Here is a 55938-nt window from a genome sequence, read left to right as displayed (position 1 = left end):
GCCGAGCTCTATCACCAGATTCTCGAAATGGGTGAGGCGATGGATTTCCCCATCGAAGGCCTGCACACCGAAACCGGCCCGGGTGTGCTCGAGGCAGCCATTGCCTACGACCATGCCGAAGCCGCAGCGGACAAGGGCGCGCTGTTCAAGACCTTCATGAAGGTACTGGCCCAGCGCAACGGGCTGATGGCCACCTTCATGGCCAAGTGGTCGGGCAAGTACCCAGGGCAGAGCGGCCATATCCATGTGTCGTTGCGTGACCGCAAGACGGACAAGTCGGCGTTCTACGACCCCAGCCAGGCGCACAACATGAGCAAGCTGCAGCGGCATTTTCTCGCCGGGCAGCAGCGTCTGATGCCGGAATTCCTGTGCATGGTGGCGCCGACCCTGAACAGCTATCGCCGCCTTATTCCCGGTTTCTGGGCGCCCACCGACGCCACCTGGGGTGTGGAGAACCGCACCGCAGCGCTGCGGGTAATTCCCGGTAGCGACAAGTCGCAGCGCCAGGAGTATCGCCTTGGCGCTGCCGACGGTAATCCGTTCCTGGCGTTGTCGGTGGCCATCGGCTCGGGCCTTTACGGCGTCATGCAGGAGTGGGAACCAACCGATCCTGTCAGCGGCAATGCCTATGCGGTCAAGCACCCCGAGGAGCTGGCGCTGCCGCGCACCCTGTGGGACGCCGCGCAACGGCTGAAGGGATCGCAGGCCGCCCGAGAGATGTTCGGCGATGCCTTCGTCGAGCATTTCGCCGCCAGCCGTGAATGGGAAGAGCGCGAGTACCGTCGCCATGTCAGCGATTGGGAGCTGGATCGCTACTTCGAAATCATCTGATTCCACCGTCCGTAGCCCGGATGCAATCCGGGGCGGTTTCTTCGAGTGTCCTGGATTACATCCGGGCTACGCGGGCAAGATTTCTGGAGCACCTTATGAGCAAGCTGCAATGTATTTCCCCCATCGACGGCTCGGTCTACGTCGAGCGTCATCTGGCGTCCAATCCTGAGGTATTGGTGGCGTTGGCCAAGGCTGAGCTGGCGCAGCAAACCTGGAAACAGACGCCACTGCGCGAACGTATCGCCATCGGCCGGCGTGCCATCGAAGCCTTCGCTGCCCGTGAGGCGCAACTGGCCGAAGAGCTGTGCTGGATGATGGGCCGGCCAATCCGTTACGCCGCTGGCGAGATACGTGGCTTCGTCGAGCGTGCCAGCCATATGGCGGATATCGCCGAGGGCTCGCTGGCCGACATCCGCCTGCCGGAAAAGGCCGGCTTCACCCGTTTCATTCGCCGTGAGCCATTGGGCCTCGCGTTGATCATCGCGCCCTGGAACTACCCCTATCTGACCGCCGTCAACGCGGTGATGCCGGCGCTGTTAGCAGGCAATGTGGTGTTGCTCAAGCACTCGGCGCAGACGCCGCTGTGCGCCGAACGCATGGTCGAAGCCTTCGCCGAAGCTGGCCTGCCCGAAGGCGTGTTTCAATATCTGCACCTGAGCCACGGCGAGACCGAAGCGCTGATTCGCTCACCCAGTATCGACCACGTTGCCTTCACCGGTTCGGTGCCCGGCGGAGCCATGGTCGAGCGTGCTGCTGCCGGGCGCTTCATCAGTGTTGGGCTCGAATTGGGTGGCAAGGACCCGGCCTACGTCCGCGCCGACGCCGATCTGCAGCACGCGGTGGAAACTGCCATCGACGGCGCCTTTTTCAACTCCGGGCAGTCGTGCTGCGGCATCGAGCGCATCTACGTGCACGCGTCATTGTTCGATGAGTTCGTCGAGCGCGCGGTGGCGCTGGTGCGCCAGTACAAGTTGGGGCGTTCGGATGATCCGGAGACCACCCTGGGGCCGCTGGTGCGCAGCGACGCCGCCGACTTCGTCCGCGCCCAGATCGCCGAGGCAGTCGAGCAGGGTGCCAGGGCACATATCGACCCAGCCGAATTTCCCCTGGATGCGCCGGGCACGCCCTACCTGGCGCCGCAGGTGCTGACCAACGTCAATCATGAAATGCGCGTGATGACCGAGGAATCCTTCGGCCCTGTGGTGGGCATTCAGAAGGTCGCCAGCGACGAGGAAGCGCTGGCGCTGATGAACGACAGCGAGTTCGGCCTGACCGCAGCCATCTTCAGTCGCGACGTCGACGCCGCCATGGCTTTGGCTGATCGGGTCGAGGCCGGCACGGTGTTTCTCAACCGCTGCGACTACCTCGACCCCGGCCTGGCCTGGACCGGGGTGAAGCACTCCGGGCGCGGCTGCACCCTCTCAAGGGTCGGCTACGAACAACTGACCCGGCCAAAATCCTTCCACTTCAAGACTCAGCTGTGAGGCGCGCGCCATGGACCTGAATCAGTACCGCATGAACTGGAACTACCCGACCTCGATGCGCGTGGGCGTTGGCCGCATTGCCGAGCTGGCCGAGGCCTGCCACTTGCTCGGCATGCGCGCGCCGCTGCTATGCACCGACCCAGGCTTGGCGGCGTTGCCGATGATCGACGCGGCACTACGCCAATGTCGTGATGCCGGGCTGAAGGCCGGGCTGTTCTCGGCGATCAAGGGCAACCCAACCGGCAGCAACGTGATGGACGGTGTCGCCGCATTCAAGGCCGGCGGACACGACGGCGTGATCGCCTTCGGCGGCGGCTCGGCGTTGGATGCCGGCAAGGCAATCGCCTTGATGGTCGGTCAGGATCGGCCGCTGTGGGATTTCGAGGACGTCGGCGACAACGCCAGCCGGGTCAAGGTATCCGGCATGGCGCCGGTGGTGGCGGTGCCGACCACTGCCGGCACCGGCTCGGAAGTCGGCCGCGCGTCGGTGATCACCGATGACGACGCGCATATCAAACGCATCATCTTCCACGCGCGGATGCTGCCGGCACTGGTGATTCTCGACCCCGAGCTGACCGTCGGCCTGCCGGCGAAAATCACCGCCGCTACTGGTATGGATGCGCTGTCGCACAGCCTGGAGGCGTTCTGCTCGCCACTGTTCCACCCCATGGCCGAGGGCATCGCCCTGGAGGGCATGCGTCTGGTGCAGCAGTATCTGCCGCGTGCAGTGGCGCAGGGTGGTGATGTCGAGGCGCGGCTGCAGATGCTGGTGGCCTCGAGCATGGGCGCCACCGCCTTCCAGCGCGGTCTTGGCGCGATGCATGCGCTGGCGCATCCGCTGGGTGCGCTGTACGACGCCCACCATGGCCTGCTCAATGCGGTGTTGATGCCTTATGTGCTGGTTGCCAACCGCGCGGTGATCGAGCCGCAGATGGAGAAAATGGCGCGCTACCTGGCGCTGCCGGGCGGCGGTTTCGATGCGGTGCTGGAGTGGGTGCTGACGCTGCGCAGTGAAGTGGGCATCGCCCACAGCCTGAGCGATATCGGCATCGACGATGCGCGTATCGAGCAGGTCGGGCGCATGGCCGAGGTGGACCCTTCGGCAGGCACCAATCCCATCGCCTACACGGCTGCGCAATACAGCGCATTGTTCGAGAAAGCGTTGCGCGGGACTTTGTAGCCCGGCCATCTCCCCCCAGCCCCTCTCCCGCAAACGGGAGAGGGGAGCAGTGCAGCAAGCGTCTGATACTTGCGGCGGATGGCTCCCTCTCCCATGTATGGGAGAGGGCTGGGGAGAGGGGAGAATCTGTGTTTTATTCCCCAGCCTGCTCCGCCTGCAAGGCTTCCAGCGCTGGCGCGGCATAGATGCCGACTTCCACCGCCAGCTCCATCACTCGCGGCAAATCGCTGGCGTACACCAGCACGGCCTGCAGTTCGTCATCCAAGGGCTCGCTGAAATCTACCAGCACGTAGCCGCCGGTTTCCGGCGACAGCGCTGAGAGCTGCACCTGGATACGGTTGAGTGCTTTCAGTGGCTCGGTCTTGGCCAACTGCTTGGCCTTGAGCACGAATTGCACCTGCGGGCCGAAGGATTCGGTGATGCGCTGGAACAGCTCCTCGTAGCTGTCGGCCTGGAACAGCACCGTTTCCGGCAGGCTGCCGACCACTACCCATTCGCCCAGGGGGATGGGGAATTCGTCGTCGTAGTTGACGTCCGGGTTGGCAGCGAGAAAGGCCGCCGGATCGGCATAGGCCTGCGTGGCCTCGTCAGCGATACGGGCGATCTCGTCCTCGGGCAGGCAGCCGGAGCTTATCTTGGCGATCAGTTCTTCCAGCTGGGCTTTCATTGGGCATGTCCTCGGGGATCAAAGGTTGGCAAGAATATCATCAGGTGCATGCGGAGCGTTCCGGGTAGGGTGCGCCGTGCGCACGGCGCACCCTACGTTCTTTTGCCGAGAGTTCTTCAGCCGGATTGGTCTGTGCGAGAGGCCAGAATCGCGGCTAAAGCCCTTCCCACAAAACTTAGCCGTAGCGTTTCTTGGCTTCGATGGCCAGGCCGCTGCCAATGCTGCCGAAGGTGTTACCTTCCACGCTGCGCGCATTGGGCAGCATCGCCGCCACGCTCTGGCGCAGCGCCGGCACGCCGCTGGAACCGCCGGTGAAGAACAGTGTGTCGACCTGATCGGCCGTGATGCCGGCATCGTCGAGCAACTGTGTGAGGCTGGCACGAATGCGTTCAAGCAGCGGCTCGATGGCGTTCTCGAACAAGGGCCGGGTCAGCTCGGCGACCAGGCCTGGTTCGACGCGTGACAGGTCGATGGGGCGTGCGTCCTGTTCGCTCAGGGCGATCTTGCTCTCTTCCACCTGCATCGCCAGCCAGTGCCCGGCACGTTGTTCGATCAAGCCGAACAGGCGGTCGATGCCGGTGGCGTCGACGATGTCGTAGCGCATGTTCTGCAGGGCGAGCTGGGTCTTCTGCGCATACAGCGCGTTGATGGTGTGCCAGGTGGCCAGGTTGAGGTGGTAGCTGGTGGGCATGAAGGCGTCGCTCTTCATCCGGCTGCCATAGCCGAACAGCGGCATCACCCCGGCCAGGGACAACTGCTTGTCGAAGTCGGTACCGCCGATGTGCACGCCGCCAGTGGCGAGGATGTCGCCCTGGCGCTCGGCCAGGTGATGACGCTCCGGCGCCAGGCGCACCAGAGAGAAGTCCGAGGTACCACCGCCGATGTCGACGATCAGCACCAGTTCCTCGCGATCCAGGTTCGACTCGTAGTCGAAGGCCGCGGCGATGGGCTCGTACTGGAACGACACGTCCTTGAAACCGAGCTTGTGCGCCACGGCCACCAGGGTGTTCTGCGCTTCCTGGTCGGCGGCTGAGTCGTCATCGACGAAGAACACCGGGCGGCCCAGTACCACTTCTTCGAAAGGCCGCTCGGCTTGGGCTTCGGCGCGTTTTTTCAGCTCACCGATGAAGAACCCGAGTAGGTCCTTGAAGGGCAGGGCGCTGCCCAGCACGGTGGTTTCGCTCTTCAGCAGCTTGGAGCCCAGCAGGCTCTTGAGCGAGCGCATCAGGCGGCCTTCGTAGCCTTCCAGGTATTCGTGCAGGGCCAGGCGACCGTAGACCGGGCGACGTTCCTCGGTGTTGAAGAAGATCACCGAGGGCAGGGTGATCTTGCCATCTTCCAGGGGCAGCAGGCTGTCCTGGCCGGGGCGCAGCCAGCCGACGGTGGAGTTGGATGTGCCGAAGTCGATGCCGCAGGCGCGGGCGGGCGTAGAGAAGGACATGGAAACGCAGGGCCACAAAAAATGGCCGCGTATTCTATGTCAGCGTCGCGCTGACGGCGAGTCGTCAGGACGGCAGGTTGCTGCCACGCTGCCTTTCCTTCCACTGGCTCCATTCGAAGCCCAGCACCACCAGCAGCGATAAGGCAAAGGGCAGCAGCAGGTAGAACACGCGGAACACGATCAGCGCGGCCAGTACGTCGGCGGCAGGAATCTCCGGCAGTGCGGCGAGGAAGGTCACTTCCAGCACGCCCAGGCCGCCAGGTGCATGGGACAGCAGCGCCAGGGAGAAGGAGGCGAGGAACACGCCGAGCACCACCAGATAGCCGGGATGATTGTCGGCCGGCAGGGCGAAATAGATGATCGCCGCGGCGCAGAGCAGTTCCAGTGGCCCGGCCAGCAACTGGCGGCTGACGATGGGCAGGCGTGGATATTCCACATGCAGCTTGCCCAGCGTCCAGGGTTTGAACTGGCGCCAGGAACCCAGCACGTAGAGACCGACCAGGCACAGCAGGACGCTGCCGATGACTACCGAGACCAGAGGCGTGACATTGGCGACGCGGTGGATCAGGTCGGGCTGAGCGATCAGCACGCAGCCGCTGGCGAGCAGGGTGCCGAGGGCGAAGGTAAAGGAGCAGAAAACGATAAGGATGCCGATTTCCTGAGGCGTCAGGCCCTTGCTGCGGTAGGCCCGGTAGCGCACCACTGCGCCTGAGAACACCGAGGCGCCGATATTGTGGGCCAGGGCATAGGTGGTGAAGGAGCACAGGGTGATGAAGCGCCAGGGAATCTTCTTGCCAAGGTGAGCGACAGCGATGCGGTCGTACCAGGCCAGTGCCCAGTACGCGCCGAGTGTGGCCGCTGCGGCAAGCAGCCAGTTCATGTGGGAGATCGCTTCGATGCTGCCCTTGATCTCATCGAGGGAGATATTGCGCAACTCGCGATACAGCAGAAAGCCAGACAGCACCACGGCACTGAGTCCGATCAGCGTCCAGATCAGGTCGCTGCGCTTCAGTTTTGGTTTGGCTTCTACGACAGACACCGCAATTCCTCGCTCGCTAGGCCCCGAGGTGGTGGGGCCGCATGCCTCTGTGAGAGGCAGCTGTTCATCGGCCATCCGGCCATTGTGCAAAGGCCGGTGGCGGATCGTGCCCGCGCGGCGCGCTGCGCAGTATCAGGGAGGCGCAGCCTGTACTCAACTGGCAAGCACATTCGCACCCTCTTGTAGTTGTGTCAGCGGTTGTCCTGATACGTTCATATCCATGCCAGCGTCAGCGCCGCCAGCACGGCGTAGCGGCTCGCTTTGGCCAGGGTGACGATGGCCAGAAACACCCACAGGCGCTCGCGCATTACGCCGGCAACCAGCGTCAGTGGGTCGCCAATCACCGGCATCCAGCTCAGCAGCAGCGACCAGCGCCCATAGCGCGCGTACCAGTCCTGTGCCTGCTGTAACCGAGCAGGGCTGACCGGGAACCAGCGGCGCTCGCGATAGTGTTCGATGGAGCGGCCCAGCAGCCAGTTGACCCAGGAGCCCAGCACATTGCCCAGAGTGGCCACCAGCAACAGGGTCCAGAGCGGATGTTGGCCGGCCAGCAGCAAGGCGACCAGCACCGCTTCGGACTGCAGCGGCAACAGCGTCGCCGCGCCGAAGGCGGAGAGAAACAGAGCCGGATAGGCGGAAAGCCCAAGCATGTTAAGCGCGGCCGACCCGAAGGTCGGCACTGATCAGGGCTGCGATCCCTGGCCGGTGTTGGCCATGATCTCTTCCAGGCTCAGGCCGGTCAGGCCGTGAATGGTCTTCCACAGGTAGTAGAAGATGGCCATCAGCATGATCATCGAGGGAATGGCGATCATCGGGTAGCTGAGCAGGGTCATGCGTCCCAGCTCGTCGTTGAACGCCTCGGTACCGGCCGGGCTGACCACAATCCACTTGGCCAGCACGTAGTTCATGAATGAGGAGAAGAAGAAGGTGCCGCTGAGCCAGTAGGTGGCGCGCATCAGGCGCGTCTCGAAGTGCTCGACATGGCCGCCTTGCTCCAGGCGGTCGTGGATCTTGTCGATATTGAGCACGGTCTTGTTGAACAGCAGGGTGCGGATCAGTGGGTAGCGGGTGCGGGTCGACACCAGCACGGCGATGCCGATCAGGCCGGGGATCAGCGCTTCCTTGACTGCCAGCCACTGGGTGTCGAGCTTGAGCAGGCCAATGCCGCCGGTCAACGCGACGCTGATCAGGCCGAGCAGGGCGATGAAGTTGAATTTGCGATATTTGATCAGCTCGAACGCGCCCCAGGCCAGCGGGAACGCCAGGGCCAGGATCAACGCGCCATCGGCGCCGAGACGGTGCTCGCCACTTAGCTTCATCAGGATGAACGAGGGAATCAGGATGCTGATGGCCAGATCGATCAGCGGGCGGGGCTTGTGCGTCGGGGTGCGGCTGTCAGTAGTGGCGGTCATGGTAGCTGGAGTCTGCGTAGGAAGCCCGATGATCGCCTGCCCGGCGCGTCAGGGCTAGCCCGACCGTCGGTTTTGAATGTGAAAAAGTATGAGTCGACAGCTTGCCGACAGGCGTCGCAGTGCCGCATGGCGATGCTAAAGTGATGGCAGGGTCCGGGAGTTGAACATGCCAAGAATAATCCCTTCCATTTGCCTGTTGCTGACGGCTCTTTCCCTGACGTCGGCGCCTGCCTGGGCGCGTGACTGCATCGGTATGGTGCCGGCCGGCACGTCGGCGTTCTGGAGCGAACTGGAGGCCGGCGCGAGACGCACCGCTGATGAGCTGCAATTGGAGCTCTATACACGCGCCCCGGCCCGGGAGGGCAGCGTCGAGGTGCAGTTGCAATTGATAGATCGCGTACTGGCACAGGGTTGCAAAGCGCTGATCATCGCTCCGGCTGGCGACGTTATCGATATTCGGATCACGGCCTTGCGCGCCGAGGGCATCCCCACTGTCTATGTCGACCGCGACATTGCGGGGGACGGCGCTTATGCGTTGGTGGCGACTGACAACTTCCTCGCCGGTCAGTTGGCCGGGCAACAAATGGCCGAGCGTCTCGGGCGGGGTGGCAGAGTTGGGATGTTGCGTTTGCGGCCAGGGCTGCAATCGACCGAGGAGCGTGAGCGCGGCTTTCTGCTGGCGGCGCAGGCGACTGGTTTGCAGGTGGTGTTCGATACCTACCTGGGGGATGACCGCCAGCGCATCGCCGAGGCCCTGAGCCAGCAGTTACCCAAGCTCGACGGCCTGTTCAGTCCCAATGGCACCAGCAGTCGGGCAACCCTCGCGGCGCTGCGCCAACTGGGCAAGGCCGGTACGTTGGACTTCGTCGGTTTCGACGGTGGCGACCTGCTGTTCGATGCCGTGCGCGAGGGAGAGATTCATGCGCTGTTGCTCCAGCAGCCACAGGCCATGGGGGATCATGCGGTGCGCCTAGTGCACCGGGCCCTGAGTGGCGAACGCGCCATTTCGCGCCTGCAACTGCTACTTGAACCGCGTGTAGTGACCGCCAGGGATTTGGCTGAAATGACAGCCCCGCAATAGCCTTGGTGATGGGCCAGGTGCGGGTTTATGATCCTTGTTCTGGCCGTCCTGAATTCGCTGTAGGGCGCGCTCTAGACGGTGGCGTGTGATGAATCTGAAGTGCCCGGTAGCCGTTCTGTTGTTGTTGTTGTTGTTTTGTGGCCTCTGCGCCCATGTGGCGGTTGCCGATTTGCGGCTGTATACCGAAGACTATCGACCCTTCAGCTATCTCGAGAATGGCAAGCCGAGTGGCATGGCTGTGGCCGTGGTCGAGGAGCTGATCCGCCGCACTGGCGAGACGGCGAATATCGAACTGGTGCCCTGGACACGCGGCTATCACCAGGCTCGCCATCAGGCCGACACGGCATTGTTCTCCACCGTACGTACGGCGCAGCGCGAAGCCGAGTTTCAGTGGGTCGGACCGATCGCGCGCGGCTATACGCGTTTCTACACGCACAAGGATGCTGGGCTTCGAGTCGCCAGCCTCGAAGACGTCCGGCGCCTCGGCACCCTGGCGATTCCCAAACAGTGGTACAGCTACGAACTGTTGCGCGAACAGAACCTGGATAACCTGTATGGCGTGTCGACGCCTCAGGACATGCTGCGCATGTTTCGCCATGGTCGGGTCAAGCTGCTGCTGGCCAACAACCTGACCCTCGACGGCATGCTCGCCGAGCAGGGCATGAATGCCGGGCAGCTGCAGGAGCAGTTCGACCTGATGCCCAACGACTCCTATATCGCCTTTTCCCTGAAGACGGATCCGGCGCTGGTCGCACGTTGGCAACAGGCGCTGCAGCAGATGCGCCACGACGGCAGCCTGGAGCGGATCTACCGCCACTGGTTCCCCGCGGCCGATGAGCGCACCTTGGTCGACTTGCTGCGCAGCGAGTGAAGCGGCTGCACGGTGCGCCCCGGCTTGCTAGGGTTTGTACGAAAAGTCGTCGAGCGAAGGTCAGGCGAGGCAAAAACGGGTGAGGAAGCGGAGTTTACGAGCTGTAAATGAGCATTCCGAACCCGTTTTTAACGAAGCATCACCGAGCGCAGGCACTTTTCGTACAGAGCCTAGGCTGCAAGCGAGAGGGGCGATGATGGCCAAGTGTATTGATCGATGGCTATGTGTTCTGCTGCTGGCGCTGTGCGCTCCGGTACAGGCACAGCTGCGTCTGCTCACCGAGGATGCGCCGCCGATGAGCTTCATGCGCGAGGGCGAACCGAGCGGTCTTGCTGTCGAGGTGGTCAGAGCATTGCTGGCGCGTACCGGCGACACTGGACAGATCGAGCTGATGCCTTGGACGCGAGCGCTGTACCTGGCTCAGCAACAGGAAGATATCGCGCTGTTCTCCACTGTGCGTACAGCCGAGCGTGAGGACCGGTTCCAGTGGGTCGGCCCCATTGTGGTCGGCACTACCAGTTTCTACTCGCTCAAGTCCCGCAACCTCGTCATCGACACGTTGGAGCAAGCCGCTGCCAGCGGACCTCTGGCACTGCCCAAGCAGTGGTACACCTTCGAAACCCTCAGCGCGAAGGGCTTCACCAACCTCTATGGCGTACCCAGTTCGAAGCAGATGATGACCATGCTCAAGCATGGCCGGGTCAATCTGATCGCCACTGAGGATTTGACCCTGGCTGGCGAGTTGGCCGCTGTCGATCTCAAACCACAGGACGTTACCGCGCACGTGCCGTTCATGCGCTCGGCCTACTACATTGCCTTTTCCCCGCAGACCTCGGTGGTGCGCGTGGTGCGCTGGCAGCGTGCATTAGCGCAGATGCATGAGGACGGCAGCCTGGAGGCGATCCTGAAACGCTGGTTGCCGCATGCGCCGATGCCGCCCATCGCTCCGTAGCGCCTCGCGCGGCGACTGGTTAACCTGAGCGCGGCAATCCACCGAGTCCGATCATGTCGCGTCGTCATCTCACTCTCGATCTCCGCAGTCGCGCCGGCTTGTTCGCTCACCTTGGTGCGATGGAGCGGGCGGGCGTGCCTATCGATCGAGCGCTGGTCAGTCTGGATCTCGGTGCGCGCCACGAGGCCGCCGTCAAGCGCCTGCGGCAGATGGTCGGCGGCGGACGCGACCTGGCGACTTCCGGCCAGTTGAGTGGCGTGTTCACGCCATTGGAAAGTGGCCTGGTCCGAGCCGCGCAGGAGGCCGGGGCATTGGCGCATATCTACGAGCAATTGGCGCAGCGCTACGACGAACAGGCGCGTTATGCCGCAGAGTTGAAGTCACGTCTGCTGTTGCCGGCCGGGGTTTTGCTGCTGGCGCTGGCGGTCAAACCCTTGCCTGCTTTAGTTGGGGGAAGTCTGAGTGGCGCGGGCTACCTGGCGGCTGTGCTGATGCCGATCTTGTGGTTGTCGGCATTGCTGTTCGGCGTACGGGCGTTGTGGCGGCGCTGGCAACAGCGGCGAACCGATCAACCGGGCCCGTTGGACGATCTGCTGCTGGCTCTGCCGGTGTTGGGCAGCCTGCAGCGCCGGGCGGATGTCCGTAATTTCTGCGACAGCCTTGGGCTGCTGCTGGAGGCCGGGATGCCCGTTCTCGACGCCCTGCCGCGCGCCTGCAGTGCAGTGAGCGGCGCGCGGCTGCGGCGGGATTTCGCCAACCTGGCACCACGGGTCGCGGCTGGTCAGTCGTTGGTGCGCGCTTTCGATGGGCTGAGCTTTCACGGCAAAGCCATGCTGATCGGCGTGCTCAATACCGGTGAAGCCACCGGTCGGCCCGGTGAGGCGCTGCTACGTTTCGCCCGCCTGCAGGCGCAACAGCTGGCTGCGAGCCAGCAGATGCTGGCGAGCTGGGCGCCACGCCTGTTCTATTTGGTGGTCGCCATGTGGATGGCATACGGCCTGCTGACCGGTGGTGGTTTCTTCCCGGCGCTGCCGGCGGAGCTGACTGGCCGATAATTTGCTGGTTATCGACCACGGCGCTTCGTTTGAAAGCTGGCAGCAAGTGCCTTGCGCTAGCATTCGTCACGTCTACGCCATTACTAAAAAGAGAAAAAAGCGATTCAACCGACTTTGGAATACGCCCCATGCCCATCCTGCAACGTGCATCCCACCATGAGCTACGCAGCGCTTTTCGTGCCCTGCTGGCTTCCGACCGCTGCTATCACACGGCTTCGGTCTTCGATCCCATGTCCGCCCGCATCGCCGCTGATCTCGACTTCGAGGTCGGTATCCTTGGCGGCTCCGTCGCCTCCCTGCAGGTACTCGGTGCGCCGGACTTCGCCCTGATCACTTTGAGCGAGTTCGTCGAGCAGGCGGCGCGTATCGGCCGCGTCTCGCGCTTGCCGGTAATCGCCGATGCCGACCACGGCTACGGCAACGCGCTCAACGTGATGCGTACCGTGGTCGAGCTGGAACGCGCTGGTGTTGCCGCGCTGACCATCGAAGATACCCTTCTGCCGGCCCAGTTCGGCCGCAAGTCCACTGATCTGATTTCCATCGAGGAGGGCGTCGGCAAGATCCTCGCCGCGCTGGAAGCCCGCGTCGATCCGGATCTGGCGATCATCGCCCGTACCCATGCCGGCGTGCTGGAGGTGGACGAAGTGATCCGCCGCACACGCGCCTACGAGGCCGCCGGTGCCGACGGCATCTGCCTGGTCGGGATCAAGGATTTCGCCCACCTGGAGCATATCGCCGCAGGCCTGAAGGTGCCGCTGATGCTGGTCACCTACGGTAACCCTGAACTGCGCGACAACCAGCGCCTGGCGCGCCTTGGCGTGCGCATCGTGGTCAACGGCCACGCTGCCTACTTCGCCGCGATCAAGGCCACCTACGACTGCCTGCGCGAACAGCGCGGTGCGCAGCCGTGCGACCTCAATGCCACCGAGCTGACCCACAAGTACACCATGCCCGAGGACTACATCCTTTGGGCCAAGGAGTTCATGGAAGTCCGCGAGTAGCCTGTGGCGACCGGCTGCACTTGCACTTCGCATTCTCCGGGCGCATATCTGTTCGGAGAGTGCGAGGAGGTCGAACATGGCAGGTGGTTGGGCAAGCGACGACGCAGTGCAGGAACAGATCGACAGCAGCATCGAGGACGCCATTGCGCGTGCCCGTAGCCAACTGCCGAAAGGCGAGAGCCTGCGTCACTGCGAAGAGTGCGATGCCGTCATTCCCGAGGCGCGTCGCCAGGCCATTCCCGGCGTGCGCCTGTGCGTCAACTGCCAGGCTGAGCTCGACCGGGAAAGCGCGGCGTTCAGCGCCTATAACCGTCGTGGCAGCAAGGACAGTCAGCTGCGCTGAGCAAGCGGTACGGCACCTATTCGCTTCCTGCTGGTCTAGTGCTACTACGACCGTGACTCAGGAAGAGGTGCTTGCATGACGATTTTCGAAGCCTTACGCATCAGCCACGACATCCAGCGCGAACTGGCGCAGAAACTGATCGCTACCCAAGGCGACAGCGCCGAGCGCCACGCCTTGTTCTCTCAGCTCAAGCAGGAACTGGCTGTGCATTCGGTGGCCGAAGAACGCCATTTCTACATTCCCCTGATGCAGCAGGACGCAGGCGTCGACCTGTCGCGCCACGCGATTGCCGAGCATCACCAGATGGACGAAATGATCGAGGACCTGGAAGAGACCGACCCCAGCAGCCCCAGCTGGCTGGCGCAAGCCAAGGCGCTGGCGGAAAAGGTCGAACATCACCTCAAGGAAGAAGAGCACACCTTCTTCCAGATGGCCGGCAAGCTGCTTCGCGACAAGGAGAAGCAGCAACTGGCTGGTGATTACCTGAACGCCTACGACGAGATGAAGCAGGCGTCCTGAATGGGCTAGCCTCAATGGCAACGGCGGGTTTCACCCGCCCTACACATGACCGTAGGGCGGGTGAAACCCGCCACCTATCACATCTGCAACAAGGACGTTGCCATGCCCGACTACCGTCGCGCCGCCATTGCTGGTGGCATCTATTTCTTCACCTTGGTCAGCGAGCGGCGCCAGCCAATCCTCACCCATCCCGATATTCGCCAGGCTTTGCGCGAGGCGATCCAGGTGGTACGCCTGACCCAGCCCTTCGTCATCGACGCCTGGGTATTGTTGCCGGATCACCTGCATGCCATTTGGCGTTTACCGCCCGATGACATGGATTTCTCCAATCGCTGGCGACTGATCAAGCGGCATGTCACCCATGCGTGCGGCAAGACTTACCTACGTGCCGATCTGCTGAGCGAGCGTCGTCAGGCAAAGGGGCAGGGCACGCTTTGGCAGCAACGCTTCTGGGAACACCTGATCCGCGATGAGTGCGACTACGCCCGGCATTTTGATTACCTGCATGGCAACCCGCTCAAGCATGGGTTGGTGACGCGTGTGCAGGATTGGCCCTGGTCGTCGTTTCATCGTTGGGTGAGGGCGGGCGTTTACCCCGTTGATTGGGGCGGGGATGCGAGCCTTGATGAGCTGGGTGTAGGGGAATGAGCCGGAGAATGAGTTGGCGGGTTGCACCCGCCCTACAGGTTTGCGCAGGCGGGGCAATCACCGCTCCCGTAGGGCGGGTGAAACCCGCCAGGCAACTCAGAACAGGAAATAACGTTGCGCCATCGGCAGCACTTCGGCCGGCTCGCACCAGAGCAACTGGCCATCAGCCTTGACCTGATAGTTCTGCGGATCGACCTCGATGTTCGGCAGGTAGCCGTTGTGGATCAGGTCGGTCTTCTGCACCTCGCGGCAGCCTTTGACCACGCCGATTTTCTTCTGCAGGCCGAGCTGTTCGGGCACGCCCGCTTCGAACGCCGCCTGGCTGATGAAGGTGATACTGGTGGCATGGCGGCTGCCGCCGTAGCTGGCGAACATCGGTCGGTAGTGCACCGGTTGCGGCGTCGGGATCGAGGCGTTGGCGTCGCCCATCAGGCTGGCGGCAATCGCGCCACCCTTGAGGATCAGCGTCGGCTTGACGCCGAAGAAGGCCGGGCGCCATAGCACCAGGTCTGCCCACTTGCCCACTTCGATCGAGCCCACTTCATGGCTGATGCCGTGGGTGATCGCCGGGTTGATGGTGTACTTGGCGATGTAGCGTTTGGCGCGGAAGTTGTCGTTACCCGGCACATCCTCGGGCAGCGGGCCGCGCTGCTGTTTCATCTTGTCGGCGGTCTGCCAGGTACGGGTGATCACCTCGCCGACGCGGCCCATGGCCTGGCTGTCGGAGCTGATCATGGAGAACGCGCCGAGGTCATGCAGGATGTCCTCGGCGGCGATGGTCTCGCGGCGGATACGCGATTCTGCGAAGGCCACGTCCTCGGCGATGCTTGGGTCGAGGTGGTGGCAGACCATGAGCATGTCCAGATGCTCGTCGATGGTGTTGCGGGTGAACGGGCGCGTCGGGTTGGTCGAGGACGGCAGCACGTTGGGGAAGCCGCAGGCCTTGATGATGTCCGGCGCGTGGCCACCGCCGGCGCCTTCGGTGTGATAGGTGTGGATGGTGCGGCCCTTGAACGCGCCGAGGGTGGTCTCGACGAAGCCGGACTCGTTCAGCGTGTCTGTGTGGATCGCCACCTGCACGTCGTAATGGTCGGCCACGGAGAGGCAGTTGTCGATGGCGGCCGGGGTGGTGCCCCAGTCCTCGTGCAGCTTTAGACCGATGGCGCCGGCCTTGACCTGCTCGATCAAGGGCTCTGGCAGCGAGGCATTGCCCTTGCCGGTAAAGCCCAGGTTCATCGGGAAGGCATCGGCGGCCTGGAGCATGCGCGCCATGTGCCACGGCCCGGAGGTGCAGGTGGTGGCGTTGGTGCCGGTGGCCGGCCCGGTGCCGCCACCGATCATGGTGGTGACGCCGCTCATCAGCGCCTCTTCGATCTGCTGCGGGCAAATGAAATGGATGTGGGTGTCGATACCGCCGGCGGTGAGGATCATGCCTTCACCGGCGATCACCTCGGTGCCGGCGCCGATGGCGATGGTGACGTCCGGCTGGATATCCGGGTTGCCGGCCTTGCCGATGGCAGCGATGCGGCCGTCCTTGAGGCCGACGTCAGCTTTGACGATGCCCCAATGGTCGATGATCAGCGCGTTGGTGATCAGGGTGTCGACTACATCGGCCGCGCACAGCTGGCCCTGGCCCATGCCGTCGCGGATCACCTTGCCGCCGCCGAATTTCACTTCTTCACCGTAGGTGGTGAAGTCCTTCTCGACTTCGATCCACAGGTCGGTGTCGGCCAGGCGCACCTTGTCGCCGACGGTGGGGCCGAACATGTCGGCGTAGGCTTGGCGGGAAATCTTCATTGGAAGTCCTCGTAGGGTGCGCTGTGCGCACCGTTGCTATCTGTGTCGTTGCTGGTGCGCACGGCGCATCCTACGGGCTATAGATCGCCCATGACCCGGCCGGCGAAGCCGAACACCCGTCGGGCGCCGGCCAGATCGACCAGCTCCACGTCACGGCTCTGCCCCGGCTCGAAACGTACGGCAGTGCCGGCCGGGATATTCAGGCGCATACCGCGAGTGCTGGCACGGTCGAACAGCAGGGCGTCGTTGGTCTCGAAGAAGTGGTAGTGCGAACCGACCTGGATAGGCCGGTCGCCGCTGTTGGCTACGGACAGGGTCAGGGTGCGGCGACCGGCGTTGAGCACGATCTCGCCGTCGTCAATCTTGTATTCGCCGGGAATCATCAGTTGGGCCTCGCAAGCGTCTTGTAGTAGATGGCATTGGCCCGGTAGGTACCGTCCGGGCCGCAGGCGTAGTCGGGTAGGCCACCAATGCACTGGTAACCAAGGTGGCGATAGAGCTGTTCCGCATCGCTGCCGGCCTCGGTGTCGAGGTACAGCAGGCCACGTTTGCGGGCTGCCGCTTCCTGCTCGACGGCTTGCATCAGCAGGCGAGCGATGCCTCTGCGACGCGCCGTGCCCAGTACCAGCAGCTTTTGAATCTCTGCGCGGTTCAGGCCATTGGGCTTCTGGCACAGGCTCAGTTGCACGCTGCCCAGTACGCGGCCCTGTTCATGGGCGACCCAGAGCAGCAACGAGCCGTCGGCAATGCCCGCCTGTACCTGAGTGAAATACTCGGCGGCGCCTCGCTCGTCGAGATCGGCGAGAAAGCCCAGCGATGCGCCATCGTTGACCGCATCGAGCAGCAGGACGATCAAGCCTTCGCGGTAGTTGGCGAGGCTGGCGCTGTCGATTCGCTGTAGCGTCACGCTCACTGGGTCACTCCTTGGCGCCGAGGATCAGTTGCATAAAGGTCAGATCCAGCCAGCGGCCGAACTTGCGGCCTACCTGGGGCATCTGTCCGGTGGTGACGAAGCCGAGGCGCTGGTGCAGGCGGATCGAGGCGGCGTTCTCCGACTCGATGGCGGCGACCATGACATGCAGGTTGGCGGTGCGAGCGCGTTCGATCAGCGCCTGCATCAGCGCTGGGCCCAGGCCTTGGCCGCGTTGGTCGGCACGTACGTATACCGAGTGCTCGACGGTCTGACGAAAACCTTCGATGGTGCGCCAGGTGCCGTAGCTGGCGTAGCCGACTACCTCGCCGGCGCCGTCATGGGCGACCAGTACGGGAAAACCCGCTGCAGTGCGCTCCGCCAGCCAGGCGCGGCGGTTGGCGAGATCCACCAGGGTCTCGTTCCAGATCGCCGTGGTGTGCTGCACCGCGTCGTTGTAGATGGCCAGGATGCCGGGCAGGTCGGCTTCGCCAGCGTCGACTATGGAATTACTCATGAGTTACGCAATCGGCTGGTGCACGGTCACCAGCTTGGTGCCGTCAGGGAAGGTGGCTTCGATCTGGATCTCCGGGATCATCTCCGGTACGCCTTCCATCACCTGATCGCGGCTCAGCAGGGTGGTGCCGAAGTGCATCAATTCGGCGACCGTTTGGCCGTCGCGTGCGCCTTCGAGCAGGGCAGCAGAGATATAGGCCATGGCTTCCGGGTAATTCAGCTTTACTCCGCGCGCCAGGCGGCGCTCGGCCACCAGGCCGGCGGTGAAGATCAGCAGCTTGTCTTTCTCGCGTGGACTCAGATCCATCGTGTTACTCCATTGGGGCGTATGCCTGGCATCGCCGGAATGCATCGTGGGGTAGGGCGGATGTCGCTTTTTACATCCGCCGTCATGTGCTCCAGATACGGGGTGGGCGTGCTTCACGCCCCAGCAACGCCGGGCGCAGCAGGCGCCAGAGTTCGATCAGCCAGGCGCGCGCCTTGAGCGCTTCACTGGCCAGGCAGCGCGCGACCAGCAGGCCCGACAGTTGGCTGAGATCACCACGCACGCCTTCAATCTTCAACTCGCGGCAGCGCTCCAGTAGATCGACATCCAGCTCGCCGCTGACCAGCAGGGTGGCTAATACCGGTTGGCCGTCGAGGCCTATGGGCGAGTCGAGCAGGCCGTCGCCGCCGCTTACGCGCTGGCGTTCGTGCCATAGCATTTTGCCGTCGCGGCGGATGTCCAGCGCGGCCTGGAAGTGGCCGCTGGTAAAGCGCTCGTCGGCAGCGGGACGGCCGAGGGCGACGATGTCCCAGTAGAACAGACGAGCATCGCCGTGCAGGTCGATCTGCGTGTGCAGTTCGGCCTGGGCGCCAGCGTAGATGATGGTTTCCTGCGGCAGCCATTCCAGGGTGGCGCCAGCGTCGACGCGCAGGCGCAGATCCTGCCGAGCGACCCCGGCCGCGCGATACCACTTGGCCGCGCCTGGGCTGGTGAGCTGCACCCAGGTGTTTTCGCCAGCGTGGGCCGAGATATCCAGAACGTCACCACCGGCAATGCCGCCGGGCGGGTGAACGATGATGTGCTGGCAGACTTCCGGGCCTTCGGCGTACAGGTGCTTCTGCACTCTTAGTGGGCCCAGGTGACGCCTATGCACTGGAGTGGTGCGTTCGCCGTGGCGTGCGTAGGCCAGCTCCAGCTCGGCAGGCCAGCTTGGCGTGAACAGGGCGGCAGGCAGATTCATGTCGAGGCAGCGGTTCCGCAGGATAGTTGACCGAGTGGGCAAGCAAGAGGCGTGCCCTGAACCAATTCGGTGCGCATTTACGCTATCTGCGGCGGTGGCCAGTCGCACTGCTGTATCTGGCTCTGCCTTCTCGCGGCTGGCCGGCTCTAGAGTGGGGTGTCGATTCGTGCGGAGTGCTCATGTTCACTTTTATCGCCTTCGCCGCCGGCCTGGTGCGCGGCTACAGTGGCTTCGGTTTCGCCATGCTGATGGCACTCGGGCTGATGCTGCGGCTGCCGCCTGCGGAAGCGGTGCCAGTAGCGCTGATTCTCGATGTGGCCTGCAGCGTGACACTGTGGTCGGCGGCGCTGCGTGCCGTGCATGGACGCGTGCTGAGGCGTCTGTTGGTCGGCATGCTGCTGGCGGTGCCGCTGGGTGCCTGGCTGCTGCTGTGGCTGCCGGCCCGCATCATGGCGCCGCTGGTGGCGGTGCTTTGTTTGTGCGGGGGCATGCTGGTGTTATGGCGGCCGTCCGTTGCCACACCGGTGAGCCAGGGCATGGCCTGGTTGGCGGGGCTGGCATCCGGCCTGGCGACTACCGTGGCTTCGGCCGGCGGCCCGCCCTTGATGATCTACCTGCTGCGCAGCGGCCTCGACGCGCGCCAGTTGCGCGGCACGGCGGTGCTGTTCTTTCTGGCCAGCAGTTGCGCGGCGCTGATCGGGTTAGGTGTCGCGGGTCTGCTTAGCGGCGCGCAGTGGCGGCTGGCGTTGGAGCTGGCACTGCCGGCATTGGCCGGCAACCTACTCGGACAGTGGCTGCATCCGCGCTGGCAGCCGTTGTCGTTGCGGGTGCTGGTAGGTGGGCTGCTGGTGCTGTTGTCGCTGGGCAGCCTGCTGAAGGCGATCTGGTAGGGCGCACTGCGCGCACCGAGAAGTATCCGTTGCTGCGGGATCACGGCGGTGCGCATGGCGCACCCTACGGGCTGCATCCTCGCTGGCAGCCTGGTCGGAGGGTTGCTGGTGCTGTTGTCGCTGGGCAGCCTGCTGAAGGCGATCCTGTAGGGTGCGCTGCGCGCACCGAGAAGAACCGTAGTTGCGGGATCGCAGCGGTGCGCACGGCGCACCCTACGGGCGGGTTCGGCGTCGATCCCGCTCTGCGAGGCGCTTCCTTCAATCGCGGTCGATGGCGAAGGGCGACCAGGCCTGGCGGCTCGGCATGATTTCCAGGCGGTTGATGTTGATGTGGTCGGGCAGGGTGGCGACGTAGAAGATCTGCTCGGCGATATCTTCGGCGGTCAGCGGCGTGGTGCTGCCATACAGCGCGTCGGAGGCAGCCTGGTTGCCCTTGGTGCGTACCAGGGTGAACTCGGTTTCGGCCATGCCGGGGGCGATGTCGGTGACGCGCACGCCGGTGGACACCAGGTCGCAACGCAGGTTGAAACTGAACTGTTTGACGAAGGCCTTGGTGGCGCCATAAACGTGGCCGCCCGGGTAGGGCCATTCGCCGGCCACCGAACCGATGTTGATGATGCTGGTGCCCTTGCCGATTTCCAGCAGCTTCGGCAGCACGGCGTGGGTGACGTTGACCAGGCCGGTGACGTTGGTGTCGATCATGGTGTGCCAGTCTTGCAGGGCAACCTTCTGCGCGGCCTCCGGGGCCAGCGCCAGACCGGCATTATTGACCAGCACGTCGATACGGTCGAAGGGGGCTTGCAGGCTGTCGACCAGCGCCTTCACTGCTGCAGCATCGCGCACGTCGAGTGCAGCGATGTGCACCGGCACCTTGTCCTGCAGTTCGGCCTTCAGTTCTTCCAGGCGCTCCAGGCGTCGGCCGCTGAGCACCAGGGCCCAGCCGGCCTCGGCGAAACGTCGTGCCGTGGCGCGGCCGAAACCGGATGTCGCGCCTGTGATGAATGCCACCTTGCTCATGGATAACCTCGTTTTGCTATCAGGGTTCATGGCCTGCTCCTGTACCCTCTATCGGGCGCAGCTCGAGCAGTCCTTTTGGTGCGGTGCGCCAGTGTAAAACCTTGGCCTAAAGGCCGTGCTCCACAGCTGGCCGCGGATTCATGCGGACAGTTCGAGAAACTTGCGCACGCGTTCGGTTTCCGGGTTGGTGAAGAACTTCTCCGGGGCGGATTTCTCGATCAGCAGGCCCTTTTCCAGGAACACCACCTGATCGGACACCGCGCGGGCGAATTCCATTTCGTGGGTGACCACGATCATGGTGTAGCCCTCGCTGGAGAGATTCTTCATCACCGTCAGCACTTCACCGACCCGCTCCGGGTCGAGTGCCGAGGTCGGCTCGTCGAACAGAATCACCTCCGGGCTCATGGCCAGGGCGCGGGCAATCGCCACGCGCTGCTTCTGCCCACCGGAAAGGGTGTAGGGAAAGGCCTCGGCCTTCTGTTCCATGCCGACCTTTTCCAGCAGCGTCTGGGCGATGGCGCGGGCCTCGTCCTTGCGCATCTTCTTCACCTGCATCGGTGCTTCCATGACGTTCTGCAGCACGTTCAGGTGCGGCCACAGGTTGAAGCTCTGGAACACCATGCCGGTTCTGGCGCGAATCGCCGCCAGGTCGCGGTTGTTCATGCGCTTGCCCTGGGCGTCGACGCCGATGCGCTGGCCGGCGATATGAATGCTGCCGCGGTCCGGCTCCTCGAGCCAGTTGATGCAGCGCAGCAGGGTGGATTTGCCCGAGCCGGACGAGCCCAGCACGCTGACCACCTCGCCCTTGTTCACGGTCAGCGAGATGTCGCGTAGTACCTCGACGCCGTCGAAGCTCTTGGAAAGATTGTCGATCTGTACCGCAGGTACGTCAGGCATGTTCAAAACCTCGTTTGGCGCCGAACCGGCTGGCCCACTTGAGCGCCAGTTCCAGGCAGATGCTGATGACCCAGTACAGGGCGATGACCACCACGAACGCCTCGGTGGGGATGAAGTAGGTGGCCTGTACCGAGTTGGCCGCGGCGGTCAGTTCCTGCACGGTGATGATGGTGAGAAAGGCGGTGTCCTTCAGTGCGTAGATCAGCTGATTGCCGAGCAGCGGACGGGTACGGATCACCAACTGCGGCAGGATGATTCGCCAGTACAGGCGAGCGGGGCGAAAGCCATGGGCCTTGGCCGCCTCGACCTGGCCAAGCGGCAGCACCAGGCGCGCACCGCGTAGGATCTCGGCGAAGTAGGCCGCGTGATAGATGGCCAGCGCGACAAGGCCGGCACCCCAGGCACTGGGCTTGATGCCAAGCGCCGGCAGCCCGTAGTAGAGCAGGTAGGCCAGCACCAGGAAGGGCAGCATGCGCATCAGGTTGATCGCCCCGCGCAGCAGCGTCGACAGCCAGGTGCGGCCCTCCAGCAGGTAGACGCTGAAGCAGCCGATGACGAAGGCTGCCAGCACCGACAGGACGAACAGGATCAGCGTGTTGAGTGCGCCGTTGAGGAAGGCGTCGCGCGCCTCCCAGATGATGCTCCATTCGGTCATGGTCGCGTCCTCACATGGCCAGTCGGTTGGCGTTCTTCTCGGCGATGGCCTGCACCTTGAGCAGCACGCCGATGATCAGCATGTACAGCAGGGCAGCGGCGAGAATCGGTGGCAGCGGCTCGTAGGTCACGGCGCTGATGCGGTTGGTCACCCGGGTCAGATCGACGATGCCGATCACCGCGATGGCCGGGCTGCTCTTGATCAGGAAGGACATCTCGTTGACCAGGCCGGGCAGGCTGCTGGTGATCATCTGCGGCAGCATGATGCGGCGAAAGAACACGCCATTGGTCATGCCGCAGGCCAGCGCCGCTTCCTTCTGCTCGCGGGAGAAACTGATGAACGCCGTGCGCCAGACCTCGGCGTTGAAGGCCGCGGTGTTCAGGGTGAGGGCGAGAATCGCTGCCGTGTTGCGATCCATGGCCAGGCCGAAAGTCGGCGCCGAGAGAAAGATGAACAGCACCAAGGTGACCAGTGGCGTGGCGCGAGCCAGGCTCACGTAGAGCACCAGCGCCTGCTCCAGGAAGGGAATGCGCGCCATGCGCAGCAGGGCGATGCCCAGGCCGATGACGACGCCCAGGGCAATGGCGATCGAGGAGATCCACAGAGTCGTCCAGGCGCCTTCGAGCAGCAATAACCAGGCTTGTCCGTTCATGTCGGGCTCCAGGGAAAGGGATGGGATGTTGCAAGCAAGGTCAGGGCCAGAGCTGGCCCTGATAGACGGCAGTGCGTTGGCGATGAGCATGCAGGGTGCGCCGTGCGTACTGAGGCGCTGGCAGCATTGACGCTGGTGCGCGGCGCACCCTACGCGGCCATTTCAGAGACCTGACCGCAGCCCGCTGTCACATGCCGGCCAGTTCGTGGAACTGCTCGACCTTGGTGATCGGCTCCTTGGGCATGGCCGGGAAGGCTTCGCCGAACCACTTGGTCTGCAGCTCGGCCAGGCGGCCGCTGTCGCGAACTTCGGTCATGAAGCCGGTGAGGAACTCCAGCAGCTCGGGGCTGTTCTTCGGTACCGGCCAGGCGGCGAAACCATCACCGGACACGGCAATGCCCTTGGCGAAGGTGTCGCCACGGGTCTTGACCAGGTCGTTGACCGAAATCAGCGCGTTGATCACGTAGTCCAGGCGACCGTTGGCCAGGTCGGCGTAGGCCTCCGGGTAGGACGGGTATTCGGTGACCTTGCCGATCTTGCAACCTGCGGCCTCCATCATCTTCTTCAGCTCCGGCAGGCGCGCGAGCAGGGCGCTGCCGGCCTGCAGGCCGACGGTCTTGCCGCACAGGCTGGCGATATCGCTGAGGCTGTCATCGCCTGCGCGCTTGACGTAGAAGTGCTGCGCCGAGGCGAAGGGCGGGGCGAAGTTGAACACGCGCAGGCGGTCGTCGGTGACCAGGGCGCCGGTGAAGGCCATGTCGTACTGGCCGGACGAAACCGAGGCGAGCAGGCCGGTCCAGGGCAGGATTTCCTGCTTCACATCGAAGCCCTGCGCCTTGGCGTAGGCCTTGAGGTCTTCGAGCAGCTCCTTGTGGAACCCTTCCGGTTTGCCGTCGACGATGAAGTTGAACGGCGCGTAGTCATCCTCGGTGGCAACAGTCATCACGCCCTTGGACTTGATGTCGTCGAGGTCGGCGTGGGCGCTCAGCGAGGCGCCGACCAGGCAACTGGCCAGGGCCAGCTTGCGCAGCAGGCCGAAGGGTTTGGAATCGGTTTTCGATGGCTTCATGGGCGTGCTCCAGAGGTGTCGACAAGGGTTGTCCAGGCCGCTCGGCGGCGGTTTCGTTTTCACCTTAGAGACGCCTGACGAGCCGGCGATAGGGGCAGTTCCGGCCTTTGTTCTGGCCAGCGACAGTGGCGCGCTACTTGCTACGTCACAGGGTTGTTTGGCTGTTGGAGGGCGCCATGATCGATCACTTTTACCACCTTGATTTCGACCGTCAGCGCGGCCTTCAGGAGCAGCTTCGCGAGTCGCTGGTATCGGCCATTCTTGGCGGCGGTTTCCCGGCCGACGAGCCGCTGCCGTCGTGCCGCAAGCTGTCCCAGCAGTTGTCGGTCTCGCGCAATACCGTGGCGCTGGTGTACGAGAGCCTGCTCGACAACGGCTACCTGGTCAGCCGCCCGCGCAGTGGCTATTACCTGCACCCCGATTACTGCGGGCAGACCGATGCCGTACTGCGCATGACGCCGCTGCGAAAACCGGAACCGTCGGATGACAGCAGCGCCGCCACTGCCCCGGATTGGGCCGCGCGCTTTCGCATGCAGCCCAGTTTGAAGCACGGCGTATTGCGCCCGAGCAACTGGAGCCGTTTCACCTACCCCTTCATTTACGGTCAGCCGATCAGCGAACTGTTCCCACTGGAGCGCTGGCGCGAGGTGTCGCGCAAGAACCTCAGCGGTGAGCGCGACCAGCTGTGGCTGGGCGACCGTTTCGACCGTGACGATGAGCAACTGATCGAGCAGCTGCGCACCCGCGTGCTGCCCAAGCGCGGTATCTGGGCGCGTGCCGACGAAATTCTGGTGACCCTCGGTTCGCAGAACGCGCTCTATCTGCTGGCCAGCCTGCTGATGGCGCGCGGTGTGCGCGTTGGCGTGGAGAGCCCTGGCTTTCGCGATGCGGCGAGCATCTTCGACATTCACGGCGCCAAGGTGCACCTGCAGGATGTCGACGATCAGGGCCTGGTGGTGGACCGGCGTCTGGATGACTGCCAGTACCTCTACGTGACGCCGGGGCACCAGGTGCCCACCGGCGTGGCGATGAGCGCGGCACGGCGCGAGCAACTGCTACGGCAGATTCGCGAGCACGACCAGGTGCTGATCGAGGACGACTACGACGCCGAATTCAATCTCGACAACCACCCGCTGCCGGCGCTGAAGGCCAGCGACAGCAGCGGCCGGGTGATCTATCTGAGCAGCCTGTCCAAGGCCTTTTCGCCGGGGCTGAGGATCGGCTACATGGTGGCCGACGCCGAACTGATTGATGAGCTCCGCGCCCTGCGCCGGCTGATGTACCGCCATCCGCCGCTGAACAACCAGCGCATGCTCGCCGACTTCCTCGCCCAGGGGCATTACGATGCGCACCTGCGGCGCTTTCGCGAGGAACATTGCCGCCGCCGCGAGCTGCTCTACCAGGCGCTGCGCAGCGACCTGAGCGACTGCCAGCCGATGGGCAGCCCTGGTGCCAGCGCCTGCTGGCTGGCCGCGCCACGTGGTGTCGATACCCAACGACTGGCCTGGGCGGCGGCGCAGCAGAGCGTGTTGATCGAGTCGGGCGCGCAGTTTTTCCTGGGCGAGGGCGCCGCACCGACCAACTTCATGCGCCTGGGCTTCCACGCCATCGATGCCGAACGCATTCGGCCGGGCGTGCAGAAGCTGGGTGAGGTGCTGGCGGGGTTGTGAAAGATGTTCTCGCGGCTAAAGCCCCTCCCACAAATGTTCCGTGACGCTGTGGGAGGGGCTTCAGCCGCGATGGTTATCAAGCAAAGCGCGGCGCGAACAGGGCGAATACCTCGTCGAAGATCGCCAGCGCCTCGTTTACCTGGGCGGCGCTGACGATGCACGGTGGCACCACATGGATGCGGTTCTCCACCACGAAGCTGAGCAGCCCGCGCGCGGTCAGCGCCGCCTTCACTTCCTGCATCACTGGCGCCGGCATCGGCGTTTTCTTCTGTACGTCGCTGACGAATTCCAGCGCCCAGAACAGGCCGACACCACGCGCTTCACCGATCATCGGGTAGCGCTCGGCCAGTTTCTTCAGGCCTGGGCCGAGCACCTGGGCACCAATATCACGGGCATTCTCCACCATGCCTTCCTCGCTCATCGCATCCAGCGTGGCGACGATGGCGGCCATGGCCAGCGGGTGCCCGGAGTAGGTCAGGCCCCCGGGGAAGAAGTGGTTGTCGAAGTGCTCGCAGATCGGCTGGGAGATCATCACTCCACCGGCCGGCACATAGCCGGAGTTGACGCCCTTGGCGAAGACGATCAGGTCTGGCACCACGCCGAAGTGTTCCAGTGCCAGCCAGGCGCCGGTGCGGCCGAAGCCGGCCATCACTTCGTCGCAGATCAATAGGATGCCGAACTCGTCGGCCAGTTTGCGCACGCCCTGCATATAGCCTTTCGGCGGTACCAGAATGCCGGCGGTGCCGGGAATGCTCTCCAGCAGGATGGCGGCGATGGCGCCCGGCCCCTCGCACTCGATGACCCGGCGCAGGTGCTGCAGGGCACGCGCGCATTCTTCTTCTTCGTTCGCCGCATTGAACTCGGTACGGTACAGGTAGGGGTTAAAGAAGTGCACATGGCCACGGGCGTATTCGTTGGGCACACGGCGCGGGTCACCGGTGGCGACGATGGCCGCGCCAGTGCTGCCATGGTAGGAGCGGTAGGCGGAGAGGATCTTGTCGCGACCGGTGTACAGGCGCGCCATGCGCATGGCGTTCTCGTTGGCATCGGCCCCGGCGTTGGTGAAGAACACCTTGGAGAAACCGGCCGGCGCGCGGGCGAGGATGCGCTTGGCCGCTTCGCCACGCATCAGGTTGGCGGTGGCCGGGGCGATGGTCACCAGGCTGCCGGCCTGTTCCTGGATGGCGGCGATCACCTTTGGATGCTGGTGGCCGATGTTGGTGTTGACCAGCTGGCTGCTGAAGTCGAGGTAGCGTTTGCCGTCGTAGTCCCACAGCGTGCAGCCCTCGCCGCCGGCGATCACCAGCGGGTTGAGGGCGCCCTGGGTCGACCAGGAGTGGAAGACGTGCTGGCGATCCAGATCGTGGACGTACTGGTTGCTGATCGGTGTGCTCATGATGACCTCGGGCTGGCCGTTGCGGATGGCTGCACCATAGGAACAAAGCGGCCGTGTGCCGTAGGGCCAGATGCCGGAAATGGCCGGGTCAGCGCGTCTGGCTCAATGAGTCCGGGCAACTGTCCCTAGGCGCTTGGTGTGCACAGGCTAGGCTGGAGGCATCCGTTTTCAGGAGTGAAACCATGGCCCACGCATTTGAAATCAACACCGCTCCGCTGGTGTCCACTGAGGGCCTGAACAGCCCCGAGATCGCCCAGGCGCGTATCGACCTGGCCGCCTGCTTTCGCATGGCGGCACGCCTCGGTATGGGTGAAGGCATCTGCAATCACTTTTCCGTGGTGGTGCCGGGGCGTGGTGACCTGTTTCTGGTCAATCCCTATGGCCTGGCCTTTGCCGAGGTCACGGCCTCGTCGCTGCTGATCTGCGATTTCGATGGGCGCGTGGTGTTGGGCGAGGGCCGCCCGGAGGCGACGGCGTTTTTTATCCATGCCCAGTTGCACCGCCTCAACCCACGCGCTACGGCAGCCTTTCACACCCATATGCCCAACGCCACGGCGCTGTGCATGCTGGAGGGTGAGCCCTTCGTCTGGGCCGGGCAGACCGCGTTGAAGTTCTACGAGCGCCTGGCAGTGGATGAGGACTACCGGGGGCTTGCGCTGAACTATGCCGAAGGCGAGCGCATCGCCCGGGCAGCAGGTGATGCCGATGTGGTGATGCTGAAGAACCACGGCCCGCTGGTGCTGGGGCCGAGCATTGCCGAGGCCTGGGATGACCTCTACTACCTGGAGCGCGCCGCCGAGGTGCAGCTCAAGGCCATGGCCAGCGGTCGGCCGCTGAAGGCCGTGGCACCGGCGATTGCCAGTGCCGCCTGCCGGCAGATGCAGCAGGGCAACGCCGAAAGCGCTCACCTGCATCTTGAGAGCGTGAAACGCCAGTTGTTGCGCGAGGGATCTGATTTCGCTGAGTAGGACGGCGACGTCCTATGGGAGGCGCTTTAGCGGTGACTGAGGCGGTTACCGAATCGCGGCTAAAGCCCCTAACACAGGGCGGATCAGGACGTAGGGTGGATGACGTTTTTCATCCACCATTGCATCGCAGAGTGGTGGACGGATGAAGCATCGTCCACCCTGCGAGGCTGGTCAGATCGCCACCAACCCGCGCACGCCTTCGGTTTCCATGTTCTCGCCACGGCCTTGCTGGACGATCTCGCCACGGCTCATCACCAGGTACTGGTCGGCCAGCTCTGCAGCGAAGTCGTAGAACTGCTCCACCAGCAGGATGGCCATGTCGCCGCGAGCGGCGAGCTTCTTGATCACCACGCCGATCTCCTTGATCACCGAGGGTTGGATACCTTCGGTGGGTTCGTCGAGTATCAGCAGGCGCGGCTGGCTGGCCAGGGCGCGACCGATGGCCAGCTGTTGCTGCTGGCCACCGGACAGATCGCCGCCACGGCGATGCTTCATCTCGCGCAGCACCGGGAACAGCTCGTAGATGAATTCCGGCACGGCCTTGGCCTGGCTGCCGGGAAAACGTGACAGGCCCATCAGCAGGTTCTCTTCCACGGTCAGGCGGCCGAAGATTTCGCGTCCCTGTGGCACGTAGGCGATGCCGGCGTGCACGCGCTGGTGCGGTTTGAAGGCGGTGATGGCCTTACCTTCCCATTGCACGTTGCCGTCCTTGGCCGGAATCAGGCCCATCAGGCATTTGAGCAGGGTGGTCTTGCCCACACCGTTGCGGCCGAGCAGGCAGGTGACTTCGCCGACCTTCACGTCGAACGACAGGCCACGGAGGATGTGGCTGCCGCCGTAGTACTGGTGGAGTTGTTGGACTTGCAGCATATCGATGTCCTTTATTCGTTTTGTGGGAGGGGCCGGGCGGCGAACCGATTAGCCGCGATGCTTTTGATCTTTAAGCGCTCGCGGCTAAAGCCCCTCCCACAGGTATGCGTTAGCGACCCAGATAAACCTCGATCACCCGCTCGTCGTTCTGTACCTGCTCCAGCGAGCCTTCGGCCAGCACGCTGCCCTGGTGCAGCACGGTGACGTGGTCAGCGATAGAGCCAACGAAGCCCATGTCGTGCTCGACCACCATCAGCGAGTGCTTGCGCGCCAGCGACTTGAACAGCTCGGCGGTGAACTCGGTCTCGGCGTCGGTCATGCCTGCCACTGGCTCGTCGAGCAGCAGCAGATGCGGCTCCTGCATCAGCAGCATGCCGATCTCCAGGAACTGCTTTTGGCCATGGGAGAGCAGGCCAGCCGGGCGGTTGCGCGAGGCTTCCAGGCGAATGGTGGTCAGCACTTCCTCGATGCGATCCTTCTGCTCGCCGCTGAGTCTGGCGCGCAGGCTGGCCCATACCGACTTGTTGGTCTTCTGTGCCAGCTCCAGGTTTTCGAACACCGTCAGCGCTTCGAACACCGTCGGCTTCTGGAACTTGCGGCCGATGCCGGCCTGGGCGATCTGTACTTCGCTCATGGCGGTCAGGTCGTACTGCTCGCCGAAGTAGGCCACGCCGTTGTCCGGGCGGGTCTTGCCGGTGATCACGTCCATCATGGTGGTCTTGCCGGCGCCGTTGGGGCCGATGATGCAGCGCAGTTCACCGACGCCGATGTACAGCGTCAGGTTGGTCAGCGCCTTGAAGCCGTCGAAGCTGACGTTGATATCTTCCAGCGTGAGGATGGTGCCATGGCGGACGTTGACGCCTTTGCCGACGTTCTTGCCGGTGTCCAACGCCAGGCCGGTGGGGTCGAAAGCGGCTTCGAGCATGGTTTCAGGTACCGGAGTGGCTTTCATTGATCCTTCTCCTTGCGCAGCAGGCCAACCACGCCGCGTGGCAGGAACAGGGTGACGACGATGAACAGCGCGCCCAGGGCGAACAGCCAGTATTCCGGGAAGGCCACGGTGAACCAGCTCTTCATGCCATTGACCAGCCCGGCACCAAGCAGCGGGCCGATCAGCGTGCCGCGACCGCCCAGGGCGACCCACACGGCGGCTTCGATGGACTGGGTCGGCGCCATTTCGCTGGGGTTGATGATGCCCACCTGCGGCACGTACAGCGCGCCGGCCAGGCCGCACAGCACAGCACTCAATACCCAGATGAACAGCTTGTAGCCGCGTGGGTCGTAGCCGCAGAACATCAGGCGGTTTTCGGCATCACGCAGGGCCGTGAGCACCCTGCCAAACTTGCTGCGTGCCAGGCGAAAGCCCAGGTACAGGCTGCCCACCAGCAACACCACGGTGGCGAAGAACAGCGCCGCGCGAGTGCTCTGCGCGGTGATGTCGAAGCCGAGGATGCGGGTGAAGCCGGTAAAGCCGTTGTTGCCGCCGAAGCCGGTTTCGTTGCGGAAGAACAGGAGCATGCCGGCGAAGGTCAGCGCCTGAGTCATGATCGAGAAGTACACGCCCTTGATCCGCGAGCGGAAGGCGAAGAAGCCGAACACCAGGGCCAGCAGGCCGGGCGCCAGCACCACCAGGCACATGGCCCAGAGGAAGCTGGAGGTGCCGTACCAGTACCAGGGCAATTCGCTCCAGGCCAGAAAACTCATGAAGGCTGGGAGGCCGTCACCGGCGCTCTGGCGCATCAGGTACATGCCCATGGCGTAGCCGCCGAGGGCGAAGAACAGGCCGTGGCCCAGCGACAGCATGCCGGCATAGCCCCAGACCAGATCCAGCGCCAGGGCGACGATGGCGTAGCAGAGGATCTTGCCCACCAGGGTCAGCGAATAGGCCGAGACGTGCAGAGCGTGGTCGGCCGGCAACAGGTGCAGCAGCGGCATGGCCAGCAGCACGGCCAGCACCAGCAGGCCGATGGCCAGCGAAACCTGAGGGCCGAGCTTGGCGCTGGCGCGGGCCAGCAACGTTTGATTGAGTGGCATGGTCATCAGTCGATCACCCGTCCTTTGAGAGCGAAGAGGCCTTGCGGGCGTTTCTGGATGAACAGAATGATCAGCGCGAGGATGAGGATCTTGCCGAGTACCGCACCGATCTGCGGCTCGAGGAATTTGTTCACCACGCCCAGGCCGAAGGCGGCCAGCACGCTACCGGCCAGTTGGCCGACGCCGCCGAGTACCACCACCAGGAAGGAGTCGATGATGTAGCTCTGGCCAAGGTCCGGGCCGACGTTGCCGATCTGGCTCAGGGCCACGCCGCCTAGGCCGGCGATGCCCGAGCCGAGACCGAAGGCCATCATGTCCACACGCCCGGTGGGCACGCCGCAGCAGGCGGCCATGTTGCGATTCTGCGTCACTGCACGCACGTTCAGGCCCAGGCGCGTCTTGTTCAGCAGCAACCAGGTCAGGACCACGACGAACAAGGCGAAGCCGATGATGACGATGCGGTTGTACGGCAGCACCAGGTTCGGCAGCACCTGCATGCCGCCAGACAGCCAGGCCGGGTTGGCCACTTCGACGTTCTGCGCACCGAAGGTGACGCGTACCAGCTGGATCAGGATCAGGCTGATGCCCCAGGTGGCCAGCAGGGTTTCCAGCGGGCGACCGTAGAGATGGCGGATCACCGTACGCTCCAGCGCCATGCCGATGCAGGCCGTGACCAGAAAGGCGATCGGCAACGCGGCCAGTGGGTAGAGCGTGAGGTATTCGGGCGCCAGGCGTTGGAAGCTCAGCTGCACCACGTAGGTGGTGTAGGCACCAAGCATCAGCATTTCGCCGTGGGCCATGTTGATCACCCCGAGCAGGCCGAAGGTGATGGCCAGGCCCAGCGCTGCGAGCAGCAGGATCGAGCCGAGCGACAGGCCGCTGAAGGCCTGGCCGAGCAGTTCGCCGATCAGTAGTTTGTTCTTCACCTGGGCCAGGCTCTGCTCGGCAGCGGCGCGCACGGTGGCATCGCTTTCTTCGCCATCGAGCAGGCTTTGCAGGCGCGTGCGGGCCAGCGGGTCGCCGGTCTTGCCCAGACGCTCCACGGCAGCCAGGCGCACGGCTGGGTCGCTGGCCTCCAGCTGCAGATTGGCCAGGGCCAGGGTAATCGCGTCACGCACGTTCTCGTCGGCTTCCATGCTCAGGCGGCTTTCCAGCAAGGGCAGCAACGCTGGCGGCGTGTTGCGTTGCAGTTGCTTGGCGGCAGCGAGGCGTATAGCGGCGTCGTGATCGAGCATTTGATGGCTGGCCACGGCGAAGGTGACCAAGCCGCGCAGGCGGTTGTTCAGGCGCAGTTTGCGTGGCGTGCCATTGGCTTCGGCGTCGCCATCAGCGGCTTGCCAGGTGCCGTCCTGTTCGATGAAGGCACGTTTGTCGGCATCGCTGCCGACGCGGTTCTGCTGCAGGGCTTGCAGCAGTGGCATGCGTTCGGTGTTGGGCGTGGCGGCCCAGTCCTGCAGCAGTTTGGCCTGTTTGCTGGCGTTGGCAGCGACGAAATCGTCGGCCTCGCCAGCCTGCGCCGCCAGCGGCAGCAACAGCAGCAGGCTCAGGAGAATTCGGGTAAGGGCAGTGGGCATAAGGGTGTCCTTGGCATAGCCCGGATGACGTCCGGGGCGAGCTTCCCGGATTGCATCCGGGCTACGGCGACCCTCTCCCCCGCCCCTCTCCCGCAAGCGGGAGAGGGGAGACAAGCGGCACTGCAACTCATTGACGAGCTGTGGTTACCGCATGCGGGAGAGGGGCTTTTGCCTTAGTTCGACTTCACCGGGGTATCGGCTTTCTTGTCGTTGCCTTCGATGTACGGGCTCCAAGGCTGGGCGCGGATCGGGCCGTCGGTTTCCCAGACCACGGAGAACTGACCGTCATCCTGAATCTCGCCGATCATCACCGGCTTGTGCAGGTGGTGGTTCTTCTCGTCCATCTTCAGGGTGAAGCCGCTCGGCGCCGCGAACTCCTGGCCAGCCATGGCTTCACGCACCTTGTCGACGTCGGTGGTGCCGGCTTTCTCGACGGCCTGCGCCCACATGTGGATGCCCACGTAGGTCGCTTCCATCGGGTCGTTGGTCACCACGGTGTCGGCGTTTGGCAGCTTCTTGGCCTTGGCGTAGGCCTTCCAGTCGGCGACGAACTTCTCGTTGACCGGGTTCTCCACGGACTGGAAGTAGTTCCAGGCCGCCAGGTGGCCGACCAGCGGCTTGGTGTCGATGCCGCGCAGTTCTTCTTCACCCACGGAGAAGGCCACCACCGGCACTTCGGTGGCTTCCAGACCCTGGTTGGCCAGTTCCTTGTAGAACGGCACGTTGGAGTCGCCGTTCACAGTGGAGACCACAGCAGTCTTGCCGCCAGCGGAGAACTTCTTGATGTTGGCGACGATGGTTTGATAGTCGCTATGACCGAAGGGGGTGTAGACCTCTTCGATGTCCTTGTCGGCGATGCCCTTGCTGTTGAGGAAGGCGCGCAGAATCTTGTTGGTGGTGCGCGGGTAGACGTAGTCGGTGCCGAGCAGGAAGAAACGCTTGGCGGCGCCGCCGTCTTCGCTGAGCAGGTATTCCACCGCCGGGATCGCCTGCTGGTTTGGCGCTGCACCGGTGTAGAACACGTTCGGCGACATCTCTTCGCCTTCGTACTGCACCGGGTAGAACAGCAGGCCGTTGAGCTCTTCATAGACCGGCAGCACGGATTTGCGCGATACCGAGGTCCAGCAGCCGAAGGTCACCGCGACCTTGTCCTGGGTCAGCAACTGACGGCCACGCTCGGCGAACAGAGGCCAGTTCGACGCCGGGTCGACCACCACTGCTTCGAGTTGCTTGCCGAGTACACCGCCTTTGGCGTTGATCTCGTCGATGGTCATCAGCGCCATGTCTTTCAGCGAGGTTTCGGAAATGGCCATGGTGCCGGACAGCGAGTGCAGGACGCCGACCTTGATGGTCTCGGCGGCCTGGATGGACCAGCTCAGGCCCATGGCGGCGATGGAAGCGGAAAGGGTAAAGGCCTTGATCAGGCTGCGACGTTGCATGGTGCGATCTCCATTCACAATCGTGATTAAGTGGACAGCGTTTTTATTGGTGGCAGTGATTCAAAGGTCATTACGTCACCCTTGCGCCGGCAGTGCCCGTTGCCGGGCGCTGTGCAGCATGTGCAGGGTGATCTTGCGCACTTCCGCTTTGCTGACCTCTATATGGGTCTTGAGCAATAGCTGTGCCTCTTCGCAGCGACGCGACAGGATCGCGCCGAGGATGCGTGCGTGTTCCTCATAGGTGAGCTCCACGCGCGGCCCCTGGGTGAAGTCCAGGCGCCTGATAATTCGGATCTTTTCGCTGACTTCGGCGTGCAGGCGGGCCATCTCGCGATTGCCGGCGGCCTCCACCAACTGGCAGTGAAAACGTTCATCCAGACGCGAGACTTCGCGACCGTCCTGCAGGCGCTCCTCCGGTTGCACCATCCAGGTGCGGCGTAGCTGTTCCAGTGCATCCGGCAGCTCCTCATTGGGGCGTTCGCACAGGCGCTTGACCGCCTCCAGTTCGAGGACGATGCGTACCTCGTACAGCTCCTCGAAGTGGGCGAAGTCGAACGGCTTGACCTGCCAGCCGCTGCGGAAATACACCTCCAGATAGCCCTCGCGCTCCAGGCGATACAGCGCCTGGCGCACCGGCGTGCGGCTGACGGCCATGCGTTCGGCGATCTCGCCCTCGCTGAAGCGATCACCGGGCAGCAGGCGGAACTCGAAGATGTCGTCCTTGAGCTGCAGGTAGATGCGCTCGGCGAGATTCTCCGGGCGCTCCTTGCCGCGCTTGGCCGGGCTGACCAGTTGCATCTCAGGCCGCCTCGCTCGGGGTCAGCAGAAGCAGGGCATCGCCCGGCGTAACCGCTTTGCCGGGGGCGCAACGCAGCGATTTGACCGTACCGGCCACCGGCGCGGTTACCGCCAGTTCCATCTTCATCGCCTCGACCACCAGCAGCGGGGTGCCGGCCTCAACATGCTGGCCGGGCTCTACCAGTACCTTCCACACGCTGCCGCTCATCTCGGCGGCGACCAGATGGCCGTCCAGATCGGCGTCGTCATCAGTGTTGGTGCCCAGCGCCTGTGCGGCGCTCGGATCGTCGTCCTTCCACAGCTCGACTTCGGCGTTGAAGGCGGCTTTCTGCCGGCTCTGGAAGGCTTCGATATCAGCCGCGTTGTCGGCGATGAAACGGTTGTAGGCGGCAAAGTCGAACTCGCTTTGCTCGATGCGAATCTGCGCGCGGCCCTCGCGGAAGGCTTCGCGGAATTCATCCAGCTCGGCCTCGCTGACCGGATAGAAGCGCACCTGATCGAAGAAGCGCAGCAACCAGGGCTGGCCATTTTCGAACTGGGCGTTCTTCACGTACTTGTTCCAGATCGGCAGGGTGCGACCGACCAGTTGATAACCGCCGGGTGAGTCCATGCCGTAGATGCACATGTACATGCCGCCGATGCCCACGGTGCCCTCGGCAGTGAAGGTGCGCGCCGGGTTGTACTTGGAGCTGAGCAGGCGATGACGCGGGTCCAGCGGCACGGCGCAGGGCGCGTCGAGGTAGACGTCGCCGAGGCCGAGGATCAGATAGCTGGCGTCGAACAGAATGTCGCGAACCTGTTCGCGGCTGTCCAGGCCATTGGCGCGCTGGATGAAGTCGACGTTGTTCGGCAGCCAGGGCGCCTCGCTGCGTACGGTTTCGCGGTAGCGTTCGACGGCGGTCAGCGTTGCGCTGTCCTCGAAGGCCATGGGCAGATGGACGATCCGGGTCGGCACCTTGAGCTCGGCGACATCACCGAGCTGGCGCTCCAGGCGCAGCAGGTGGTCGAGCAGGGTGCGCTGGTGCAGCACGCGGCTGTCGTAGCGCAGTTGCAGCGAACGCACGCCGGGGGCGAGCTCTTCCAGGCCGCGCAGCGGCTCGGCCTTGAGTGCCTCCATCAGCAGATGCACGCGCAGTCGCAGGGCCAGATCCAGCACGTTGTCGCCATATTCCAGCAGGATGTAGGCGTCGCCGGCCTGGCGATACACCGCACGCGGGCGGCTGCCTTCAGCGGGCAGCTCGGCCAGCACGGTGGCGGAAACGGTGGCGTCCGGTTGCAGCGACGGCGCCGGTAGGGTCACTGCGCTGATCGCCGCCAGTGCCTCGATGCTGCCCAGTTGCGCCTGCTCCAGGCTCTGCGCCTGCTGGAAACCGATGGGGTGAAAGCGCAGCTTGTCGCCAGGCTTGACCTGACCGACCTTCCACAGCTCGGCTTTGGCGATGGTCACCGGGCAGACGAAGCCGCCGAGGCTGGGGCCGTCCTTGGTCAGGATCACCGGGAAGTCGCCGGTGAAGTTGATCGCACCGATGGCGTATTCGCAGTCATGCACGTTGGACGGATGCAGGCCGGCTTCGCCGCCGTCGGCCCGTGCCCAGCTCGGTTTCGGGCCGCTCAGGCGTACGCCGAGGCGGTTGGAGTTGTAATGCACCTCCCACTCGGCGGCGAAGAATTCCTCGATGGCTTCAGCGGTGAAGAAGTCCGGCGCACCGTGCGGGCCATAGAGCACGCCGATGTTCCAGGTGGTGCCATAGCTGGGGATCAGGCTCGGGTGCGCCGCCTGCGGCGGCGCGACCGGCGCGGGGGTGGTGCAGGCCGGCAACTCGGGCTGGGAGATGGCCAACATGTCGGCGGTACGCAGGGTGCGCCCGGCATGCCCGCCGAACTGGCCAAGGGCGAAGGTGGAGCGGCTGCCCAGATACAGCGGCACGTCCAGGCCGTTGCGCACGGCCAGATAGGTGCGGCAGCCGCTGACCGCGCGGCCCAGCTTGAGCACCTGACCGGCCTTGACCTCAATCGGTTGCCAGTAGGCCACCGGCGCATCGTCCAGGGTGGCCGGGCAGTCGGCGCCGGTCAGGGCGATCAGTGCATCGCTGTGAAAGCGCAGCGTCGGGCCTTGCAGGGTAAATTCCAGGCCGGCGGCTGCGGCCGCGTTGCCGACGATACGGTTGGCCAGGCGGAAGGCGAAATCATCCATCGGCCCGGATGGCGGCACGCCGATATCCCAGTAACCCAGGCGGCCAGGATAGTCCTGCACACTGGAGTAGGTGCCGGGCTCCAGCACTTCGATGACGCTGGCCTTGAAGGTGAAGCTGTCGAGCAGACGCGTCCACACTTCGCCTTGGGCGAAACGCTCGTCGGCCACCACCTGGCGCAGGTAATCGAGGTTGCTGGCGATGCCGTGCAGGCGGGTTTCTCCCAAGGCTTTTTGCAGCTTGGCGATGGCTTCGTCACGAGTAGCAGCATGGACGATCAGCTTGGCGATCATCGGGTCGTAGAAGGCTGAAACCTCGCTGCCGGTGCTGACCCAGCCGTCGACGCGCACGTCGTCCGGGAAGTGCACGTCGGTGAGCACGCCCGGGCTGGGCTGGAAGTTTTTCAGCGGGTCTTCGGCGTAGATCCGCACCTCGATGGCGGCGCCTTGCGGTACGCGGTCGAGTGCAGGCCAGTCCAGCGCATCGCCTGCGGCCACCCGCAGCATGCACTCGATCATATCCAGGCCGGTGACCATCTCGGTGACCGGGTGCTCGACCTGCAGACGGGTGTTCACTTCGAGAAAGTAGAAATCGTCGCGAGCGGCGTCGTAGATGAACTCCACGGTGCCGGCGCTACGGTATTTAACCGACTCGCCGAGCTGTACGGCAGCGGCGTGCAGGCGCTCGCGGGTGGCCTGCGGTAGGTTCGGCGCCGGGGTTTCCTCGACCACCTTCTGGTTGCGTCGCTGCAGCGAGCAGTCGCGCTCGCCGAGGGCGGCGACGCGGCCATGGCCGTCGCCGAAAATCTGCACCTCGACATGTCGCGCCTGATCGACGAAACGCTCGAGGAACACCCCGGCATCGCTGAAGAATTGCTCGCCCATGCGCTTGACGCTTTCATAGGCGCTTTCCAGTGCGGCGGCGTCGCTGCAACGGGTCAGACCGATGCCGCCACCGCCTGCGGTGGTCTTGAGCATCACCGGGTAGCCGATGCTGTCGGCGGCGCTCAGCGCTTCTTCCAGGCTTTGCAGCAGGCCGGTACCCGGCGCCATCGGCACCTGGGCCTGGGCGGCCAATTCGCGGGCTCTGTGCTTGAGGCCGAACTCGCGAATCTGCTCGCCGGTTGGGCCAACGAAGGCAATGCCGGCTGCTTCACAGGCATCGGCGAACTCGGCGCTTTCCGAGAGAAAGCCGTAGCCAGGGTAGATCGCCTGGGCGCCGGTTTGCTGCGCGGCGGCGAGAATCTTGTCGATACGCAGATAGCTGTCAGCCGGCTTGTCGCCGCCCAGGGCGATGGCGATATCGGCGTCGCGTACGTGCTGGGCATTGCGGTCGGCGTCAGAGTAGACGGCGACGCTTTTCACGCCCAGGCGCTTGAGCGTGCGGATGGCTCTGACGGCGATCTCGCCACGGTTGGCGATCAGTACGGTATGGAACATCTGTTGCGGCCTCCTGGCTTGCCGCACGCATATGCGCGCAGGCGCTGAACTGTTCCCTCTCCCTTTGGGGAGAGGGCTAGGGAGAGGGGGCATACATGCCACCCTTCTCCCTGCCATTCACTTCTTGGTTTCGGCGATAAAGGCGCGCCAGCCACCAAAGCTGGTGATGTCACGCGCGCCATTCAGTGCGTAGGGCTCGCAGATAAAGCCCTTGACCCAGCGGCCGTCGGCCAACTCCAGGTTGCCGATACCGAGCGGTGGCGGGATCTCGGCGACGAACTCGCCGAAGCGCGCCTGCGGTACGTCCCACATCTCGACGATGATCGCCGCGCCGTCCTCGGTGACCCGTGCCAGGCCCGGCTTGGGCGGCACGGTGCCGGGCAGGGCGTAGAGGCGGTAATGCGCGGCGCTGGTGGTTTGCTCCACCAGCACCGCATCACGCGTGGTGAGCTGGAAGTTCAGCGGCATGCCAGTCAGATGCGCGCCGACCACCGCAACACGGATGCAACCTGGCGCCGGCTTGTCACTGGCGGTTTGCGCTGGCAGCGGTTTGCCGGTGGCGCCCAGCGGCAGATTGACGGCCTGCTGCCAGCGTTGACCGAAGGCGGCCAGTGCCTGGTCATGCCAGGCCGGGGCGAGCAGGGTGATGCCGGCTGGCAGACCGTCGGCACGCAGCCCTGCCGGCACGGCCAGGGCAGACAGGTCGGCAAGGTTGGTGAAGTTGGTGTAGGTGCCGAACTGGCTGTTGAACAGTACCGGTTCGGCCTCCATCTCGGCCAGGGTGCGGATGGTTGGCGAAGTCGGCACCACCATGGCGTCGAAGCCGGCCAGGGCGTCGTTGATGACACGGCTCAGCTCGGCGCGAATGTACTCGGCCTTGTAGGCGTCGCAGGCGCTGTACTTGTGACCGTTTTCGACGATGCCGCGCACCACCGGGTTGATGTGTTCGGGGTTCACGCCTTCTACCGCGACGGTGCGTTCGGCGACCCAGGGGCCGTAGTAAAGCTGCTCGGCCAGTTGCTGGAAGGGGGCGAAATCGATCTCCACCAGCTCGGCGCCCAGTTCGCGCAGTTTGCCCAGTGCGGCCTCATAGACGGCCTGGTTCTGGCTGTCGCCGAAGAACTCGGGGTTGGCCGGCACGGCCAGGTGCGGCTTGGCCGGCATGCCGACCTTGGCGCTGTTCGGGTTCTTGCGGCTGTAGGCGTCGGCGGCGTCATAGCCACCGGCGATATTGGCTACGGTCAGGGCGTCGCTGACGGTCAGGGCGAACACCGAGATACAGTCGACCGTGCGGCAGGCCGGCACCAGGCCGGTATTGGGCAGCCAGCCCTTGGTCGGCTTGAGCCCGACGATATTGTTGAAACCAGCTGGCACGCGGCCCGAACCCGCGGTGTCGGTGCCCAGCGAGAAGGGCACCAGACCGCGCGCGACTACGCTGGCCGAACCGGAGCTGGAGCCGCCGCTGACGTAATCGGGGTTGAAGCTGTTGGGCACCGCGCCGTGAGGCGAACGGGTGCCGACCAGGCCGGTGGCGAACTGGTCGAGGTTGGTCTTGCCAATGAGGATGGCCCCGGCGGCGCGCAGGCGCGCGACCACGGTGGCGTCGACTTCGGCGCTGTAGGCGAACTCGGGGCAGGCGGCCGTGGTGGGCCAGCCGGCGGCGTCGATATTGTCCTTGATGGCGAAGGGCACGCCGTACAGCGGCAGCTTGCTCAGATCGCCGGCTGCACTTTCCAGCGAGCTGGCCAGGGCATCGAGTTGAATATTGAGTTGAGCTTCGCTGGCCAGGGCGATCCAGGCGCTGTCATCGGTGCGCAGTTCCAGGCGCAGGGCGTGTAGTAGTTCTGCAGGGGATTGGCCGTCACGGTAGGCCTGTTGCCACTGCGCGAGGGTGAAAGCGATAGGTGCGTTGGACATGCTTCGAGATTCCATCTTGTATCCAAGTTGGAATCGCTAGAGCAATGACGGTGCCAGTTTGGCGCAGGCCTTTATTTTCGGGGATTTCAGGGCAGCGGCAGGGGCTTTGGCGAGAGGCGTTGCACCGAGGTGGGGCTGGCCTGCAAGCGAATGGTGCAGGCTCTTCGGCGCTGGCGGTGCGCACAGCGCACCCTACGGTATCGAGAGGGGTAGGGTGCGCCGTGCGCACCGAGGGCTCGAAGCTCGCCGCCTCAAGGCACCAGGTAGTTCTTCACCCCGGTAAAGATGATCTGCGCGGCCAGGGCGCAGACGAACAGGCCCATCAACCGGCTGACGATCTGCAGGCCCTGGTCGCCGAGCAGGCGCTCGAACTGGTTGGACAGGTACAGCACCACGCCCACGGTGAGGCTGGCGAGGAAGATCGCTGCCACGGCCACCAGCTTGTCGTCCCAGTGCGGCTGGCTGGCGCCCATCAGCAGCAGGGCGCCGATGGTGCCGGGGCCGACGGTGATGGGGATGGTCAGCGGTACGATGGTCACGTCCTGCTGCACGTTATCGCTCTGCACCGCCGATTTGCCCTGGGCCATGCCGAGGGCGGAGATGAACAGCACCGAGCCCGCGCCGATACGGAAGGCGTCGATGGTGATGCCGAACAGGGTGAAGATGTGCTTGCCGAACAGGTACAGCAGCACGCTGGCGATCAGCGTGGCCAGCGCCACCTTCCAGGCCAGGCGCTTGCGCTCCTTGAGGGTGTAGCCGCGGCTCAGGCCAATGAAGCAGGAGAGGACGAAGAAGGGGCTGTAGAGCACCAGCATCTTCAGGTACAGGCTGAACAACTCGGACGCCATGGTGGCAGGCTCGCAGAAAGGCAGTAAAGGTAAAGAAGACTATCAGTGTGGCAGCGCATCACGCTGGCGGCGCAGCTCGCGCTCGGCGATCCAGTGCTCGATCAGCTCGCGCAGTTGTGACAGCTCCACTGGCTTGGACATGTGGCCGTCCATGCCCACAGCGCGCGCGCGTTCCTTGTGTTCGCTGAGGATATGCGCGGTCAGTGCTACCACCGGTGTACGCGGGCGTTTCTCGCTCTTTTCCCAGGCGCGCAGCTGTTCGGTGGCGGAGAAACCGTCGAGCACCGGCATCTCGCAGTCCATCAGCACCAGGTCGTAGGGCTGCGCTTTCATCGCGCTGAGGGCTTCCTCGCCGTTGCTGGCGGTGTCCGGCTTGAGGTTGAGCTTGCCGAGCATGCCGCGAATCACCTTGGTCGAGATGCTGTTGTCTTCGGCCACCAGAATGCGGAAGTCGGCCGGCACGTTCAGCGGCGTACTCACTGGAGTTGGCGCTGCCTGGGCGGGAGTGTCGTTGGGGCGCTGGGCCAGTTCGTCGGCCAGGGTGGTCTTGAGCGTGTAGCCGGCCACCGGCTTGGCCAGGATGCGCTTGATCCCGGCGTTGCGTGCGATCACCTTGCTCGGCGCGTTGCTGATGCCGGTGAGCATGATGATCAGAATGTCGTGGTTGAGGCTCGGATCTTCCTTGATCTTGGCGGCCAGCTGCATGCCGGTCATGCCGGGCATATCCTGGTCGAGCAGCACTGCGTCGAAGTATTCGCGCATGTGCGCCTTGGTGCGCAGCAGCGCCAGGGCTTCCTTGCCGGAGGGCACTGCGCTGACCTGCATGCCCCAGGCGTTGCATTGCTGCATCAGCACCTTGCGGCAGGTGTCGTTGTCGTCCACTACCAGCAGGCGCGCGCCCTGCAACGGGCTGTCGAGGTCGGCTTCCGGTTGTTCCAGGCGGGCCGCGTCCAGCGGCAGGGTCAGCCACAGGGTTGTGCCCTGGTTGCCGCTGCCCTGGATGCCGAACTCGCCGCCCATCAGACGTACCAGTTGGCGCGCGATGATCAGGCCGAGGCGCCCGCCCAGGCGGGTGGCGGAGAGGAAGTCGCGGCTCTGCAGTTCGGCGTTGAGCAGGGCGTCGCGTTCCTCTGGCAGCAGTGGGCGACCGCTGTCCTGTACGGCGACGCGCAGGCGGTGTTGGCCGTCGCTGCTGTCCAGCGCCGCAACCAGCAGGATCTCGCCCTCGTCGGTCTGCTTGAAGGCGTTGTCCAGCAGGCTCAACAGTGCCTGGCGCAAGCGCGTTGGGTCGCCGCTGATCACCCGTGGTACCTGCGGCTGGATGAAGCTGATCAGCTCCACGCGCTGTTGCTCTGCTTTGGCTCGGAAGATGTCGAGGCAGTCTTCGATCAGTGCGCCGAGATCGAACTGCACGTCGTCCAGTTCGATCTGCCCGGATTCGAGCTTGGAAATGTCGAGGATTTCGTTGATCAGGGTAAGCAGCTCGTTGCCCGAGCTGTGGATGGTCTGCACGTAGTCGCGCTGCTTGGCCGACAGCGGCGTGCCCAGCAGCAACTCGGTCATGCCCAGCACGCCATTCATCGGCGTGCGGATCTCGTGGCTGATCTTGGCCAGGAATTCCGCCTTGGCCTTGAGTTCGGCACTGCTGGCAGCCAGGGCGGTGCTTTCCTGCAGGGTGTCGCGCTGGATCTGCCGCTGCCGCTCGGTCAGCGACACGCTGAGGATCAGGCCGGCCAGAGTGGCAACGCTGAATACGCCCAGCACCAGCCAGCCCGGATTGAGCTGATCGAAGCCGAGCAGCACCGGCACGAAGAAACCGAAGCCCATATTGAACACCAGCATGCCCAAGGCGATCAGGCGTGCCGGCTGGTAACCGGCGCGCCAGTGCAGGCCGCTCACCAGCAGCAGGTTGATCGCGCTCAGAGCCACCAGCAGGTAGACCAGCGAGCTGTACCAGAACAGACCGGTGACGACGATGCACAGCGCATAGGTCAGGAGCAGTAGGGCATTACCCCGCAGCAGACGGTTCAGGGGGCTGTGCTGTACTGGCGTGCCGTGCATGAAGCTTAGGCCAAAGGCCAGGGCGCTGAAGGCGGCGAACAGGGCAGAGAGGTCGGCGATCAGGGACTGGTTGTAGCCCAGGCTGGGCAGCCATTGGGCGAAGATGCCGAGGTTGGCCGAGGAGCACACGGCCAGGCCGATGTTCACCCCGGCCAGCCACAGGCCACTGGCGCTGCGACTGTAGATGAAGCGGATGAGGTTGTACAAGGTCAGCAGCAGCAGGGCGCCGAACAGCATGCCATAGAGGTAGGCGGGCTTTTCCAGGCTGACCAGCTCGGCCTGATCCATGACCTTGAACCAGGTCATCAGCGGGTGGTTGGAGGTCAGGCGGACATAGGCGACGCGGGCCTGGTCGTCATTTGGCAACGGCATCAGGTAGAAGCGCGACGGCAGCGGTCGCGAATCCAGCGGCATGGCCTCGCCGGTGTGCAGGTTCTGCTCCAGCACACCGTCTCTCAGCAGGTAGTAATCGAGGTACTGCACCCGTGGTGAAAAGATCCACAGCCAGGCGGGTTGCTGCTGCGGTGCTAACTCCGCACGAAGCCAGACAGCGTGATCACTGGGCGGGAAAGTAAAGGACTGTTTGCTGAGGGGTTTGAACTGCTGGCGCTGGGCGCGGACTTCTTCGAGGCCCAGGCGGGCGCTGGCGTCGACCAGATAGGACCAGCTGTGCGTGCCGGTAGGGGCTGTGTTCGCCGTGGCTGTCAGGGCAAGGCCAAGCAACAGCAAGCTGGCGAGTAGTCCGATGGCAATCCTGAGCCGGCGCACGGGCAAAATCCTTCTAAATGAGTGGCCGGATTATAGCCAAGCATTTGCTCGAGCGAATACGGCACAAACAGCGATTTTGCCTTGTTTGTGCCGCATTTTCGCTCAAACCATCAGCTCTCGCCGCGCTCGCGGGCGATGGCCCGATAGCCGATGTCGTTACGATGGAACATGCCATTCCAACGAATCTTCTCGGTCAGGCGGTAGGCCTGCTGCTGGGCATCGGCAACGCTGGCGCCGATGGCGGTGGCGCACAGAACCCGGCCGCCGGCGGTGACGATCTGGCCGTCCTTCAGTGCGGTACCGGCGTGGAACACCTTGCCGTCGAGCTTGGCGGCTTCATCCAGACCGATGATGACGTCGCCCTTGGCGTAGTCGCCCGGGTAGCCACCGGCAGCCAGTACCACGCCCACGGTCGGACGTGGGTCCCAGGTGGCTTCGACCTTGTCCAGGGCCTTGGCCAGTGCGGCCTCGACCAGCAGCACCAGGGAGCTTTCCAGGCGGCACATGATCGGCTGGGTTTCCGGGTCGCCGAAGCGGCAGTTGAACTCGATGACCTTGGGCTTGCCAGCCTTGTCGATCATCAGACCGGCATAGAGGAAGCCGGTGTAGACGTTGCCTTCGCTGGCCATGCCGCGCACGGTCGGGTAGATCACCTCGTCCATCACGCGCTTGTGCACCTCGGCGGTGACCACCGGCGCAGGCGAATACGCGCCCATGCCACCGGTATTCGGGCCGCTGTCGCCGTCGCCAACGCGCTTGTGGTCCTGGCTGGTGGCCATCGGCAGCACGTTCTCGCCATCGACCATGACGATAAAGCTGGCTTCTTCGCCGTCGAGGAACTCTTCGATCACCACGCGCGAACCGGCGTCGCCGAAGGCATTGCCGGCGAGCATGTCGCGCACCGCGTCTTCGGCTTCCTGCAGGGTCATGGCGACGATCACGCCCTTGCCTGCGGCCAGGCCATCGGCCTTGATCACGATCGGTGCGCCTTTCTCACGCAGGTAAGCCAGCGCCGGCTCGATCTCGGTGAAGTTCTGGTAGTCGGCAGTCGGAATCTTGTGGCGGGCCAGGAAATCCTTGGTGAAGGCTTTGGAGCCTTCGAGTTGGGCGGCGGCAGCGGTTGGGCCGAAAATGTCCAGCTTGCGTGTGCGGAACAGATCGACCACGCCTTTGACCAGCGGCGCTTCCGGGCCGACGATGGTCAGCTGCACGTTCTTCTCGGCGAAGTCGGCCAGCTGTTCGATGGCCAGTACGTCGATGGCGACGTTCTCGCATTTGGCTTCGGTGGCAGTGCCAGCGTTGCCCGGGGCGATGAAAACCTTCTCGACGCGCTTGTCCTGCGCCACTTTCCAGGCCAGGGCGTGTTCACGACCGCCGCTGCCGATGATCAATACGTTCATAAGTCTCTCCCAATGGAGGCGGGCCGGTGGCCCGTTTGGTGGATAGGAAAAGCGCTATCCACCCTACGAAATAAGGTTGGCGTAGGGTGGATGGCCGAAGCCATCCACCAGCCAATCAATGGCGGAAGTGACGCATCGAAGTGAACACCATCGCGATACCGGCTTCATCGGCAGCCGCGATCACTTCGTTGTCACGCATCGAACCACCCGGTTGGATCACCGCGGTGATGCCGGCCTTGGCAGCGTTGTCGATGCCGTCGCGGAAGGGGAAGAAGGCGTCCGAGGCCATCACCGCGCCCGGTACCGGCAGGCCAGCGTGCTCAGCCTTGATGCCAGCGATGCGGGCGGAGTTGACGCGGCTCATCTGGCCGGCGCCGACGCCGACGGTCTGACGGTTCTTGGCGTAGACGATGGCGTTGGATTTGACGAACTTGGCCACTTTCCAGGCGAAGATCAGGTCATGGATTTCCTGCTCGCTCGGCGCGCGCTGGGTGACGATCTTCAAGTCTTCTGCCTTGATCATGCCGATGTCGCGGCTCTGCACCAGCAGGCCGCCATTGACGCGCTTGAAGTCCCAGCCCGCAGCGCGCTCGGCCGGCCATTCGCCGCATTCGAGCAGGCGCACGTTGGCCTTGGCTGCCACCACTTCACGAGCGGCAGCGCTGATTTTCGGGGCGATGATCACTTCGACGAACTGACGCTCGACGATGGCTTTGGCGGTTTCACCGTCCAGTTCGCGGTTGAAGGCGATGATGCCGCCGAAGGCCGACTCGGTGTCGGTGGCGTAGGCCAGGTCGTAGGCCTTGCGGATGCCGCCTTCGTCTTCCGGTACCACGGCCACGCCGCACGGGTTGGCGTGCTTGACGATCACGCAGGCCGGCTTGACGAAGCTCTTCACGCATTCCAGCGCGGCGTCGGTGTCGGCGACGTTGTTGAACGACAGTTCCTTGCCTTGCAGTTGCACGGCGGTGGAAACGCTGGCTTCGCCCTTCTTCGCCTCGACGTAGAACGCCGCGCTCTGGTGCGGGTTCTCGCCGTAGCGCATTTCCTGCGCCTTGACGAACTGGCTGTTGAAGGTGCGCGGGAAGGCGCCACGGCCTTCGGTGGACAGGGTGTTCGCCGCCTGGTCGATGGTGCCCAGGTAGTTGGCGATCATGCCGTCATAGGCGGCGGTGTGTTCGAAGGCCTTCAGGGCCAGGTCGAAGCGCTGGGCGTAGCTCAGGCCGCCGGCCTTGAGGGAGGCGACGATGCCTGCGTAGTCGCCGGTGTTGACCACGATGGCCACGTCTTTGTGGTTCTTCGCCGCGCTGCGGACCATGGTCGGGCCGCCAATGTCGATGTTCTCGATGGCGTCGGCCAGGTCGCAATCAGGCTTGGCCACGGTGGCTTCGAAGGGATAGAGGTTGACCGCCACCAGGTCGATCGGCTTGATGCCGTGCTCGTCCATCACCGCGCCGTCCAGGGCGCGACGGCCGAGGATGCCGCCGTGAATCTTCGGGTGCAGAGTCTTCACGCGGCCGTCCATCATCTCCGGGAAACCGGTGTAGTCAGCCACTTCCACCGCGGCTACGCCGTTGTCCTTGAGCAGCTTGTAGGTGCCGCCGGTGGAGAGAATCTCGACACCGAGGGCGGCCAGTTCGCGAGCGAATTCGAGGACGCCAGTCTTGTCGGAAACGCTGATCAGCGCGCGGCGCACGGGCAGAAGGGTGGTCTGGTCGGTCATTTCACTATCCATCAGAGCGGGGATATCAGCAAAAAAGGCGGCTCATGCGGGCCGCCCTTTTCGGGAGTTCGGGGTTACAGCAGATCGTACTGCTTGAGCTTCTTGCGCAGCGTGCCACGGTTCAGGCCGAGCAACTCGGAAGCCTTGGTCTGGTTACCTTTCACGTGATTCATGACGGTTTCCAGCAGCGGCGCTTCTACTTCGGTGAGCACCAGGTTGTACACGTCGGTGACGTCCGCGCCTTCGAGGTGGGCGAAGTAATTGTGCAGCGCCTTCTCCACGGCGCCGCGCAGGGTCTGGCCCTCTTCGCTCGGCGTGTTCAGGTGCTGTTTAAGGCTGGTGTTGTCACTCACGGGTGCAATTCCACTCACTAGGGTCTCTGTCATCAACGTCATGCGGCCACCTCGTTTCCATCGTTATGCCGTTCGCTGAAGAACTCGCGAACGTTGGCGCACTGTGCGTCCGTACTGTCCAGACGGTTGAATTGGGCGCGAAACTCCCTGGCGCCCGGCAGGGTTGCGAGATACCAGCCGACATGCTTGCGGGCGATGCGTACGCCCATCAATTCGCCGTAGAAGGCGTGCAGTGCGGCCAGGTGTTCCAGCAGGATGCGTTCCACTTCGAGCAGGCTCGGTGCCGGCAGGGTTTCGCCGGTACGCAGGTAGTGCTCGATTTCACGGAATATCCATGGCCGCCCCTGGGCGGCACGGCCAATGAGCAGGGCGTCGGCGCCGGTGGCGTCGAGCACGGCCTTGGCTTTTTGTGGGGAGTCGATGTCGCCGTTGGCGAACACCGGAATTGATATTGCCTGCTTGATGGCGGCGATGGTGTCGTACTCGGCCTCGCCGGTGTACAGGTCGGCGCGTGTGCGGCCGTGGACGGAGAGCGCAGAAATGCCGGCGTCTTCGGCGATTTTCGCTACTGTAATGCCGTTTTTGTTTTGTCTGTCCCAGCCGGTACGGATTTTCAGGGTGACCGGTACGTCGACCGCACCGACCACTGCATCGAGGATTTCACGTACCAAGGGCTCGTCACGCAGCAGCGCGGAGCCGGCGGCCTTGTTGCAGACCTTCTTGGCCGGGCAACCCATGTTGATATCGATGATCTGCGCGCCCAACTCGACGTTCTTGCGCGCGGCGTCGGCCATCATCTGCGGGTCGCCGCCGGCGATCTGTACCGAACGCGGCTCGGGATCACCGGCGTGCATCAAACGCAGGCTGGACTTGCGGCTGTTCCACAGGCGCACATCGCTGGTGACCATCTCCGACACCACCAGGCCAGCGCCGAGACGGCGGCACAGCTGGCGGAACGGATGATCGGTGACGCCGGCCATGGGAGCCAGGATCAACCGATTGGGCAATGTGTAGGGGCCAATACGTGGGGCCGACATGGGGCGTCCCTGCTTGTTGGTGCGCAGTTGAGACAAAGGGCGATCAACACCTGGCCTCCACTGTGTCCTCAGGGGAAACGATGGTGGTTCGGTGCTCGCGAAAGGGTGGGCATGATACCCGCTCTGGATGACCGGATAAAGGTCGTTTTGAACAAATTCTGAACAGCTATGGGCTTATCGCCAGTAGTTAGATAAAGGGCCTGCGATCACGGGTCGCGGCCCCTTCAGGCTACTCGGGGGAATGGAAGCTGAGGCTGTAGTTAACCGCGCGCGTGCCCGGGTCGAGGATGTCCAGGGAGATGTGAATGGGCGTCTGCGGCGGCATTTCGCTCTGCCCGGCCAGCTCGCCAGCAAGGTACTCGCTGGGTTTGAAGCGACGACTGGCGACCAGTTGGCCGCCCAGGTCGGCGAAGCGCATCTCCAGCAGAGGGAAGGGCTGGGCGAAGGAGGCGCGGTTATAGAGGATGGCGTCGACGATCAGCGCGCCGGAGAACTCCGGGTGGCTGCGCACTACCAGGTTGCTGCTGCGAATCTGGCTGATGTCGACTTTCGACGGCAGGCTGCAACCGATGTTCGGGCACAGCTGTTCGAACCAGGGGCGATAACGGTCCTGGCGTGCCAGTTCGTCGAAGTTGTAGGTCGCGTACTGCGCCAGCAGGCCGCCCACCGCCAGCAGATTGAGCAGGCCCCAGCCGAACACGCGACCCCAGGACGTGCCCTGTGGCTGGCGCCAGTCGAGTTGCAAGGGCTCGTCGTCCAGTTCGAACAGGCGCTCCTCGCGCAGGCCCGGCTCGTTACGCGCTACCTTGGGGTCTTCACGTTCCGTGCGCTGGTCTTCGTCTTGTCGCTCCGGCTCGTCCTGCTCGTCATCGAGATCACCCAGACGCGGCTCGTCGGCTTCGTCGAGGTCGTCTGCGATGGGCTGCTGCTTGCGAGGTGTGACGGGGGTGAATTCAATGGCGGCTTTGGGCTCCGGTGCAACTGCGGGCTCTGGCTGTTCCTCGGTAGGTTGCAGTTCGAAGCTGCCGCGCTCGCGCTTGACTGGTTCGTCGCGCAGCAGGGCTTCGGCCCAGGCTTCGTCGTGCGTATCTTCGCGTTCATCTGTAGCCCGGCTGCCGAAGTTCTCGGCATAGCGCGGCGCCTGTTCCAGCGCGAGGAACTGTTGTGACAGCTGTTGTTCCTGCTCTTCCAGTCTGGCCAGTTCCTCATCGAGGTCGAGGCTGTCCAGGTCGAGATCGTCATGGATCCACAGGGTATCGTCGGCGGGCTTGGTCGCTGGCTGCTTGCTGGTGTCGGGTTGGGTCTTGAGCGGAGCGCTTACCACGTTGGCTGCCGCTGGCGCAGGTGTGCTCGCACGCGGGCCAAACAGTTGCTTGGCAGCGTTGAACACGTGCAGGCAGGCGCCGCAGCGTACGGCACCATGGGCAGCAGCCAGCTGCGCCTGACTGACGCGGAAGCTGGTACGGCAATTGGGGCACTGGGTGACGTGGCTTTCGCTCATGCGCGGGTCCGGAAAATCCAAGCAGCTAGTCTAACGCAACGACTGCGCGCGGTTCAGCGCTTGACGCCGCTGATGCGCACCCAGCCGTCCTTGACCGCCGTTGGGTCGAGGTCGAACGCACCTGCATAGGCGGCGCGGACTTCCTCGGCCTGTTCGGCGAGAATGCCCGACAGCGCCAGGCGTCCACCGCCTTTGACCAGTGCGGTGATCTGAGGTGCCAGGGAAACCAGCGGGCCGGCGAGAATGTTGGCGACGACCACGTCGGCGGGCTGTTGCGGCATGTCGGCGGGCAGATAGACCGGGAAGCGGGCAGGGTCGATACCGTTTCGCGAGGCATTGTCGCGCGAAGCTTCCAGGGCCTGCGGGTCGATATCGGTGCCCACTGCCTGCGGTGCGCCGAGCAGCAGGGCAGCGATGGCGAGGATGCCCGAGCCGCAACCGAAGTCGATCACGCTGCAGTTATCGAGTGTCTGGCCGTCGAGCCATTCCAGGCACAGTGCGGTGGTCGGGTGAGTGCCGGTGCCGAAGGCCAGGCCCGGATCGAGCAGCAGGTTCACCGCATCCGGTTCCGGGGCAGCGTGCCAGCTCGGTACGATCCACAGGCGCTGGCCAAAGCGCATCGGCTGGAAGCCATCCATCCAGCTGCGTTCCCAGTCCTGATCCTCGATACGCTCGATATGGTGTTCCGGCAATGCGCCGCCACATAGCAGTTGCAGGTGGGCGAGCAGCGCGGCCTCGTCGGTGTCGGCCTCGAACAGGGCCAGCAGGTGGGTGTTCGACCACAGCGGCGTGGTGCCCAGATCCGGCTCGAAGATCGGCTGATCTTCGGCATCCATGAAGGTTACCGACACGGCGCCGACTTCCAGCAGGGCATCCTCGTAGGTTTCTGCCTGCTCAGGTGTGATGGCGAGACGGACTTGTAACCAGGGCATGAGAAACCTCGAAAGCATGTGGAACGGTTTGGCCGCGCAGCTTACTGGAACGGGCGGGCGGCATGCCAGCGTGGCCGCTGAAACGACAGGGGCTGCCCGAAGGCAGCCCCTGTTATGCAGCGAGTCAGGACTCAGTGCTTGTCCATACCCAGTTTCTTTTCCAGGTAATGGATATTCACGCCACCTTTGACGAAACCCTTGTCGCGGGTCAGGTCGCGGTGCAGTGGCACGTTGGTCTTGATGCCGTCGACCACGATCTCGTCCAGGGCATTGCGCATGCGCGCCATGGCTTCGTCGCGGTCCTTGCCGAAGGTGATCAGCTTGCCGATCAGCGAGTCGTAGTGCGGCGGGACGCTGTAGCCGCTGTACAGGTGCGAGTCGACGCGAACACCATTACCGCCCGGAGCATGGAAATGCTTGACCTTGCCTGGGCTGGGCATGAAGTTGTCCGGGTCTTCGGCGTTGATCCGGCACTCGACCGAGTGACCGAGGATCTTCACGTCTTCCTGCTTGATCGATAGCGGGTTGCCAGCGGCGATGCTGAGCATCTCCTTGACGATGTCGATGCCAGTGACCATCTCGGTGACGGGGTGCTCCACCTGAACGCGGGTGTTCATCTCGATGAAGTAGAAACGACCGTCTTCGTAGAGGAACTCGAAGGTGCCGGCGCCACGGTAGCCAATCTCGACACAGGCATCGACGCAGCGCTTGAGCACTTCGGCGCGGGCCTTCTCGTCGATCAGCGGGGCCGGAGCCTCTTCGATCACCTTCTGGTGACGGCGCTGCAGCGAGCAGTCACGGTCATACAGGTGAATCGCGTTGCCCTGGCCGTCGGACAGCACCTGGACTTCCACGTGGCGCGGGTTGCCGAGGAATTTTTCCAGATAGACCATCGGGTTGCCGAACGCTGCACCGGCTTCGGTGCGGGTCAGCTTGGCCGATTTGATCAGGTCTTCTTCCTTGTGTACCACGCGCATGCCGCGACCACCGCCGCCACCAGCGGCCTTGATGATCACCGGGTAGCCCACTTCACGGGCGATGCGCAGGGCGTCTTCCTCGTCTTCCGGCAGCGGACCGTCGGAGCCGGGAACCACCGGTACGCCGGACTTGATCATGGCGTTCTTGGCCGACACCTTGTCGCCCATCAGGCGGATCACGCTGGCGGTCGGGCCGATGAAGGCGAAACCGGAGTTCTCCACCTGTTCGGCGAAGTCGGCGTTCTCGGCGAGGAAGCCGTAGCCCGGGTGGATGCCGGTGGCACCAGTCAGCTCGGCGGCGCTGATGATTGCCGGGATGTTCAGGTAGGACTGTGCGCCAGGTGCCGGACCAATGCAGACGGACTCGTCGGCCAGGCCCAAGTGCATCAGTTCGCGGTCGGCGGTGGAGTGCACGGCCACCGTCTTGATACCCAGCTCCTTGCAGGCGCGCAGGATACGCAGGGCGATTTCGCCACGGTTGGCGATAAGGACTTTTTCCAGCTTCTGCATTGCAGGCTCCCCGTGCATCAAACGATGGTGAACAGGGGTTGGTCGTACTCAACCGGCTGGCCGTTTTCCACCAGGATGGATTCGATCACACCGCTGGCTTCGGCTTCGATGTGGTTCATCATCTTCATCGCTTCGACGATGCAGAGGATGTCGCCTTTCTTCACGGTCTGACCCACTTCGACGAAGTTAGCCGAGGTTGGCGACGCAGCGCGGTAGAAGGTGCCGACCATCGGCGAGCGAGCAACGGTGCCGTTCAGCTTCGGTGCGACGGCCGGAGCGGCTTCAGCGCTCGGAGCGGCTGCGGCGACAGGCGCTGCTACCGGAGCTGGTGCTGGTGCGTACATCGGCTGCGGGGCATAGGCCGGTTGTTTGCTGTGACGGCTGATGCGTACGGACTCTTCGCCCTCTTTGATCTCCAGCTCGTCGATACCGGACTCTTCCAGCAGCTCGATCAGTTTCTTGACTTTACGGATATCCATGAATGGTCAACTCCCAGAGGTGAGGTAGGACTTGTCTACCAGGCTACGCGTCAGGCGCGCCCGGTCAGTTGTTCGAGTGCCGCTTCCAGGGCCAGCCGATAACCGCTGGCGCCAAGGCCGCAGATCACCCCTACTGCAACGTCGGAGAAGTAGGAGTGATGGCGGAAAGGTTCACGCTTGTGCACGTTGGACAGGTGCACTTCGATGAATGGGATGCTCACCGCCAGCAATGCGTCACGTAATGCGACGCTTGTATGGGTAAAAGCGGCAGGATTGATCAGGATAAAGTCGACGCCTTCACCCTTTGCGGCGTGAATGCGGTCGATCAGTTCGTATTCGGCATTGCTCTGCAGGTACAGCAGATGATGGCCAGCCTCGCGTGCGCGCTGCTCCAGATCCTGGTTGATTTCGGCGAGGGTGGTGGCGCCATATTTGTCGGGCTCGCGGGTGCCCAGCAGATTCAGATTGGGGCCGTGTAGCACCAGTAGGGTGGCCATGGTCGCGTTCCTTGTTGTTCGGGCTGCGCAGGACTATGCCGCAGCTGCGCGATGTCAGCAATAGTCGACACGATGCCTGCTGTTTGCGGCAGAAATATGACTATAGCGTTGGTTTCGGTCGTTGCCGGAGCATTTGCAAAGAACGGGCGAGGATCGTGTTGCCAGCGTTCAACGACCTGCCTGGCGGTTGCTGGCCTGATCCAGGCGCCCTGCGAAGGTGGCGGCATTGACCTCACCTACGACACGCAGATCGAGTAATTCGTCACCATTGCCGGCGAACAGCTGGATGGCTGGCGGGCCGAACAGCTTGTAACGGTCCAGCAGGGCGCGCTGGGCGGCGTTGCTTTCGGTGATATCGAAGCGGATCAGGCGCCAGCCGGCCAGTTTGCTGCCGACTTCGGCATTGCCGAATACCTCACGCTCGATGACCTTGCAGCTGATGCACCAGTCGGCATACCAGTCCAGCAGCAGCGGTTGACCCGCGGCTTTGGCCTCGGCCAGTGCGGCGTCCAGTTCGGTGGGGCTACTCAGGGTTTGCCAGGCACCGCTCTTGGCGCTGCTCTGGCTGGCGCCGGCCTGCAACTGGCCGAGCGGCTTGAGCGGATCGCTCGCACCCTGCAATGCACCGACCCAGGCGGCAAGCGCGTAAACCAACAGCGCCAGGCCGGCGATCTGGCTGAGCTTCTGCCGATGTGTCTTGGGCCCAAACTCCAGCGCCCCGAGGAACACCGCCACGCCGCCAGCCAGCAGCCCCCAAAGAGCCAGGCTGAGGCTGCCCGGCAGCACGCGTTCGAGCAGCCATACCGAAACGGCCAGCAGCAGTACGCCGAAGGCATTGCGTACCGTGACCATCCAGGTGCCGGCTTTAGGCAGCAGCGCACCGCCGCCCGCTCCAAATACAATTAAGGGGGTGCCCATGCCAAGGCCTAGAGCAAATAGCTGCAGACCACCTCCGAGCGCGTCGCCGGTTGTACTGATATACAGCAGCAGCCCGGTCAGCGGCGCGGTAATGCAAGGTGACACGATCAGGCTGGACAGCACGCCCAGCGACGCCGCTCCGGTTATCGTCCCTCCTCTCATCTGGCTTGCACGATGATCAAGGCGATCTCGGATGAATGCCGGTAGACGCAATTCAAATGCGCCGAACATCGCGATGGCAAAGATCGCAAAGAACATGGCGAACGGTACCAATACCCAAGGTGATTGCAGCATCGCCTGGAGATTAAGGCTGGCGCCAAAAAGTCCCATCAATGCGCCCAAGACGGCGTAGCAGGCAGCCATTGGAAGTACATAGGCGAGAGATAAGACAAGCCCCCGTGTATTGCTGGGGCGGCCGCGTAGCACAATGCCCGACAGGATAGGGAGCATGGGTAGCACGCAAGGCGTAAACGTCAAACCGAGACCTGCCAGAAAGGCAAGTGCGAGATCCATCCACGTCCATGTGCTGGTTGGCATATCACCGATCTCGATGAACTCTGTCTCTGGCGGGTAGCACAGGCCCTTGTCGGCGCAGCCCTGGTAGCCTACCTGCAGGCGCAGCGGGCGGTTGTCTGGGTTCTCCAGCGGCAGGCGGATATCCAGCACGCCGTAGTACACCTCGACATCGCCGAAGAACTCATCGTGCTTGGCCTCGCCTGCTGGCAATTCGGCGTCGCCAAGCGCCAGATCGGCCGGCTCGACGCTGAAGTTGAGGCGGTGGCGATAAAGGTAATAGCCCTCGGTCGCGACGAAGCGCAGCGTCACTGCCTGTGCATCGCTGCTCACCAGGCTCAGCTTGAAGGCTTCGCGCACCGGTAGGAAGTCGCTGCTGTTATTCAGCGGCGCGCCAAGCGGCGAGGCGGCCGGGCGCTTATCGAAGAGGTTGGCGCTGGCGGGTAGGCTCAGGCAGAGCAGAAGCAGGGGAAGCAGCAGTCGACGCAGTGACATCGGGCGAATATCTCGGCGATAGGTGGCGGCATGATACCGGAAAGCGCCCACCCGCATCGCCGTCGCTGCGCCGGAGCGTCGAATGCCTGGGATGAGCGGAACCTTGGAGACAGCCGGCCTTGTCGAGTTCCCGGGCGGTTGCTGCCTGCGCTGCCATGTCGCAGCCTGCTAAACGCGAAACGCCTGTACGGCGCTATGCAGTTGGCTGCCCAGGTGCAGCAGGCGCTCGCTTTCGTTGCGTCCGCTGGCGATCAGGCCGAGGTTGTCGTCGCCCAGTTGGTGAATGCGTTCACCGTGCTCGCGAATCTCGCTGACCGCATCGCTCTGCTGCGCGGTGGCCTCGGCGATGCGCTCGGCCATGCTGGCGATGGTGCGAATGGCGCTGACGATCTCGTCCAGCGCACCATCTGCGGCCTCGGCCTTGCCTGCAGTGGCTTCGGCATGTTCGACCTGGGCGCGCATGGCCTGTACCGACT

52 protein-coding genes (2 of these 52 cut by a window edge) are annotated in these 55938 nt (G+C 63.9%); 14 read left to right on the top strand and 38 right to left on the bottom strand.

Features of this window, described 5'->3' with window-relative positions:
• The 3 genes from RTH74_RS05080 to RTH74_RS05070 form a co-directional block, all read left to right on the top strand.
• Positions 1-831, top strand: the 3' portion of a protein-coding gene (locus tag RTH74_RS05080) for a glutamine synthetase family protein (protein ID WP_099522669.1). Its footprint begins 543 nt before the window's first position; 831 of the gene's 1374 nt are visible here — the last part of the coding sequence; its start codon lies beyond the left edge, outside the window; the stop codon is at positions 829-831.
• Positions 832-926: 95 nt separating this feature from the next.
• A complete protein-coding gene (locus RTH74_RS05075) occupies positions 927-2315 on the top strand; it encodes an aldehyde dehydrogenase family protein (RefSeq protein WP_316913955.1) in 1389 nt (462 codons plus the stop codon).
• A gap of 10 nt (positions 2316-2325) precedes the next feature.
• Positions 2326-3495 (top strand): iron-containing alcohol dehydrogenase, encoded by a 1170-nt coding sequence (locus RTH74_RS05070; protein ID WP_316913954.1) that lies wholly within the window; start codon positions 2326-2328, stop codon positions 3493-3495.
• 133 nt (positions 3496-3628) lie between these two features.
• On the opposite strand, the gene RTH74_RS05065 is transcribed toward RTH74_RS05070, so the two are convergent.
• The 5 genes from RTH74_RS05065 to RTH74_RS05045 all read right to left on the bottom strand — a co-directional run bounded on the left by RTH74_RS05065 (position 3629) and on the right by RTH74_RS05045 (position 8054).
• Complete coding sequence (locus RTH74_RS05065) at positions 3629-4162, bottom strand: hypothetical protein (protein WP_179575472.1); 534 nt, start codon at positions 4160-4162, stop codon at positions 3629-3631.
• 175 nt (positions 4163-4337) lie between these two features.
• Positions 4338-5603, bottom strand: coding sequence for an Hsp70 family protein (locus RTH74_RS05060; RefSeq protein ID WP_316913953.1), 1266 nt, complete (start codon positions 5601-5603; stop codon positions 4338-4340).
• 64 nt (positions 5604-5667) lie between these two features.
• Complete coding sequence (locus RTH74_RS05055; protein WP_256836117.1) at positions 5668-6642, bottom strand: lysylphosphatidylglycerol synthase domain-containing protein; 975 nt, start codon at positions 6640-6642, stop codon at positions 5668-5670.
• Between the two features lie 212 nt (positions 6643-6854).
• The gene (locus RTH74_RS05050; RefSeq protein WP_316913952.1) at positions 6855-7292 is read right to left on the bottom strand and encodes a YqaA family protein; all 438 of its coding nucleotides are present in this window, start codon (positions 7290-7292) and stop codon (positions 6855-6857) included.
• A gap of 33 nt (positions 7293-7325) precedes the next feature.
• The gene (locus RTH74_RS05045) at positions 7326-8054 is read right to left on the bottom strand and encodes a VC0807 family protein (RefSeq protein ID WP_316913951.1); all 729 of its coding nucleotides are present in this window, start codon (positions 8052-8054) and stop codon (positions 7326-7328) included.
• 166 nt (positions 8055-8220) lie between these two features.
• Here RTH74_RS05045 and RTH74_RS05040 point away from each other — a divergent pair, with 166 nt between their 5' ends.
• The 8 genes from RTH74_RS05040 (at position 8221) to RTH74_RS05005 (ending at position 14524) form a co-directional block, all read left to right on the top strand.
• Positions 8221-9135, top strand: a complete 915-nt coding sequence (locus RTH74_RS05040; protein WP_316913950.1) for a substrate-binding domain-containing protein — start codon at positions 8221-8223, stop codon at positions 9133-9135.
• A gap of 88 nt (positions 9136-9223) precedes the next feature.
• A complete protein-coding gene (locus tag RTH74_RS05035; RefSeq protein ID WP_316913949.1) occupies positions 9224-10006 on the top strand; it encodes a transporter substrate-binding domain-containing protein in 783 nt (260 codons plus the stop codon).
• 193 nt (positions 10007-10199) lie between these two features.
• Positions 10200-10958: a transporter substrate-binding domain-containing protein gene (locus RTH74_RS05030; RefSeq protein ID WP_316913948.1), complete on the top strand. Its 759-nt coding sequence runs from the start codon at positions 10200-10202 to the stop codon at positions 10956-10958.
• A 53-nt stretch (positions 10959-11011) separates the two neighbouring features.
• A complete protein-coding gene (locus RTH74_RS05025; protein WP_316913947.1) occupies positions 11012-12013 on the top strand; it encodes a type II secretion system F family protein in 1002 nt (333 codons plus the stop codon).
• 137 nt (positions 12014-12150) lie between these two features.
• Complete coding sequence (locus tag RTH74_RS05020) at positions 12151-13014, top strand: oxaloacetate decarboxylase (protein ID WP_316914314.1); 864 nt, start codon at positions 12151-12153, stop codon at positions 13012-13014.
• Between the two features lie 76 nt (positions 13015-13090).
• On the top strand, positions 13091-13357 hold the full coding sequence (locus RTH74_RS05015; protein ID WP_316913946.1) for a DksA/TraR family C4-type zinc finger protein: 267 nt from the start codon (positions 13091-13093) through the stop codon (positions 13355-13357).
• A gap of 75 nt (positions 13358-13432) precedes the next feature.
• Positions 13433-13876: a hemerythrin domain-containing protein gene (locus tag RTH74_RS05010; protein WP_021487915.1), complete on the top strand. Its 444-nt coding sequence runs from the start codon at positions 13433-13435 to the stop codon at positions 13874-13876.
• Between the two features lie 102 nt (positions 13877-13978).
• The gene (locus tag RTH74_RS05005) at positions 13979-14524 is read left to right on the top strand and encodes an REP-associated tyrosine transposase (RefSeq protein ID WP_316913945.1); all 546 of its coding nucleotides are present in this window, start codon (positions 13979-13981) and stop codon (positions 14522-14524) included.
• Positions 14525-14620: 96 nt separating this feature from the next.
• Here the strand turns inward: RTH74_RS05005 and ureC are convergent, their stop codons facing one another.
• From ureC to RTH74_RS04975, 6 genes are all read right to left on the bottom strand, one after another.
• On the bottom strand, positions 14621-16321 hold the full coding sequence (gene ureC, locus RTH74_RS05000; protein WP_316913944.1) for an urease subunit alpha: 1701 nt from the start codon (positions 16319-16321) through the stop codon (positions 14621-14623).
• Positions 16322-16398: 77 nt separating this feature from the next.
• Positions 16399-16704 carry an urease subunit beta gene (locus RTH74_RS04995; RefSeq protein ID WP_316913943.1) on the bottom strand — a complete coding sequence of 102 codons (306 nt, stop codon included), beginning with the start codon at positions 16702-16704 and terminating at the stop codon, positions 16399-16401.
• The gene (locus tag RTH74_RS04990) at positions 16704-17234 is read right to left on the bottom strand and encodes a GNAT family N-acetyltransferase (protein ID WP_316913942.1); all 531 of its coding nucleotides are present in this window, start codon (positions 17232-17234) and stop codon (positions 16704-16706) included. The genes RTH74_RS04995 and RTH74_RS04990 overlap by 1 nt, the downstream gene beginning before the upstream one ends.
• 4 nt (positions 17235-17238) lie before the next feature.
• On the bottom strand, positions 17239-17748 hold the full coding sequence (locus tag RTH74_RS04985; protein WP_316913941.1) for an N-acetyltransferase family protein: 510 nt from the start codon (positions 17746-17748) through the stop codon (positions 17239-17241).
• Between the two features lie 3 nt (positions 17749-17751).
• Positions 17752-18054, bottom strand: a complete 303-nt coding sequence (ureA, locus tag RTH74_RS04980) for an urease subunit gamma (protein WP_017678731.1) — start codon at positions 18052-18054, stop codon at positions 17752-17754.
• A gap of 82 nt (positions 18055-18136) precedes the next feature.
• A complete protein-coding gene (locus RTH74_RS04975; RefSeq protein ID WP_316913940.1) occupies positions 18137-18973 on the bottom strand; it encodes an urease accessory protein UreD in 837 nt (278 codons plus the stop codon).
• 179 nt (positions 18974-19152) lie between these two features.
• Here RTH74_RS04975 and RTH74_RS04970 point away from each other — a divergent pair, with 179 nt between their 5' ends.
• Positions 19153-19863, top strand: a complete 711-nt coding sequence (locus tag RTH74_RS04970; RefSeq protein WP_316913939.1) for a sulfite exporter TauE/SafE family protein — start codon at positions 19153-19155, stop codon at positions 19861-19863.
• A gap of 258 nt (positions 19864-20121) precedes the next feature.
• Here the strand turns inward: RTH74_RS04970 and RTH74_RS04965 are convergent, their stop codons facing one another.
• The 5 genes from RTH74_RS04965 to RTH74_RS04945 all read right to left on the bottom strand — a co-directional run bounded on the left by RTH74_RS04965 (position 20122) and on the right by RTH74_RS04945 (position 24153).
• Complete coding sequence (locus RTH74_RS04965) at positions 20122-20880, bottom strand: SDR family NAD(P)-dependent oxidoreductase (protein ID WP_316913938.1); 759 nt, start codon at positions 20878-20880, stop codon at positions 20122-20124.
• A gap of 138 nt (positions 20881-21018) precedes the next feature.
• Positions 21019-21777, bottom strand: coding sequence for an amino acid ABC transporter ATP-binding protein (locus tag RTH74_RS04960; protein WP_316913937.1), 759 nt, complete (start codon positions 21775-21777; stop codon positions 21019-21021).
• Positions 21770-22432 carry an amino acid ABC transporter permease gene (locus RTH74_RS04955; protein WP_316913936.1) on the bottom strand — a complete coding sequence of 221 codons (663 nt, stop codon included), beginning with the start codon at positions 22430-22432 and terminating at the stop codon, positions 21770-21772. The genes RTH74_RS04960 and RTH74_RS04955 overlap by 8 nt, the downstream gene beginning before the upstream one ends.
• A gap of 10 nt (positions 22433-22442) precedes the next feature.
• Positions 22443-23084: an amino acid ABC transporter permease gene (locus tag RTH74_RS04950; RefSeq protein ID WP_316913935.1), complete on the bottom strand. Its 642-nt coding sequence runs from the start codon at positions 23082-23084 to the stop codon at positions 22443-22445.
• A gap of 187 nt (positions 23085-23271) precedes the next feature.
• Positions 23272-24153 carry a transporter substrate-binding domain-containing protein gene (locus RTH74_RS04945; protein WP_316913934.1) on the bottom strand — a complete coding sequence of 294 codons (882 nt, stop codon included), beginning with the start codon at positions 24151-24153 and terminating at the stop codon, positions 23272-23274.
• 176 nt (positions 24154-24329) lie between these two features.
• On the opposite strand from RTH74_RS04945, the gene RTH74_RS04940 reads away from it, so the two are divergent.
• A complete protein-coding gene (locus tag RTH74_RS04940) occupies positions 24330-25823 on the top strand; it encodes a PLP-dependent aminotransferase family protein (protein ID WP_316913933.1) in 1494 nt (497 codons plus the stop codon).
• Positions 25824-25899: 76 nt separating this feature from the next.
• Here the strand turns inward: RTH74_RS04940 and RTH74_RS04935 are convergent, their stop codons facing one another.
• Positions 25900-27219 carry an aspartate aminotransferase family protein gene (locus RTH74_RS04935; RefSeq protein ID WP_316913932.1) on the bottom strand — a complete coding sequence of 440 codons (1320 nt, stop codon included), beginning with the start codon at positions 27217-27219 and terminating at the stop codon, positions 25900-25902.
• Between the two features lie 182 nt (positions 27220-27401).
• On the opposite strand from RTH74_RS04935, the gene RTH74_RS04930 reads away from it, so the two are divergent.
• Positions 27402-28187 (top strand): aldolase, encoded by a 786-nt coding sequence (locus tag RTH74_RS04930; protein WP_316913931.1) that lies wholly within the window; start codon positions 27402-27404, stop codon positions 28185-28187.
• Positions 28188-28358: 171 nt separating this feature from the next.
• On the opposite strand, the gene urtE is transcribed toward RTH74_RS04930, so the two are convergent.
• From urtE to RTH74_RS24130, 21 genes are all read right to left on the bottom strand, one after another.
• A complete protein-coding gene (gene urtE / locus RTH74_RS04925; RefSeq protein WP_316913930.1) occupies positions 28359-29057 on the bottom strand; it encodes an urea ABC transporter ATP-binding subunit UrtE in 699 nt (232 codons plus the stop codon).
• Between the two features lie 109 nt (positions 29058-29166).
• Complete coding sequence (urtD, locus tag RTH74_RS04920) at positions 29167-30009, bottom strand: urea ABC transporter ATP-binding protein UrtD (RefSeq protein WP_059390389.1); 843 nt, start codon at positions 30007-30009, stop codon at positions 29167-29169.
• Positions 30006-31097 (bottom strand): urea ABC transporter permease subunit UrtC, encoded by a 1092-nt coding sequence (gene urtC, locus RTH74_RS04915; protein WP_099522643.1) that lies wholly within the window; start codon positions 31095-31097, stop codon positions 30006-30008. The genes urtD and urtC overlap by 4 nt, the downstream gene beginning before the upstream one ends.
• A complete protein-coding gene (gene urtB, locus RTH74_RS04910; protein WP_316913929.1) occupies positions 31097-32665 on the bottom strand; it encodes an urea ABC transporter permease subunit UrtB in 1569 nt (522 codons plus the stop codon). The genes urtC and urtB overlap by 1 nt, the downstream gene beginning before the upstream one ends.
• Positions 32666-32838: 173 nt before the next feature.
• Complete coding sequence (gene urtA / locus RTH74_RS04905; RefSeq protein WP_037005742.1) at positions 32839-34104, bottom strand: urea ABC transporter substrate-binding protein; 1266 nt, start codon at positions 34102-34104, stop codon at positions 32839-32841.
• Positions 34105-34179: 75 nt separating this feature from the next.
• On the bottom strand, positions 34180-34902 hold the full coding sequence (locus RTH74_RS04900) for a GntR family transcriptional regulator (protein ID WP_316913928.1): 723 nt from the start codon (positions 34900-34902) through the stop codon (positions 34180-34182).
• Between the two features lies 1 nt (position 34903).
• Positions 34904-38533, bottom strand: a complete 3630-nt coding sequence (gene uca / locus RTH74_RS04895; RefSeq protein WP_316913927.1) for an urea carboxylase — start codon at positions 38531-38533, stop codon at positions 34904-34906.
• 117 nt (positions 38534-38650) lie between these two features.
• Positions 38651-40450 (bottom strand): allophanate hydrolase, encoded by a 1800-nt coding sequence (gene atzF / locus RTH74_RS04890; RefSeq protein WP_316913926.1) that lies wholly within the window; start codon positions 40448-40450, stop codon positions 38651-38653.
• Between the two features lie 251 nt (positions 40451-40701).
• Positions 40702-41298: a MarC family protein gene (locus RTH74_RS04885; protein ID WP_072423203.1), complete on the bottom strand. Its 597-nt coding sequence runs from the start codon at positions 41296-41298 to the stop codon at positions 40702-40704.
• 42 nt (positions 41299-41340) lie between these two features.
• Complete coding sequence (locus RTH74_RS04880; RefSeq protein WP_316913925.1) at positions 41341-44127, bottom strand: response regulator; 2787 nt, start codon at positions 44125-44127, stop codon at positions 41341-41343.
• A gap of 110 nt (positions 44128-44237) precedes the next feature.
• On the bottom strand, positions 44238-45527 hold the full coding sequence (gene purD, locus RTH74_RS04875) for a phosphoribosylamine--glycine ligase (RefSeq protein ID WP_316913924.1): 1290 nt from the start codon (positions 45525-45527) through the stop codon (positions 44238-44240).
• Positions 45528-45642: 115 nt separating this feature from the next.
• Positions 45643-47250 carry a bifunctional phosphoribosylaminoimidazolecarboxamide formyltransferase/IMP cyclohydrolase gene (gene purH / locus RTH74_RS04870; RefSeq protein WP_316913923.1) on the bottom strand — a complete coding sequence of 536 codons (1608 nt, stop codon included), beginning with the start codon at positions 47248-47250 and terminating at the stop codon, positions 45643-45645.
• Between the two features lie 74 nt (positions 47251-47324).
• On the bottom strand, positions 47325-47645 hold the full coding sequence (gene fis / locus RTH74_RS04865) for a DNA-binding transcriptional regulator Fis (RefSeq protein ID WP_003242613.1): 321 nt from the start codon (positions 47643-47645) through the stop codon (positions 47325-47327).
• Complete coding sequence (gene dusB / locus RTH74_RS04860) at positions 47642-48640, bottom strand: tRNA dihydrouridine synthase DusB (RefSeq protein ID WP_316913922.1); 999 nt, start codon at positions 48638-48640, stop codon at positions 47642-47644. Before dusB ends, fis begins: the two co-directional genes overlap by 4 nt.
• Before the next feature lie 229 nt (positions 48641-48869).
• Complete coding sequence (locus tag RTH74_RS04855; protein WP_316913921.1) at positions 48870-50141, bottom strand: DUF3426 domain-containing protein; 1272 nt, start codon at positions 50139-50141, stop codon at positions 48870-48872.
• Between the two features lie 53 nt (positions 50142-50194).
• A complete protein-coding gene (gene prmA / locus RTH74_RS04850) occupies positions 50195-51073 on the bottom strand; it encodes a 50S ribosomal protein L11 methyltransferase (RefSeq protein WP_316913920.1) in 879 nt (292 codons plus the stop codon).
• A 131-nt stretch (positions 51074-51204) separates the two neighbouring features.
• Positions 51205-52560 carry an acetyl-CoA carboxylase biotin carboxylase subunit gene (accC, locus tag RTH74_RS04845; protein ID WP_316913919.1) on the bottom strand — a complete coding sequence of 452 codons (1356 nt, stop codon included), beginning with the start codon at positions 52558-52560 and terminating at the stop codon, positions 51205-51207.
• 17 nt (positions 52561-52577) lie between these two features.
• The gene (gene accB / locus RTH74_RS04840; RefSeq protein ID WP_316913918.1) at positions 52578-53039 is read right to left on the bottom strand and encodes an acetyl-CoA carboxylase biotin carboxyl carrier protein; all 462 of its coding nucleotides are present in this window, start codon (positions 53037-53039) and stop codon (positions 52578-52580) included.
• 50 nt (positions 53040-53089) lie between these two features.
• Positions 53090-53536, bottom strand: coding sequence for a type II 3-dehydroquinate dehydratase (gene aroQ / locus RTH74_RS04835; RefSeq protein WP_024306841.1), 447 nt, complete (start codon positions 53534-53536; stop codon positions 53090-53092).
• 168 nt (positions 53537-53704) lie between these two features.
• Positions 53705-55462 (bottom strand): protein-disulfide reductase DsbD, encoded by a 1758-nt coding sequence (locus RTH74_RS04830; protein WP_316913917.1) that lies wholly within the window; start codon positions 55460-55462, stop codon positions 53705-53707.
• A 168-nt stretch (positions 55463-55630) separates the two neighbouring features.
• On the bottom strand, positions 55631-55938 hold the 3' end of the coding sequence (locus RTH74_RS24130; protein ID WP_420713136.1) for a methyl-accepting chemotaxis protein. It continues 736 nt past the right edge of the window; the window shows 308 of its 1044 coding nt (coding positions 737-1044); its start codon lies off the right edge, out of view; its stop codon occupies positions 55631-55633.

The sequence above is a fragment of the Pseudomonas sp. zfem001 genome, from assembly GCF_032621725.1.
Classification (GTDB): domain Bacteria; phylum Pseudomonadota; class Gammaproteobacteria; order Pseudomonadales; family Pseudomonadaceae; genus Aquipseudomonas; species Aquipseudomonas sediminis.
The sequence above is the reverse complement of the archived record's forward strand: the minus strand, read 5'-3'. Positions and strand labels throughout refer to the sequence as shown.

What these genes read in the sequence shown, in the direction of transcription:
- RTH74_RS05065 (WP_179575472.1), bottom strand. Translation starts at nt 4,162, where the DNA reads ATGAAAGCCCAGCTGGAAGAACTGATCGCCAAGATAAGCTCCGGCTGC.
- ureC (WP_316913944.1), bottom strand. Translation starts at nt 16,321, where the DNA reads ATGAAGATTTCCCGCCAAGCCTACGCCGACATGTTCGGCCCCACCGTC.
- RTH74_RS05030 (WP_316913948.1), top strand. Translation starts at nt 10,200, where the DNA reads ATGATGGCCAAGTGTATTGATCGATGGCTATGTGTTCTGCTGCTGGCG.
- RTH74_RS04975 (WP_316913940.1), bottom strand. Translation starts at nt 18,973, where the DNA reads ATGAATCTGCCTGCCGCCCTGTTCACGCCAAGCTGGCCTGCCGAGCTG.
- purD (WP_316913924.1), bottom strand. Translation starts at nt 45,527, where the DNA reads ATGAACGTATTGATCATCGGCAGCGGCGGTCGTGAACACGCCCTGGCC.
- RTH74_RS05060 (WP_316913953.1), bottom strand. Translation starts at nt 5,603, where the DNA reads ATGTCCTTCTCTACGCCCGCCCGCGCCTGCGGCATCGACTTCGGCACA.
- RTH74_RS04955 (WP_316913936.1), bottom strand. Translation starts at nt 22,432, where the DNA reads ATGACCGAATGGAGCATCATCTGGGAGGCGCGCGACGCCTTCCTCAAC.
- RTH74_RS04935 (WP_316913932.1), bottom strand. Translation starts at nt 27,219, where the DNA reads ATGAGCACACCGATCAGCAACCAGTACGTCCACGATCTGGATCGCCAG.
- RTH74_RS05075 (WP_316913955.1), top strand. Translation starts at nt 927, where the DNA reads ATGAGCAAGCTGCAATGTATTTCCCCCATCGACGGCTCGGTCTACGTC.
- urtC (WP_099522643.1), bottom strand. Translation starts at nt 31,097, where the DNA reads ATGACCATGCCACTCAATCAAACGTTGCTGGCCCGCGCCAGCGCCAAG.
- prmA (WP_316913920.1), bottom strand. Translation starts at nt 51,073, where the DNA reads ATGCCCTGGTTACAAGTCCGTCTCGCCATCACACCTGAGCAGGCAGAA.
- purH (WP_316913923.1), bottom strand. Translation starts at nt 47,250, where the DNA reads ATGACCGACCAGACCACCCTTCTGCCCGTGCGCCGCGCGCTGATCAGC.
- aroQ (WP_024306841.1), bottom strand. Translation starts at nt 53,536, where the DNA reads ATGGCCACCCTACTGGTGCTACACGGCCCCAATCTGAATCTGCTGGGC.
- accB (WP_316913918.1), bottom strand. Translation starts at nt 53,039, where the DNA reads ATGGATATCCGTAAAGTCAAGAAACTGATCGAGCTGCTGGAAGAGTCC.
- accC (WP_316913919.1), bottom strand. Translation starts at nt 52,560, where the DNA reads ATGCAGAAGCTGGAAAAAGTCCTTATCGCCAACCGTGGCGAAATCGCC.
- RTH74_RS04885 (WP_072423203.1), bottom strand. Translation starts at nt 41,298, where the DNA reads ATGGCGTCCGAGTTGTTCAGCCTGTACCTGAAGATGCTGGTGCTCTAC.
- RTH74_RS04830 (WP_316913917.1), bottom strand. Translation starts at nt 55,462, where the DNA reads ATGTCACTGCGTCGACTGCTGCTTCCCCTGCTTCTGCTCTGCCTGAGC.
- RTH74_RS04950 (WP_316913935.1), bottom strand. Translation starts at nt 23,084, where the DNA reads ATGAACGGACAAGCCTGGTTATTGCTGCTCGAAGGCGCCTGGACGACT.
- RTH74_RS04855 (WP_316913921.1), bottom strand. Translation starts at nt 50,141, where the DNA reads ATGAGCGAAAGCCACGTCACCCAGTGCCCCAATTGCCGTACCAGCTTC.
- RTH74_RS05015 (WP_316913946.1), top strand. Translation starts at nt 13,091, where the DNA reads ATGGCAGGTGGTTGGGCAAGCGACGACGCAGTGCAGGAACAGATCGAC.
- RTH74_RS04940 (WP_316913933.1), top strand. Translation starts at nt 24,330, where the DNA reads ATGATCGATCACTTTTACCACCTTGATTTCGACCGTCAGCGCGGCCTT.
- RTH74_RS05035 (WP_316913949.1), top strand. Translation starts at nt 9,224, where the DNA reads ATGAATCTGAAGTGCCCGGTAGCCGTTCTGTTGTTGTTGTTGTTGTTT.
- atzF (WP_316913926.1), bottom strand. Translation starts at nt 40,450, where the DNA reads ATGTCCAACGCACCTATCGCTTTCACCCTCGCGCAGTGGCAACAGGCC.
- RTH74_RS04965 (WP_316913938.1), bottom strand. Translation starts at nt 20,880, where the DNA reads ATGAGCAAGGTGGCATTCATCACAGGCGCGACATCCGGTTTCGGCCGC.
- RTH74_RS05040 (WP_316913950.1), top strand. Translation starts at nt 8,221, where the DNA reads ATGCCAAGAATAATCCCTTCCATTTGCCTGTTGCTGACGGCTCTTTCC.
- RTH74_RS04900 (WP_316913928.1), bottom strand. Translation starts at nt 34,902, where the DNA reads ATGCAACTGGTCAGCCCGGCCAAGCGCGGCAAGGAGCGCCCGGAGAAT.
- RTH74_RS05070 (WP_316913954.1), top strand. Translation starts at nt 2,326, where the DNA reads ATGGACCTGAATCAGTACCGCATGAACTGGAACTACCCGACCTCGATG.
- urtD (WP_059390389.1), bottom strand. Translation starts at nt 30,009, where the DNA reads ATGAAAGCCACTCCGGTACCTGAAACCATGCTCGAAGCCGCTTTCGAC.
- urtA (WP_037005742.1), bottom strand. Translation starts at nt 34,104, where the DNA reads ATGCAACGTCGCAGCCTGATCAAGGCCTTTACCCTTTCCGCTTCCATC.
- RTH74_RS04985 (WP_316913941.1), bottom strand. Translation starts at nt 17,748, where the DNA reads ATGAGTAATTCCATAGTCGACGCTGGCGAAGCCGACCTGCCCGGCATC.
- RTH74_RS04945 (WP_316913934.1), bottom strand. Translation starts at nt 24,153, where the DNA reads ATGAAGCCATCGAAAACCGATTCCAAACCCTTCGGCCTGCTGCGCAAG.
- RTH74_RS05045 (WP_316913951.1), bottom strand. Translation starts at nt 8,054, where the DNA reads ATGACCGCCACTACTGACAGCCGCACCCCGACGCACAAGCCCCGCCCG.
- RTH74_RS04960 (WP_316913937.1), bottom strand. Translation starts at nt 21,777, where the DNA reads ATGCCTGACGTACCTGCGGTACAGATCGACAATCTTTCCAAGAGCTTC.
- urtB (WP_316913929.1), bottom strand. Translation starts at nt 32,665, where the DNA reads ATGCCCACTGCCCTTACCCGAATTCTCCTGAGCCTGCTGCTGTTGCTG.
- urtE (WP_316913930.1), bottom strand. Translation starts at nt 29,057, where the DNA reads ATGCTGCAAGTCCAACAACTCCACCAGTACTACGGCGGCAGCCACATC.
- RTH74_RS04995 (WP_316913943.1), bottom strand. Translation starts at nt 16,704, where the DNA reads ATGATTCCCGGCGAATACAAGATTGACGACGGCGAGATCGTGCTCAAC.
- dusB (WP_316913922.1), bottom strand. Translation starts at nt 48,640, where the DNA reads ATGTCGGCCCCACGTATTGGCCCCTACACATTGCCCAATCGGTTGATC.
- RTH74_RS05025 (WP_316913947.1), top strand. Translation starts at nt 11,012, where the DNA reads ATGTCGCGTCGTCATCTCACTCTCGATCTCCGCAGTCGCGCCGGCTTG.
- RTH74_RS05005 (WP_316913945.1), top strand. Translation starts at nt 13,979, where the DNA reads ATGCCCGACTACCGTCGCGCCGCCATTGCTGGTGGCATCTATTTCTTC.
- RTH74_RS05050 (WP_316913952.1), bottom strand. Translation starts at nt 7,292, where the DNA reads ATGCTTGGGCTTTCCGCCTATCCGGCTCTGTTTCTCTCCGCCTTCGGC.
- RTH74_RS05010 (WP_021487915.1), top strand. Translation starts at nt 13,433, where the DNA reads ATGACGATTTTCGAAGCCTTACGCATCAGCCACGACATCCAGCGCGAA.
- RTH74_RS04970 (WP_316913939.1), top strand. Translation starts at nt 19,153, where the DNA reads ATGTTCACTTTTATCGCCTTCGCCGCCGGCCTGGTGCGCGGCTACAGT.
- RTH74_RS04930 (WP_316913931.1), top strand. Translation starts at nt 27,402, where the DNA reads ATGGCCCACGCATTTGAAATCAACACCGCTCCGCTGGTGTCCACTGAG.
- ureA (WP_017678731.1), bottom strand. Translation starts at nt 18,054, where the DNA reads ATGGATCTGAGTCCACGCGAGAAAGACAAGCTGCTGATCTTCACCGCC.
- fis (WP_003242613.1), bottom strand. Translation starts at nt 47,645, where the DNA reads ATGACGTTGATGACAGAGACCCTAGTGAGTGGAATTGCACCCGTGAGT.
- uca (WP_316913927.1), bottom strand. Translation starts at nt 38,533, where the DNA reads ATGTTCCATACCGTACTGATCGCCAACCGTGGCGAGATCGCCGTCAGA.